The organism is Arthrobacter sp. PsM3 (assembly GCF_030433895.1).
GTDB lineage: Bacteria > Actinomycetota > Actinomycetes > Actinomycetales > Micrococcaceae > Arthrobacter.
The window spans coordinates 1-56,390 of the sequence record NZ_JARUXE010000011.1 but is presented as its reverse complement, the minus strand read 5'-3'; the positions used below and the strand labels follow the sequence as shown (position 1 = coordinate 56,390).

Genomic DNA, 56,390 nt, shown 5'->3' with positions numbered 1-56,390 from the left:
CCGGCCGCGGCGTGCAGAAAGTCGTCACCAATGTTCGGACCGAAATCACCGAGCTATTGACCTCGCGGAGCTGGGCAAGTCTCTCGGATCTGGACCACGCTCTCGTGTCCCTGGACGGTACTCCGGGACGCTCCCGGCTGGGGGCGAACGCGATCGTCGCGGTGTCCATGGCGGCCGCCCGGGCGTTCGCGGCCGCAGCCGGAACTCCGTTGCACGTCTGGATCGGCCAGACCTTGGGGCTGGCCGGGCGGCTGCCGGTGCCGCACTTCAATGTCCTGAACGGCGGGGAGCATGCGGCGAACCCGCTGGAGTTCCAGGAATTCATGATCGCCCCCGCCGGGGCGCCAACGTTCGCCGACGGGGTCCGCTGGGGATCGGATGTTTACCACGCCCTGTCCCGGCGGCTGCGCAAACAGGGCCTTGCGACCGGGCTGGGCGACGAAGGCGGGTACGCCCCTGACATCGCTCGCCCTGAGGAAGCCCTGGATCTCATCGTGGCCGCCATCGAGGATGCCGGCTACACTCCTGGACGGCACGGGATCGCGATCGCTCTGGACCCGGCCGCGAATTCCTTCTACGCGGACGGGAGCTACACGGTCGCCGGCAAGGCCTACACTCCCGAGCAGATGATCTCCTACTACGACAAGCTCATCACCGACTACCCGATCTGGAGCCTGGAGGACCCCCTGGCCGAAGAGGACACCGAGGGGTGGCCGGCGCTGACGGCGGCCCTCGGGAGCCGGGTGCAGGTGGTCGGGGATGACCTGTTTGTCACCTCAGCGGACAGGGTCCGGGAGGGTATCCGGACCGCATCTGCGACAGCGGTGCTGATCAAACCCAACCAGGCCGGGACCGTGAGCGAAACCTTCGACACCCTCACGGCCGCCAGTGAGGGAGGTTTCGGGGCGATGGTCTCGCACCGGTCCGGGGAAACCGATGATACTTTCGTCGCGGATCTCGTCGTGGGATCAGGCTGCGGGCAGCTCAAATCCGGGGCGCCTGCCCGCGGGGAACGCGTTGCCAAATACAACCGCCTCCTGGAGATCACCGATGAAGACCCCTCGCTGCCCTACGGGCCCACGGGAACTTTCCTCAACGCCGCCGACGCCACATGAGAGGGGATGTCCATGCATGAGCCAGAGAACGTGGTCCGGCCCGCCACCGGGCCCATCGCCTATGTCCCGCGAAAGATCACCGGGCCCGTGCTGATGGGGGTGGTACCCGGGCAGCCCCTGGCCGTCGCCCACCGGGCGGCGGAACTGGCCTACAGCCTGAACGTGAAACTGATCTGCGCCTACGTGGACATCACCACCTACCTCGCCGAAGAACCCGACGGGCGGGTCGAGGCGTTGCCGATTGATCCGGACGGCATCGATGACGACATCGAAGGCATCAGCGCCGGGATCGCCGAACGCCTCCGGGAAGCCCTGGACGGAACCGGGATCGGCTGGTCCTTTATGAGCCTTGCCGGGGAGCCGGCCAGAGCGCTGGGACGGCTGGCCGAGTCCACGGACGCCTCCGTCATTGTGGTCGGCACCCGCGAACGCGGCCTCGGAGCCCGGTTCGAGGAGTTGCTGGTCGGTTCGGTCGCCGTCCACCTTACCCACCGCCAGCACCGGCCCGTGCTGGTGGTTCCGCTCGCCCCGCACACCCGGCACCATCGGCAGGAGGGCCACTGATGGAACGGCCCGTCCCCGAGGCAACCGCAGAGACCGAAACGGACGAAACCGCCGCCCTACCTCAGCTGCCCATCGACATTGACCTCGCCGAGACCGACATCGGGACGCTCGGAGAGGTCCGCGCCCACCGTCCGGTGCACCTGCACCCCGGGTTTGTGCTGGTCGTCATCACCGGAGGCGTGTTCGGAACCCTGGGCCGATACGGTCTCAGCACTGTCCTGCCCGCACCCGGAGGGTGGCCGCTGCCCACGCTGATTATTAACCTGACCGGGGCGTTACTGCTCGGCGTTCTGCTGGAGGCCCTGGTCCGTCGGGGGCCGGACGCCGGGCGGCAGCGGGTAATCCGTCTCCTCGCCGGGACCGGGTTTATGGGCGCCTTCACCACCTACAGCACCCTGGCCCTGGAAACGAACACCCTGCTCGGCGCCGGGCGGACCATCGATGCCTCGGTCTATGTCGCCGCTACGCTGTTTGGCGGGGCGGTGGCATCAGTGGCCGGGATCCGCGCTGCCGCCGGCCATCACGCCAGGATGACCGCCCGGCGGTGGGATGCGACCCTTCGCCCCGACAGCAAGGAGAACGGCCGGTGAACGTTCTGACCATTCTTTTTCTCGGTCTCGCCGGCGGCCTCGGCGCCGGGACCCGCTTCGTCGTCGACGGGCTCGTCCGCTCCAAGCTCCGTACCGCCCTGCCCGTCGGGACCATCGCCATCAACGTTACCGGCTCCTTCCTGCTGGGACTGGTCGCCGGGGCCGTGATCGTCCACGCCGCACCCGTCGAGCTTCAGGCCGTCGCCGGCACCGGGTTCCTGGGCGGCTACACCACCTTCAGCACCGCCAGCTTCGAAACCGTCCGGCTCATCCAGTCCCGACGCACCGGGCTGGCACTCCTGAACGGAATCGGCACCGCCGCCGCAGCGGTTGGCGCCGCGGCCGCAGGCCTCGCCGTGGCCGGCATGGTGGGGGCGTTGCCGTGACAGAGGAACCCCTTGAGCACGACCAACCCGTCGTCGACGTCGAATCCGATGCGGAGTCGGAACCCTCGCCGGAGAACACCAAGGCGGGCCAGCGGACAGTTCTTGCCGTTGGGTTTGCCAGCTTCTTCGGCGGTGTCAGCCAGGACATGGTCATCCCGATCCTGCCGCTGTACTTGAGTCAGGTCCTGGGAATGGACAGAACAGTGATCGGTGTCGCGGAGGGACTCGTCACCGCCGCCTCCAGCGGATTCAAGATCATCGCGGGCAGGATTTCGGACAGAATCCCACGCCAGAAGCCCCTGGTGACCGCCGGATATGCCCTCTCGATGGCGGGCCGGGCCGGCCTGGCCTTCGTGCATGCCCCGCTGGCGGTCTACGGACTGCGTTTCACCGACGGGATAGGCAAGGGCATCAAAGACCCGCCCAAAGACGTCCTGGTCGCAAACGCCGCCGGATCGACAACCCGGGGCCGCAGCTTCGGGGTGGCCCGCATGCTCGACACCTTCGGATCCGCGCTGGGCCCGCTCATCCTGAGCGGTCTGCTGCTGCTCTTCGTGCAACAGAACGTGGCACCGGAGGACTACTACCGCTGGCTGCTCATCCTCTCAGCGCTGGTCCTGCTCATCACCATCGCGATCATCCAGTTCGGCGTGAAGGAGACGAAACGGGCCGCACGGGACCCGCACGCCGTCCGCGTCCCCCTTCCCCGATCCTTCTACCTCTTCACTGCCATTGCAGGCATCTTCGCCATCGCCAACTCTTCCGACGCGTTCCTGATTCTTCGCTCCCAGAACCTGGGCTTGAGCGTCATCGCCATTCCCCTGGCCTACGCAGTCCTGAACATCATCTACGGCGCCCTGGCCCTTCCCGCCGGAATTCTCTCCGACAGGATTGGCCGGCTCCCGCTGATTACCATCGGCTGGACGGTGTACGGGCTCTGCTACCTGGGCTTCGCTGTGGCCGACTCAGCGTGGCAGGTGTGGCCCCTGTTCGCCTTCTACGGTGTCTTCTATGCCGTCACCGAAGGTGTTTCCCGGGCCTTGATCGCCGACGTCGTCGGCCAGGACGGGCGGGGCAGGGCCTATGGCGTCTACAACGCCGTCGTGGGCGTCGCCGCACTGCCTGCCGGCCTGATCGCCGGACAACTGTGGGACGGCATGGGACCCAGCGCCCCGTTCTTCTTCAGCGCCGTCCTTTCCTTCGCCGCGGTTGTCATGGTCCTTCTCTTCCGGCGCCAGCTCATCCCGGACAGGGTTCGGGGGTGAGCGGACACTCAGACCCACGCCTCTGCGCGGCCATCGTGGACCGCCTCACCTTCAACGGGTCCATCATCGAAACCGGCACCGACTCCTACCGGCTCGATCACACCAAAGCCCAACAGACCCGTTAGGCGGGCCGCACAAAGGGCCGCCTTGGCCTCCATCTGAGGACGGAAGCTCCGCTGAGCCTGGTTACCGGTCCCGAGCTTCCTGTCCCGCCCTGCGGTGCATGCCGGGAAGAGGAGTCACTCACGCCCGGCACGCACAACTATTCAGGATCGGCCGCTAAGCCTTTGAATAAACTCATCCGCCTGGGCGAGGTTCCGGGCCATCTTGGCCCGCTGGTGGACGGCCCTCTCCAGGAATTCGGCCAGCGTCCCTGATCGTTCAGGGGCGGCGTCTCCCGGGGCCGCAAGGAGGGCGAGGATTTCAGCCATCTCCTCGAGCGAGAAACCCAGGGGTTTCATCTGCTTGATGATCATGAGGCGTTCGAAATCATCTTCGGAGAACACCCTGAAGCCGCCGTCGGTCCGCGCTGTTGCAGGGAGGAGCCCGACGTCGTCGTAGTGGCGGATGGTCCGCAGGGACAGACCCGTCCGCTCCGCGAGTTCCCCGATGTGCATGGTGTTGGTGCTGCTGGTCTTAGCCGTCATCAGCGCCTCCGTCCTGTTCTGATTTAAACCCTACCATCACGTTAGGGTAGGGTTTAGGTAGTGGGGTGAGACTTTCAAGACTATTCCCCCTCTTCCCGGCGCGGCGCTGCGCCCCCTCATTCATTAGCAAAACGAAGCCGCAGTCGTGCGTCTTCTTGACCATGAACGGAGCCAGCAATGGCCGTCACAAAAGCCGAACACCCGCCGGCGTTCACCCCTGAACAGCTGCAATCGGTCCGGGGAACCCTGATGTCCCCGCGCCGGCTCAAGACCGAGGTCCTCGCCGGACTCGTCGTGGCCCTGGCCCTCATACCCGAAGCCATCGCTTTCTCGATCATCGCCGGCGTCGACCCGCGGATCGGGCTCTTCGCGTCCTTCACCATGGCCGTCACCATCGCCTTCGTCGGCGGCCGCCCCGCCATGATCTCCGCAGCCACCGGCGCTATCGCCCTGGTCATCGCACCGCTGGTGAAATCCCACGGCGTGGACTACTTCGTCGCCGCCGTCATCCTCGCCGGCATCTTCCAGATCATCCTGGGGCTCTCCGGGGTCGCGAAGCTCATGCGGTTTATTCCGCGCTCCGTCATGGTCGGGTTCGTCAACGCCCTGGCCATCCTGATCTTCATGTCCCAGGCCCCCGAGCTGCTGGGTGTCCCGTGGCTGGTCTACCCTCTCGTTATTCTTGGCCTGGTCATCGTGTTTGGCCTGCCAAAGCTAACCAAGGCCGTCCCCGCCCCGCTCGTTGCCATCGTGGTCCTGACCCTCATCACCGTCTTCGCCGCCGTCGCGGTCCCGACCGTAGGCGACAAGGGTGAGCTGCCCGATTCCCTGCCGACACTGTTCATCCCGAACGTGCCCTTCAGCCTCGAAACCCTGCAGATCATCTTCCCGTTCGCCCTCGCCATGGCCTTCGTGGGGCTGCTCGAATCCCTGATGACGGCCAAGCTCGTCGACGACGTCACGGACACGCGCTCGCCCAAGACCCGTGAGGCGTGGGGCCAGGGCGTCGCGAACATCGTCACGGGCTTCTTCGGCGGCATGGGCGGTTGCGCGATGATCGGCCAGACCATGATCAACGTCAAGGCCTCCGGCGCCCGCACCCGGATCTCCACCTTCCTCGCCGGCGTCTTCCTTCTCATCCTCGTCGTGGTCCTGGGCGGTGTGGTTTCCCTGATCCCGATGGCGGCCCTGGTGGCCGTGATGATCTTCGTCTCCGTGGCCACCTTTGACTGGCACAGCATCCGGCCCCGGACCCTGAAGATGATGCCGAAGAGCGAAACCATGGTCATGGTCGCCACCGTCATCGTCACCGTCGCCACGCACAACCTCGCGATCGGCGTCGGCGTCGGTGTGCTCGTGGCGATGGTGATGTTCGCCCGCCGGGTCGCCCACTTCGTCACGGTCGAACGGTCGGTCACGACGATCGGCGGCCACGAAACTGCCACCTACGTCGTGGACGGCGAACTGTTCTTCGCTTCCTCCAACGACCTCTACACCCAGTTCGAATACGCCTTGGACCCCGAACACGTCGTCATCGACATGCACGCCTCCCACCTTTGGGACGCTTCCACCATTGCTGCCCTGGACGCCATCACCGAGAAATACCACCACCACGGCAAGGACGTGAAGATCGTCGGCCTCAACGACGCCAGCATCCTCATGCGCGAACGCCTCGGCGGCAAACTCGGCGCCGGACACTGATCCCGTCATGACAAAATGAGGCCTCTTCCACCCACGGTGGAAGAGGCCTCATCTCTGCTCCGGTGGGACGAATAAGTGGATGTCCCGCATTCCATCAACAGGGTCGAGGGCTCCGCACGCCTCCGCGATGTATTACTGGCAGGTCCTGCGCGCTCAGCACAACCGCGTTGCCGCCCGAAATGAAGCCGCGAGGATGCCGAACATTCCAGCATTAGAAAGCAATCCGGGCGGGGCCAGATATGACCGTCCCGCCGGGGCCAAAAAGACTTGACACAGCCAGGGCTCGGTGTGGGAGGTACTACTACACCTCAGTAGCCTCAGTGGGCTTCATCTAGCGGGCGGGGCCGCTCTTGGTCCGTTCCGCGCCCACGGCTGCCCCTGTGCGGGTCTTCTTGGCCTTTGCTGCGCCCTTGCCCATGGTGACGGCTGCGCTGGGGTGTGTGCCCTCGCTGCGTTCTGCGGCGGCGCGTCCTCGGACTTGGGTTTCGTTAGCTCCGGTACTTACGAGGGATGCGGCGAAAGCTTCCTGGCGTTCCGCTGAGCCGTAGTCGGTTGCTGACGTGCTTTCCGTTTTGAGGCCCTGGTCTTTGAGGCGGCGGCTGAGGTTGCCGGTGACGCGGTTCTCGATCTCGCGGCCGACGCTTTCCATGCGGGCGAAGAGTTCCTTTTCGGCTCGTTCGTACCGCTGTTCCACGGGCGTCCGTTCGGACCCCGTGAAGCCTCCCTCTGCCAGGAGTTTGGCTTCGTGCATGTCCTTGGCGGCTTGGACGAACGCGGGATCCTCGAAGTGTGAATCTGCGGCGCCGTTGACGTTCTCGGTGGTTTCTTTGCGGAGCTGGTCGATGTCGGGACCGTTGATGCCGTCCTTGCCGATGAGGAACAGGCGTTCCTGCACGGTGGCGTCCGCGGCCGCCACGGCTGCGGGAGTCTTAGCGGTGTGAGCGGTCTGCAGCGCTTGGGCCAGCTCGGGGCTGGCCAGGTATTCGGTGGGCACCTGGTGGCGTTCCATTTCCGGGGCCAGCGTCACGGCCTGGGCGCGGAGTTCTTCGGCGCGGGCAGCGGCGAGCAGGCCCATGGCCTTCTCGTGTTCGGTGGCCGCCGTGCGGGTTTCTTCGTGGCTGCGTTCCAGTGCGTCCTGACGGGCCTTGTCCGTGGCGGCATGCTGGATATCTGACTCCAGGTATCCAGAGTCCTTGCCGGCCTCGCGGGTGTCGATGCCGTAGCGCGTGAAGACTTCCTGCCGGATCTTTTCCGAGGCTGCGAGGGCTGTCGGGTCGTGGTCTTTCCAGCCTTCAGCGATGGCATGCGCCGTGGCGATGTCGTGGGGCTGGGCCTTGTCCCACCACTGTTCCTTATTTACCTGTGCCAGCGCCGCACGCGCTGCGCTTCGGTCTGCCGTGAGGCGGGCCTGCGTTTCGTGCGCTGCCTGGGCATCCTGGTGTTCCTGCTGCCGTTGGGACTCCTGCCGGCGACGGGCCAGCGTCTCGGCAATGCGGGACGCGATCATGAGGGACTGCCGCATTCCGCCGTCCAGCAATTCGTCCATTCCGTCAGATTCACTCATCGTGCTCCCCTTGCAGTTGGTGGTGGTCGTTATCGGTCCAGTACGGGGCCGGACTCCCGGCCCGTGTGCTGGCGGGTTTTGGCCGGCGTTGGTGTGCTCGGTACCGCTGACCCTGGATGGATGGGCGCCATGCCGCGCAGTCCAAGTTCCACGGTGTTCGGGGCCGCGCCCTGTTCCGGGGCACCGACGGAGACCGGGCGGGGCATGGTCGCGGCGAACGGTTTCAGCTGCTCTGTGACGACGGCCCGGAGCCGCTGCGCTTCACGGGTTCGTCCGGACTGTTGGTGCATTTCGTGGATGGCGAAGGCAGTGTTCACCAGCTGCAGCATGAGCGCCGATTGTGCGGCCGTCTTGCTCTTGCTGGACGCAGCCATGAACAACATGGCAGTGCCGGCAATGGAAGGCAGAGCGACAGGCTTGCTGTGCTGCCGTGGTGCCCGGAGCTGGGCGGTGCGGGATAGTTCGGCGGCGGTGGCCGCCAGCGGACCCGGCGTCGGTTCGAGCCGGTGGGACCATGCCGCGAACGCGCCGGACACCTCCCGCGCTGCTTTCGCCCAGGTGCCGTGATCATCACGGGGCAGTGTGCGCAGCTGCTCAACCAGTGCGGTGGCGTTCCTGGTGTACTCGACCCACATTTCCGCCGGTGGGGTTCCGTTCTCGGGACCGGTCCTGGACACGGTGCGCCTGTTGCGGGCGGCTGCGTTCCACTCCGCTGCGGCTTCTGTTGCCAGGTGCGGTGAGTCCATCCACTCTTCACGCAAAGCACCGAGCTTCAGGTCGGAGGCGAGGGTGCCGCCGCCGAACCAGATAGGACGTTCGCCCTGCTTCGGGCGTTCGGCCACGGAGTACCCAACGATGACGTCGGTGGTGTTCTTCGCATAGCGAGGCCGGACCAGAATGCCGGTGTCGCGGGCGCGCCGGACGAACTCCCCTTCGGTCGCGGAGGAGCTGGCGCTGGCGCGGACTTTCCGGGCCAAGGATGAGCGGTGCATTTCCCGCTCGTCCCGGACAGCGATGGCCTTCTCGGCCCGGTCGTAACCGCGGGTGGCGTGCACGGTGGAGAGCTGTTCCAGCCCGTACTTAACTTCCAGCTCACGGCACGATTCCTGAGCCTTCTTGTAGTCGCCGTGGGTGGATGCCTTGGTGCCGTCTTCGCGGACCAAGGAGACGGCCAGGTGGATGTGGTGGTTGCCGTTCTCACTCGTGCCGTGGTTGACCGCAACCCATCGGCAGCGGGCCTTTCCGCTGCTCTCCGTGAAGCCCATGGAGTCCACGAAATCATTGGCGATATCGCCCCACTGCTGATCCGTCAGGGCGCCCTCTTCGGCGCGCAGGCTCAGCGAGCAGTGCCACACGCTGGCGTCCTTGTAGCCGACGTGGACGCGCTCTTTCTTGGCCGCGTCCCACTGCATGTCTTTGATCTGAACCGATACGCCATAAGCCTTGCGCGGACGGTCCAGATGCTTAGCGATTGCCAGGGCATCGTCACGGTCCAGGACACCGTCGTCGTACCACGCAATGATCGCTGCGTCGCCTGCTACCAGGTGCGGATCGGAGTGGGCGTTCTTCGTCTTATTGGCGTCCGTGGAGGCCAGGTAAACCATGAGCCCGCCCATGCGCGAACCGCGGGTGATGTTCGGAATCATCCCTACATCAGCCCGTCTATGGCGTCATCGATGCGCATGGCAACGGAGCGGATATGTTTCAGGGCTTCGTGCGCCTCGGCGGGGAACTCGCTCGTGGCGTTGGCCTGGCGTGCGAGCTGGTTGATGTTGTTGGAAGAACGGGCCAGCAGGTTGTGCAGCGACATCAGTTCCGCGATAGCGGCACGCCGTTCGGTAGTCGTTTCCTGGGTCTCCGACAATGCCGATGTAAGCAGCAGGTTCGGGACAGTAACTTTCTCCCGCTCAGCCCTCGCGACAAGCGCGGCTTCCTCTTCAACAGTGACCCACAGGTCACGGCGCTTCTTGCTGCCGGCGGGAGTGTTCTCCCGACGTCGGCGCGACAGATTGAAACGGTGAGTGAATCCCTCATCCGACATTCAATCCATCCCTTCAAAGGCCCAGCGCAGCGACCCCGAAAACGGGGACCACACTGACCAGTGTGCCGCACTCGACCGCCAGTGTCGAGCGCAACAGGCCACTTACACCCGTTGCTCCGAACGGTCTTCTTTGAGGGTTTTTTCGCCTTTCGCGCTTGATCACCGAAAACCTGCTTTCGGGTGTCGGACGTGGCCGATAGGGTTTGGGTATGGATATCAACGACATTGCCGCTAAAGCCGCCGCGAAGATCGACGCCGCCAGGGACACCAAAGTGAAGGCCGTCAAGAGGGCCGCCGCCGGCGGAGTTGAGGTCCAGGAGGCCGCCCAGCTGCTTGCCGCAGCAGAGCAGAAGTACGCCAAGGACTATCAGGCAGCTTTGCGCGCAGACTGGACCGAATCGGACCTGCGGGGCTTCGGTCTGGACGCTCCGGCCAAGAAGGCCAGCGGGCGTCCGCGTGGCCGGAAAACCACGCAGGAGTCCGTTCCGGTAGCCGGCGGACCTGAGTAGTAGCCCCTCGCCCCCATGGGCACGGCAAAAGCCCAATCGCTCCGCTGCTTTTCCCGCACACACGGGGACGACGGGACCCAGCTGACCGGCTGCACACAACCGCCAGGGAACCTCTGACTCGCACCTCACCAGCGAGACCGGCGGCCATGCACAGCCTGAAAACTGGCCGGTCACCAACGGCAACGTTTCCCATGGTCCAAGACATGCCGCTTCCGACGTCGGCAGAGCGCTCTGGCTGGCTCTTTTCAGCCATAGACCAGATGCGGCTCCGGTGGGCAGATACGACGAAGGCCGGCACCTTTTCGAGGTGCCGGCCTTCGTCGTAACCGCGTTCTTTTAGTCTTCCGCGGTGACGTCGTCATCCTTGATCTGACCGGCCGCGATGCGCTCTGCGGTCTTCGCGAACGCTGCCTCGATGTACGCCGCGAGGTCACTTTCCCGGACCCTCCACACACCCCGTTTATCTTGTCTCGATTCAGGTGTTGGGATTGTTTGTTTGGGCACCCCGCTCGCCGCTCCTTACACTTTTTGCGGCCGGCGTGAGGATAGGGCTTCCACGGGCACGCTCTGTAAATATCTCGCAGCACGAAGGTTCCCTAGGCCTCCTGAGCGTCCGACCCGGCATCCTCAAGCTCGCCGGCGGCAATGCGTTCTGCGGTGCGCCGGTAGGCCTCGGCGATGTAGTCTTCGACGTCCTGGGTGCCGATGCGCCACACACCCCTTGCACCAACCTGAATCCCGCGAAGCTCCCCGGACTTGATGAGGACCCGGACCTGGTTTGCCTTCACGTTCAGCTCGTCCGCGACCTGCTCGATCGTCAGGAAGCGGCGCTTTGTGGGTTCTTCAGTCACCCGGCCATCCTATGAGCTGATCACGGGCAGTGGAGGTCGACGCCAGTCAGTAACATCCGGATCGTATTGGACGAGAAGGTCCTCCAAGGCCGCCCAGCCGTGCGTCGCGACAAAGGCAGCTTCCACGGGAAAGAGCGGCACGAGCCACGCAATGACGACCGGTCCATCGGCGTCGTCGCATGTCGCGAACTCGTCTGGCTGGTAGATCGGAACACCGACGTAGAAGGCTTCAAGGCGGGTGTCAGGGTCGAGCGCGCCCCTGGGGCCAATGACTTCCCCTCGAAGCGGAGCCCGCCCCTCGTGGATTACTTCCTCCGCGAGCTGCTGCATGATCGAAGGAACGTACCGCTCAAAGTAGCCGCGGCGGACCATCATCAAGAATTCCATTCGGACCGGCGCCTTGCCCGGCAAGGCCAGTGCATGTCGACTCAGCCCCAGGGTCGAGTGGGCGACAACACCGTCTAGGGGGCCGTCATCGAATTTAACGACCTGCGCGTGCTGCCGGTGTCCGTCCGAGTCTTTGGACCAGCCCTCGGAGAGGGTGCCCAGATAGCGTTCAAGGTGCTCGACGAGGTGTGGCATGACTGTTCCTTCCTAACCCCGTTGCCAGCGGCACCGAACTCAGGGAATTTTGGCGATGACTCCGAGGGCAAGCGAGAAGACCTGCGCCACGGCCAGGAAACGGGGGAAGATGCTTCATCGGCCAGCCTACCGGCGCCCACGCATCCGTACGAGCCTCGCAAGAACCATACGCAGCCTGTGGCGCTCCTCCCCCGTCATTCCGGGACAGACCGCACCAGCCCCGATAAACGGGCAAGATAACCACGTCCACCGAACTGCCCGGCGGGGAGCTCACCGCTGCGAACGAGCGAATAGACCAGTGCACTTTTGACGTTCAGGACCTCCTGAACTTGTTCCAGGGTCAGCATCCTGGGGAACACCGGTACCGTCGTCGACGCAGGTTCCTCGGTCATGTCCTCTGTCCGTTTCGGCATTCTCAGTCCACCTCGTTCCGGTGTTGCAGTTCGTCCCTGGCGCGATGTCCGCGGCAGAGGGATCCGGCCGCCGTGGAGCTTCCGGAGTCATTCCAGCCCAGCTCTTGACGGACGGATGATCTATCGTTCCAGCCCTCCGCTTCTCTCGTGGTGTGGATGTCTGGTTGAAGGCGCCTGGGTTGACGCCGGCGATGGCCGGCTGGGGCTGGGGCCTGTAGGGAAGCTGGCGTCGTGAAGCTTTCTAAAGCGTGCCAGTGCAGGATCGACGACATCCGCAACGTCAGGCGCGTCGGCGGAGTTCTGCTTCGGTGGCTCAATGGAGGCCCTGAGCTTCCCGTCCAGTTCCGCGCACTTCGCGCGGGCGGTGACAAGTTTGGCCTCGTACTTGAAGGGTTTCCCGGCCTGGCTCTCGACGTCGGCAAGCACCGCCTGTTTTTCCGTGATGGTTTGGCGCAGCTGGGCTTCGTAATCGGGAAGCCCCGCTACTTTGTTTTCCAGCCGGGTGATGATCCCGGCGCTTCCTTCCAGCAGCTCCAGTCGGGTAAAGACAAGCGGTGGTGCGGGCACGTCTTTGATGGTGATGGCGAGGTCCTGGTAGGAGCCGAGCCGGGAGTCGTCGGCCGCGTTTCGGACCTGCAGCTCGTGGCCGCCGAGGGTGGCCATGGTGCCGTGGTCCTGTTTTTGGCGGTAGTAGTTTCCGTATTCCGGTGTGTGGGTACGGACCCATTCAGAGATAGCCGTGACGGCCTCCGGACGTTTGGTGTAGCTCTTGCCGTCGATGGTCGCGGTGAAGGCCTCCCCTGCGGTCGGGGTGATTCGCGGGAGAGCGGCCTGCAATGCGGGCAGCTTGCTTTCGGCTTTGGTGATGGTGGTTTCGGCGGCGGCCCGTGTCCAGGTGAGGGTGCTCTGTCCTTTCTCGTGGGCGCGTTTGAGTCGTTCGAGTTTGGTTCGGGCGGCGTCGGCCTCGATCTTGTCCATCACCAGTGGGTTGCCGCTGGTCGCTGCCTTGATTTGTGCGGCGTTGAGGGCAAGGTCTCCAACGTCCTCGATCTCGCGGATATCGAGTCGTCCGCGAAGGACCTGCTGGATCATGGTGGCCTTGCGCTGGATCCCGTCCCAGGCGGCACTGTCGTAGCTGCCGACGGTGGCGTATTGGAAGTTGTGGACCTCCGCGTTGGCGTTCCGTTGGCGGATGATGCGTCCGTCGCGCTGGGTCAGGTCAGCTGGCCGCCAGGGACACGTGACGTGGTGGATCGCTTTGGCGCGGAGCTGGACGTTGGTGCCGGTTCCCATCATGGCGGTGGAGCCGATCAGCACGGCTACTTCGCCGGTGCGGCATTGGGCGAAGAGCTGGGCTTTTTGGTCGGGCTTGGGTGAGTCCTGGATGAACCGGATCTGCTCTGCCTGGATGCCGCCGGCGACGAGCTGGTCCTTGATCTGCTGGTAGGCGGTCCAGACCGGTTTGCCGTCGGGACCGGTGTTCTTCGAAGGCGTGCTGAGGTCGCAGAAGATGATCTGCAGCGCACCCTTGTTCGCCGAAGGGATCCCGGATTCGAAGCTGGTTTCGTATTCGTTCTCCCGGTTCTCTTCCCAGACTTTCAGGGTCTTGGCGACAACCTGGTCCAGTTTGGTCGCGGATTCGGGTTCGATGCCGACCATGCGCAGGTCCAGTGCGGCTTTGCGTCCGTCGTTGTAGACGGAGAGGGCGTTGTCCGCGCCCTTCTCAGCCCAGCCGGAGAGGGAATCCAGCCGGTCCGCGAGGCCCTTCATGTAGTCGGCCAGTTCGGGCGGCTGCGGGATCAGCACCAGTTCCGGCTGCCGTTCCCCGTCTCCGGGCCGGGGTGCGAGGTCTGGCTTTTTGAGGTAGGTCAAGTCTTCGGCGAGCTTCACGTCGGCGAAGACGTGGAAGGACCGCAGCATCTCGGGGACGTTCTTGAACTTTGCGAAGCGCGGCTTGTTCTTCAGCCGGCCTCCGGCGTCCATCTCGATGGCGGTGACGGTTTCCCCGAATGTCGCTCCCCAGACGTCGAAGTTCTCCACGCCGGCAGCCTGGAGCAGGTCCGGGCGCAGGTAGCGCTGCATGACGTGGGCTTCGGTGATGGAGTTGGCAATCGGCGTGCCGGTTGCCATCGTGACGACGCGTTCCCCGTGGGTGCTGCGCAGGTATTCGAGCTTCAGGTGCATGTCCGTGGCCCGGATGGAGCCCGCGATTTCTGCGCCCTTGATGTTGGTGACCGTGCGCAGGTTCTTGTAGTCGTGGGCTTCGTCCACGAACAGGTAGTCCACCCCGGTGTCCTCGAATGTCAGTCCAAGGTCCGGCGCGGTGTCCATGAGCTTCTTCATGCGTTCTTCTTCGGCCTGGAGCTTTGTTTCAAGCTTCTTCACCGTGGTCCGGTCTTCGCCCTCGGCCTGGGCGTTGACGATGGTCTGCCGGACGTCGGCGATGATCGACTCCTGGTAGGCCTCAATGGTTTCGGCTTTCACTCCGATGCTCTTGAAGGCCTGCTGGGTCATGATGATGCCGTCCCAGTCGTTCGCCGCGGCGCGGGCGACGAACTGCCGGCGCGCGGCCAGGTCTCCGCTGTTGGTCTTGATGTCATCGGACCCTGCCGAGAGCAGGCGGGCCTGCGGGTACAGTTCCAGCCACTCGCGGGTGAACTGCTCCAGCATGTGGTTCGGGACGACAACCATGGGCTTGGAGGCCATGCCCAGGCGTTTGAGTTCCATCGCTCCAATCACCATTTCGGCGGTCTTGCCGGCACCGACTTCATGGAAGAGGCCCACGGCCGGTTCGGATATGATGCGCGCCACGGCAGTGCGCTGGTGCGGATGCGGGGTGAAGGTCTTAGCCAGCCCCGGCAGTGTCAGCCGGCCCCCTTCCTTGGTGTAGTCGCGCAGGGCCAGGGAGTTGAAGCGGCGGTTGTATTCGTCAATGAGCCGACTGGCACGTTCGGGGTCTTCCCAGACCCACTCGGCGAAGCGTTCCTGCAGGGCCTCGGCCTTTTCCTGGGCCGCCTCGGTTTCTTCGAGGTTGGCGACCGGCTTGCCGTCCTCGTTCTTGTCCTCGACCTGAATGCTCTTTTGTTCCAGGATGCTTTGCAGCAGGTCCGGGGCGGGCCGGCGGCCCGTCCCCCACTCGTTCGTGGAACGGACTGTCCCACGGTTGGCTTTGACCCGCCAGATGCCGCTGCCGACGCTGGTCACGCTGGCGTTGGGATCGGCCAGGATGTCCTGGACGAAGCGTTGGTGTTCCTCGGGGGAAATCCAGACCGCACCGATGCGCGCCTCGACGTCTTCCATGCCGACCCGCGGCGGCTGGACTTCCTCCAGCGCGGTGACGTTCACACTCAAGCGCTCGTCCTCGGCCGCCGCAGCGCGGGCAGCTTCGAGCTTGGTCCGGACATTCCCGGACAGGTATTCCGGTGCGGTGACGAGCTTGCCGGTTTCCGGGTCATCGAACACGAGCGTGCCCAGCTGCTCGCGGGCTTCCTCTTCCGTGACGCCCAGCAGGTCCGCGATCTGTTCCAGTTCCGGGGCACCGTAGGTGTCCAGGGCGATGGCAAGGGCTTCGTCAACGGTGTCCGCACCCATGAGTGGCTTGCGGGCCACCACCTGCCGGTGCTGAAGCAGAGCCGCGGGTGTCGCGGTCTGCGTCTCCTCGTTGAACCTCTCCAGGGCAGGCGGCAGAGTGCCGAAGGGGTCCGTCTGGCGCAGTATCCGCACGGCGGGTGCTGCACGGCGGGTGATGATGTCTTCGCCCGTTTCTTTGTCCGTGCGGACAGATTCCGTGAAGCGGTTGAGCGGTCCATATTTGGCGGCATATGCCGTGTACTGGTCAGCCAGGGCGGTTCGTTGAGCCGACATCGCCGGGGTGTCTTCGCTGTCGGAAGCTTCCATCTCCAGCAGGGCGCGTGCACCGTCCCGCATCCCCAACAGGTCGCTCAGCTCCGCAGCATGCGCTTTGGGTACCGGGAACGGAACCTGTTCCCCTGCACGGGCAACGGTGAAGGTTCCGTCTTGTTGGGCGGTGATGGTGCCGTCCCATTCCTGCCCCGTGGCCGGCAGGAGTGCGGCTGGGGTTTTCCCCGGGGCAGGCTCGGCAGGGGCGTGGTTCAGGCCGCGGTCCAGCGCTTCCTGGACAACGGCGTCGAGCCGCTGGGCGAGCAGCAGCGGGACAGCAGCGAGGTCGTCGGCTTTGACGCTGACGGTTTCCTCGCCGTACATGCCGTTCCCAACGGTGATCTGCCCGAGGACGTTTTGCGGGTTCAGATCGAAGTAGTTGTTGACCTTCACGTCGCGGCCGTCGATGATGACGGGCCCGACAGTTTCCCAGTCCGTGTTGGCAGTCTCCCGGCCCGGCTCGCGCTTGCGCAGCAGCAGCAGATCAGTGAGTGCTTCAGTGCCGGCAGCTCGCCGGTGGGCGCCGGTGGGCAGGCGCACGGCACCCACCAGATCCGCCATGGCGCTCATCTCCCGCCTCGAGGTGGGGTTGGTTGCGTCCATGGTGAAGCTGGAGGTCAGCACGGCGACGTATCCGCCGGGTTTCACCGCGGCCAGGCTCTTGAGGATGAAGTGGTTGTGCATGGAGTGCCGGGAGTCGGCGTTGTGGGTCTTGTCGTAAAGCGTGTTCTTGCTGAACGGGACGTTGCCGACGGCGAGGTCAAAGGAGTTAGTCTTGATCGGGGTGTCCGCGAAAGACTCGCTGCGGATCGTCGCGTCGGGATACAGGCCACGGGAAATTGAGGCTGTCAGCGGATCAAGCTCCACGCCGGTCATCCGGGCGCCTTCCGGGGCGAATCCGATGAACGTTCCAGCGCCGGATCCGGGTTCCAGCACCTCTCCCCCGGTGAAGCCGAGCCGGTCGACGGTGGACCAGATTTCCTTCACCAGGGCGGCGTCGGTGTAGTACGCGTTCGTCGTGGTCCGCGACGCGGCGGCATACTCGCGCTCGCTCAGGACGTCCTGCAGCTGGGCGCGCTCGGCCGCCCATTTCGCCTTGTCGAACAGCTGGGGCACAGCTCCCCAGCTGGACCACCGCGCCAGGGAACGCTGTTCTGCCTCGGTGGCCGGCCGCTGCTGGTCCTCCAGCTCCCGGACGATGCGGATTGCTTCAACGTTTGCTGCGAAGCGGGCTTTCTGTCCCGAGGGCGCAAGGTCAGCCTGGGATGCCGGACGGAACCGTCCGGCCGCCGCAACCGCTGCCGGCTCAGGCTGAGGTTCGGCCTCTAGCTCTCCTCGTCCTCCTGGGCCCCGTAGGTCGACTCCATCTCCTCCGGCTCCGCGGGAAGGCTGGCGTAGATCATCTCCTGGTACACCATCTCGCGTGCCCGGAGCTTGGCCATGTTCGCCAGCCCGATGTACTCCAGCGGCGGTTCCGATCCCCTGGTTGGTGTCAGCTGTTCGCTGAGGTCCCAGATCGCCTGCTGGATCTCCTCCCCCAAAGTCGAAAAGTGTGTCTCGGGGTCCGCTATCTGCGCGAAGCTCTCCGGGTCGTGATTCTTCATGGTTTCCATGGCGTGTCTGCCGTGCTCGTTCATTGACTACCTCTTCCGGTTCGGCCCACAAGGACTCCAGACTCAGCTGACCCTCAATGTGGTTCTTAGATTTCCTCGGTGCCATGTGCGCCGTCCCCCTCCGTTTGCCTCCACGCTAGCGAAGGCATCGGAGGATTAACAGCCGCACCTACTCTTGGGGTACCTGCAGGCTCTTCCGCTGCCGTGCGAGCTCACGCACCACGGTGGCTTCACTGACCTCAATGCTCTTGGCGATGGCGCTGATCGTCCGCTTCTCACCACGCATCCGGTGCGCGGTGGCTGCCTTGTCCGGCGTCATTTTGGTCGGCCGGCCGCCGACGCGGCCGCGGGCTTTCGCCGCTGCAAGGCCGGCCTTAGTCCGTTCACGCAGCCGGTTCCGCTCGTACTCGGCGATGGCGGAGAAGAAGTGAAACATCAGCACGCCCTGAGACGTGGTGGTATCCAGCCAGGTCTCCGTCAGTGACCGGAGGCCAATGTGCCGGTCGGCCAGCGTTTTCACGATGCCGGCGAGGTCGGCCGTGTTCCTTCCCAGCCGGGACAAATCGTTGACCACCAAAATGTTCCCCGGCTGCAGGTGATCCAGGCAGTCCTGCCACTGCGGCCGTTCCGCCGTCGCGCCAGATGCGAAATCCGTCCAGATCCGGAAGCATCCGGCCTCGTTCAGGGCATCCAGCTGCAGGTCCACTGACTGCTCCGTAGTGCTGACCCGGGCGTAGCCCATGAGCGTTGGCCCTGGTGATGTCATTCGTGCGCTCCTAGAAGGACTGTGTTGGGATTACCTGGAACTAGCGCGAGCCTGACTTGGATTTCACGCTGATGAGGTCCTTGGCGCCAACTTTCCGCGTCGCTTCCTCCAGGCTCTTATGGCTGTCCTTGTACCGAGCAACCCTCCCGAAAACGACGTGTGTGATGACACCGAAAACCATCGGGACGACAAGAATTGCTCCAATGGCTACGCCAAAGGCGAATGTGTCCGGATTCAACCCAACGGCATTGAAGGTCAAGACAATGAATGACACTGGGATCATGGCGACGAAAAACCACGTTTGCCGGTGGCTTGTCAGTACAGGAGTGGCATGACCTATGAACTGCTGAGTGGCAAGAAAACCCTGGGTCGTCAGCTCTTCTTGGAGTGCTCTGCTCTTCCTGCTTGTCTCGTCATCTGACTCCGGCAAGTCGGAGAGAGCCTTTGCCAGCCCCAGAGCGCTCGAAGCCCGCTCGTAGGACCCGGTCAAGGGATGACTGGACCTCCGCATTTGATAGAGAAGGGCAAGACCAGCAACGATTGCGGACCCTAGCGGTATCAAAGTCTTCAACAAATCATTCATGTTTCCCCAAAAGTTCAGTCAAAAACGGTCTGGGCCCGGTTTTGCGATTCTTACCCCGCCTTTGATTTCGTAGTCGAGTTATGAGTCATCGTAGCACCCGATTTTTATAGCCCGGTGTCAGTTTCAGAAGTCGTCTGCACGGAGTGTCAGAAGTCATCTGCACTCTGCGGGGCCGGGCGCGGTGCCTGGCCGTGGCACCGCGCCCGTGCGTGTCAGCTATTTTTCGGGGTTCGGCTTCTTCCTGCTGGTCATGACGTACACCAGGGCGCCGGCGAGTCCGATGATGAGGGCGCCGGCCGCGATCAGCCATCCGGTCATGTCCGCGGCGGCTTTCTGGGCCGCGGGTTCGGCGGGCTGCGCCGCTGCGCCGGGGCCGGCTGGTTCCGGGGTTCCTGTTGCCGGGGTGGCGAGGGCTGATGGGGCCGTCGTTCCGGTTTCGGCGGGGGCGTAGGTGAAGCTGAAGGTCCCTTCGATGGGGTGTCCGTCGGCGGATACTGCGCGCCAGTCCACGGTGTGTTTGCCGGGGTGGTCGATGTCGGCGGCGGTGCTGATGGTGGCCCCGTCCACGGTGATGTCTCCGCTGCTGGCGGTGTGGCCGTCGGGGGCGGTGACCTTGATGATGTTGGCCCCGGCGATTCCAGTGGTGGGCGGTTTGGTCAGGGTGATGGTCACTTTGCCGGGGTTGGCGGTGAGCGTCTGCCCGTCGGCGGGGCTGGTGGACGCCAGGGAATCGTGGGCCTGGGCCGGGACTGCGCCCAGGAACGCGGTGAACGCCAGGGCCGTGGTGAGCGCACCGGCGATGCGGGCGCGGCGGAAGGAAGAAATCACGGGGGTGTCCTTTCGGGACAGCCTGGACCGCAGGGAAGCGGCAGGCAGAAGGTATGGGGTGAAGGCGGTTCGGGTCCGGCAGCCGCAGGATTCAGAATGTCTGGAGGGGCCGGGCCGTCCGGAACGGCGGGCCGCGTGGCTGGGCCTGCGATGTACTGGCGGCGGGTATCGGGGCGGTTGCGGTCCGCAGCGCAGGGATCCGCGGGGTGGGCGGCATGGAGACCGTGTGCAGGATGCCGGCCAGGGGCCGGAGCCAGGCGCGCAGTTGCCAGAGGGCCGCCTCGCCGCGGGCCAGGATCAGCGCCGTTACCGCCGTGGCGAGGGCGTGTGCCGCGGTCATGGCCGCCCCTGCGCCGGCAGCCATGTCTTCTCCGGCCGCGGCCGCAGCGGTGCTGGCTGCGAGGGCGCAGTCCGGGATGGCGAACGTCTGGTGGTGGGTGTGTGCGGCGATACCGGCAGGGGCGCAGTGCCCGTCGGGGCTGGAAAGGCCGGTGAAGGCCAGGTGCAGGAGGCCCTGGCCCGCGGCGAGGATTCCGCCGATGGCGGGCAGGGACAGCCGGTAGCGGGACAGGGCCATGACCGGTGCCATGACCAGGACGGTCAGCAGGGTCATCACTGCCGCCGGCGGCAGGTGGCCGCCGGCGGCGGCGTGGGCCCCCGCCGCGAGGCCGATAACCGCCGCGGCGATCACGCAGGTGCGCAGAAACCGCAGGGGCGCATTGGCGCTCATGGGCGTGCTCCTGGGGTACCTGGGGTGGATTTGGCCGGCACGGGGAGAGGCGTCAGTCGTGGGCCGGTTCTCCGGTGATCAGGTGGTCGGCGTGGTTGATGGTTTCGCGGATGAGCCGGACCAGGTGCCCGTCGTGGAGGGAATAGATGACGTGCCGGCCGTCCTTGCGGGTGTCCACGAGGCCGCTGAGCCGGAGTTTGGCCAGGTGCTGGCTGACCACGGTCCGGGGCGCCCCGGACGCGTCGGCGAGTTCGGTGACGGTTTTCGGTCCGGTGGAGAGCTGCCAGAGCAGGTGCAGGCGGGTGGGTTCGGCGAGCATCCGCAGCGTGCCTGCGGCTGTTTCGAGCAGCTCCGGGCCCGGGGTGACCGGGTGGGCCAGGGAGGGTTCACCTGGGACGGTGTTCAACGCGCTGCTAGGCCTGCTGCTCAACGGTCTGCTCCTCAGTGGCTGGTTCCTGGGATGCCGCGGCGGTGTGCCGTGGCCAGGACAGGAATGCACCTGCACTGCCTATCATCGCAATAATTGTCAGGGCCAGCGCGGCCCAGCCCAAACCGGCGGCCGCCCCGATCCAGCCGGCCAGCGGGTAGGTCAGGATGTAGCAGGCGTGGGAGAGGGAGAACTGCGCCGTGAAAACATAGGGCCGGGTTTCCTCGGTGGAGGCATCGCGCAGCAGCCGGGAGGAGGGCGTGAGGATCGTGGAGTTCGCCGCACCGAGCAGGAACCACAGCCCCAGCAGCAGCCACCAGCCCGCACCACCGACGCCAAGGAGGGTCAGGAGTGTGGCGCCTGCCAGCACGGCGGGGATCAGCGCGGCGCCGGTGAGCATCACGGCACGGTCCCCGAAGCGGTCCAGGACCCGGGGCGCGGACAGGGCGACGATCATGGAACCGACACCGAAGCAGGCCAGGGCCAGGGCCAGGTCGGCGTCGGGGCGGTGCAGGACATCACGGACGTAGACCACGGTATTGACCAGCACCAGGGCCGTCGGGGCCGCGACCACGAGGTTCAGGGCCAGCAGGGACCGCAGGCGCCGGTTGCGCCAGAAAATCCGTGTGCCCAGGGTGGTCCGGTGCCACAGGGACGTCTGCGGCCCGGCCGGGGCCGAGAGCCGGGGCAGAGCCGTGATGGTGACCATGAAGGCCGAGAACAGGAACCCGGCCACGGTACCGATGAACAGGTTGTTGAAGCTGATCAGCGTCAGCAGCAACGCCGCAAGGGCCGGGCTGACCAGGGCTTCCATGTCGTAGGCCAGCCGGGAGAGGGACAACGCGCGGGTGTAGTCGCGCTCGTCCGTCAGGATGGTGGGGATCAGCGACTGGAAGGCCGGGGTGAAGGTCGCGGAGGCGGACTGCAACAGGAAGATCACCACGTAGATCTGCCAGGTGTCGGTGATGAAGGGCAGGCACAGTGCCATCGCCGCGCGGATCAGGTCCGCCCCGATCAGCACCGGCTTCTTCGGCAGCCGCGCCACCAGTGCGTTGATCACCGGGGCCAGACCCACATAGGCCAGCATCTTGATCGTCAAAGCTGTGCCCAGCACCGCCCCGGCGTTCCGGCCGGCCAGGTCGTAGGCCAGCAGCCCGAGGGCCACCGTGAGCAGCCCGGTGCCGATCAGGGCCACGATCTGGGCCGCGAACAGCCGCCGGTAGGTCACATTCCGCAGAACCGCTAACATCAGGCCAACTCTCTTAAGTGCATAGGTGCGTGTCTATGCACTCATACTAACCGACTTTCGTCCCGGCACTGTTCCGCGGTCAAAGCCGGCGCTCCCACCCGTCACTGCCCTGGCCGGGATGCGGGTGCAGCGGCGGCGTTTGGGGCAGCACACCCGAGGCGGCGGGGGTGCTGCTGACGGTGCGGATGGGCATGTCGTCAAGGTTGGGCAGCGCGACGGCCAGGCCGGTTTCGGCCTGCGCGACGACCTTTTCCGCCTCGGCCAGTGAGGTGTTGGCAACCATGATGGTTGCCGCGCCCTGGAGACGGTGTCCGACCCACCGCAGCTGCAGCCTGGGCACGGCGAGAACGCCGGGTGTTTTTTCCAGGGCGGTCTGGGCGCGGTCCAGCAGTTCGGGTTCGATGCCGTCCATGAGCCGGCGGCCGATGCTGCGGACGGTGCCCCAGAGCAGGATGATGATGGCGACGGAGATCAGCAGTCCAACGATCGGGTCGGCCAGGGGGAATCCCAGCATGACGCCGCCGGCTCCGACGACAACGGCGAGGGAGGTGAACCCGTCGGTGCGCGCATGCACGCCGTCCGCGACGAGTGCGGCGGAGCCGATCTTCTGGCCGACCCGGATGCGGTAAACCGCAACCGCCTCGTTGCCGATAAATCCGACGACGCCGGCGGCCAGCACCCACCCCAGATTGTGCAGGGGCTGCGGATTGAAAAGCCGGTCGATGGATTGCCATGCGGCAACGACCGCGGACAGGGCGACCACGGCGACGATGAAGAGCCCGGCCAGGTCTTCGGACTTGCCGTAGCCGTAGGTGTGGCGGCGGCTGGCGGCCCGTCGGCCGAGAATGAACGCAACCCACAGGGGCAGTGCTGTCAGGGCATCGGAGAAGTTGTGGATGGTGTCGGCGAGCAACGCGACCGAACCGCTCATAAGGACAACAATCAGCTGCAGAATCGTTGTGCCGAGCAGGATAAAGAGGCTGATTTTCAGGGCCCGGATGCCCTCCGTACTGGCCTCCAGGGCGTCGTCGATCGAATCCGAGGCGTCATGGCTGTGCGGGACGAAGAGTCCGTAGAAGAATCCCTTGATCCCGGTGGGGTGGGCATGGCCGTGGTCGCCGTCGGCGTGATCGTGCCCGTCATGGGGGTGGGCATTCTCAGCGTGGCGAGGATCATGGCCGTCGTGGGGCTCCCCGGGGCGGCGGTTTTCGTGCACCGGCTGGTCGCCGTGGTTGTGTGTAACTGGGTCTGGGTGCTCATGCGGGGCGTTCATGGTGTCGTCCTGCTTCCGGAGTGGTGGTGGCGCGGCGTCCCGTCGAGGGAATGCTCGGCCTGAAGAATCGCTTCGGTCACGAGGTGGCGGGCATGGTCATCCTCGAGCCGGTAGAACACACGGGTGCCGTCCTGGCGTGTGGCGACCAGCCGGGCCAGGCGCATCTTGGCCAGGTGCTGGGAGACCCCTGCGGGGGTCTTGTCGACGATGTCGGCGAGGTGGTTGATCGACAGTTCGCCGTCGCGCAGGGCCATGATGATGCGCACACGCGTTGCGTCGGCGAGCATGGCAAAGACTTCGGCGGCCAGTCCTACGAACCGGCTGTCAGGATCCCGACCGCATACTTTCATATCTGCATCCATGCGCACATTATGGCATATCCTGCACCGTGAGTCACCGCCCTCGCGGACTCTGCCTCGAAGCGGCGCGGCCCGGGTTGCCCTCTCCGCTGGGGGCCGGGCGTTTCTATAGGTCGGTCAGACCGATGCGCCGGTCATCCAGGCACGGTGACCGCTTTCCGGCCGGCGGGCCGACGGACCGCAGGCAGGTGCAGGAGGGCCCCTTGACCCCGGGCAGCGTGGTCCAGACGAAGCGTTGAACGCCGTTGTAGTTGCCGAAGTCCAGGACGGCACCGTCGAGCGCGGACGCGAGGTCGGCACTGACGCTGACCGCTATTTCCTGCCGCTCTCTGGCACCCGGGGCAGCCGAACCCTGATCGCTGTCCGGGTCTGCGGGCAGGAGCCGGCAGTCCAGCGCCTTTTTGGGACGTGTCCGGGAAAAGTACAGGCCCTGCTTGCGGCAGCCTCCGGCCCCTCGGTAGCAGTGGAGTGTCCCGCCGAAGACCTGGATCATTTCCAGGGCGTCGGCGGTGAGCAGGAATCGGGCACCGGAAGGTGTGACGGCACTGACCGGCGGTGTCTTCACGGCGTCGGCCCTCCTCTCCCGCCGCTCAGACGTCACTGCGGCCGGCATCGGGTATGCGGGCAAGGACGGCTTCCCCGTGCGCCGGCAGGTCTTCGGCCCCGGAGAAGGCAACGACGTCGCCGGCGACCTGCGCCAGCCCGGCCCTGTCATAGTGGATGGTCTGAACGCCCCGCAGAAACGTGTAGACGGAGAGCCCGGAGGCATGCCGGGCGTTCCCGGAGGTGGGAAGAACATGGTTTGATCCTGCGCAGTAATCGCCAAGGGACACCGGGGACCAGGGGCCGACGAAGATCGCGCCCGCGGCGGTGACCCGTCCGGCGAGCTCGAGGGCATTCCGTGTCAGGACCTCCAGATGCTCCGCGGCGTAGTCATTGACGACCTCAAGTCCCTGTTCAAGGTCACGGACCAGGACCAGTGCGGACTGCCTGCCTTCCAACGCAAGACCGGCGCGGGAGGAATGTCTGGTTGCATCCAGCCGCGCCCGCAGTTCCCGCTGGACATTTCGGATGAGCTCCTCGGAGGGGGTGACGAGCAAGGCCGCCGCGCCGGGTTCGTGTTCGGCCTGGCTCAGCAGATCCGCCGCCACATATGCCGGGTCCGCGCTCCCGTCCGCCAAAATCATGATTTCGGTCGGGCCCGCTTCCGAGTCGATCCCGACGTCGCCCTGGACGATGCGCTTGGCCGCGGCAACATAGATGTTGCCGGGCCCCGTCACCACATCGGCCGGCTGGCAGGCCATCGCTTCATCCGGGGCCCCGGCGCCGTAGGCGAGCATCGCGATCGCCTGGGCACCGCCCACAGCGTAAACCTCGCTCACGCCCAGGGCCGCGCAGGCGGCCATCACGGGCGCGGCCGGCAGTCCGGTATCGGGTTGGGGCGGGGAACAGACCGCGAGGGAGGCCACTCCGGCCGCCTGGGCGGGCACCACGTTCATCACCACGCTGGACGCGTACGCGGCCAGGCCTCCGGGAGCGTAAAGACCAACCCGGGCGACCGGCAGCCACGAGTAGGAAACCGTGGAGGACCCGGCCAGCTGCGTGGAGACCGGGGCCGGCATCTGATCACGATGGACCTTCCGCACCCTGTCAATTGATGTGTTCAGGGCGTGCCGGACGGCCGGGGGCAGGGCGTCCAAGGCCTGCTGAAGCTCCTCCGGGGGGACTCTGACAGTCTTCAGGTCGACCCCGTCAAACTTTCGGGTTGCATCCAGGACGGCGTCGAGTCCACGGATCCTGACATCCTCAACGACCGGGGCGGCCGCCGCGGTAGCTGCGCGCAGGTCAAATTCCGCCCGCGGGAGTCGCTCACGCACCCGTCCGACATCGTTTCTCAGGTCAATTACCCTCACCGGTGTTCTCCCTCCAGGCTCAGCCTTGCGCAACGCTCGGCGCATGTGGCCTCGATCCGCAATACTAAGCCATTTGCGCACATGTGTATGCATTTCGGGACTTCCGGTACGGGGCGACACCGCCCCGCAGGGCGCCCGGTCAGGAGGGTTCGCGGCCGAGTGTGAGGGATCGCTTGAGGTAGTCGTAGAGTCCGTCCAGAATGGGTCCGCACACCGCCAGTGTCTGTTCGTCACTCAGGGTCATGGACAGTCCGCGGGGCAGGAACAGCCAAGACCTCTTGCAAAACGACTCCTCGGAACCATCGCGTCTCCCCTGTTCGGAAACCGCGCCCTATCTGCACTCAGTGCGCTCGGGCCCCGGGGGGCCGTTGGCCATGGCAACGCTTGGGGCTCTGCTGACAATGGCGACTCGGGGGTGGTGGGGACAAAATTGCCTGGATACATCGGGGACTGTACTTTGGACTCATGGAAACCCTCACCCATGCCCCGGTGCTGGCACGCTTCGGCTACGCCGTCTCGGACCCGACCAGGGCCAGGATCCTGCTGGCACTGGCCGCCGCGCCGGCCTACCCGTCCGATCTGGCCGACACCCTTGGCGTCTCACGGCAGAGCATGTCCAACCATCTGACGTGCCTTCGCGGCTGCGGACTGGTGGTGGCCGTTCCCGACGGGCGCCGGACCCGGTACGAGCTCGCCGACGCGCGGCTGGGACACGCGATTGGTGACTTGCTCGGCGTTGTCCTGGCCGTGGATCCGGCCTGCTGCGCACCCGACGGGACGTGCCTGAAATGACCGCCCTCCAGCTCGGACCCAGTCCCGTCCGCCGCGCGGTACTGAGCCGGCGGATCAGGTTTTTTGCCGCGGCCACCATCAGCTACAACGTCATCGAGGCCGTCGTCGCCCTCTGGGCCGGGGGCGTCGCCGACTCCTCCGCGCTGATCGGCTTCGGTCTGGACTCGGTGATCGAGGTGGCGTCCGCCGTGGCCCTGTCCTGGCAGTTCTCCGCCAGGGATCCGGAACGGCGCGAGCACCTGACCCTGCGGCTCATCGCGGTCTCCTTTTTCGCCCTCGCCGCGTTCGTCACCGTCGATTCCGTCACGTCCCTTGCCGGCGGCGGTGAGGCGCAGCACTCCACGCCCGGCATCGTCATCGCGGCGCTGAGCCTGGCGATCATGCCGGTTTTGTCCTGGCTGCAGCGCCGTGCCGGTCGGGAGCTCGGCTCCCGGACGGCGGTGGCGGACTCTAAGCAGACTCTGCTGTGCACCTACCTCTCTGCCGTCCTGCTGGTCGGGCTGGTTCTGAACAGCACGCTGGGCTGGTGGTGGGCCGACGCCGGCGCCGCCCTGGTGATCGCCGTGATTGCCGTCCGCGAGGGCGTCAATGCCTGGAAAGGCGACGTCTGCTGCACCGTTCCCCACGCCACCGGGCTCACAGATTTTGCAACGGACGACTGCTGCGATGTCACCGGCCCGGGCCCGGCCGTGGAACACGACGGCGGCCCGGTTGACCCGGGCTCCTCGGCGGCCGCGGCGAAGACCTCCGAGGTGGACGACTCGTCCGGCTGCTGCGAGGGCTGTGGTTCCTCGCCCGGACCCACGGCCGTCACCCTTAGCCCGGGTTCGGGCCAAGGGGCCTCCTGAGCCATGGACTTCGAACTGCGCACCATCCCGGGCTGCCCGAACAGCGCCCCGGCGCTGAAGCTGTTCCGTGAGGTTCTGGACTCAGAAGGGAGGGGCGCGGAACCCCTGACTGTCCGTGAGGTAGCCTCCGAGAACGAGGCCCAGGAACTCCGGTTCCACGGCTCCCCCTCCTTCATCGCGGAAGGTCGAGACCTGTTTCCGGCGGAATCCGCCCCGGCCCTGAGCTGCCGCCTCTACAGTGCCGGGCACGGTGTGGCGGGACTTCCCGCCATCGAGTCCCTGCGCACTGCGATCCGCAGCCGCGATTCCCGGATATGACCTGTCAACGCCGTCATCCCACCGAACCACACACCTTGGAGACACACGCATGAGCGGTCACGACCACGACCACGGCGCGGCCGCAGCGGGGAACCGGAGCAAACTGATCCTCGTCTTCGCCATCACGTTCACCGTGATGATCGCGGAGATCATCGGCTCGTTCCTCACCGGCAGCCTGGCACTCCTGGCCGACGCAGGCCATATGTTCACCGATTCGACCGGGCTGCTGATCGCCCTGATCGCCGCCTCGCTGGCACTGAAACCGGCCACGGCCAAACGGACCTGGGGCTACAAGCGCGCCGAAATCATCGCCGCCGCGGGGCAGGCTGCCCTGCTGCTGGGCGTCGGCGGCTTCGTCATCGTCGAGGGCATCCGCCGCCTCATCGAGCCGCCCGAAATCGGTGGCTCAACGATGCTGTGGTTCGGCATCATCGGCCTGGCAGGGAACGCCGTCGGGCTGATCGTTCTGGCCTCGGGACGGAACCACAACTTCAACATGAAGGCCGCCTTCCTGGAAGTGCTCAACGACGCGCTGGGATCGGTGGCCGTGATCGTCGCCGCCATCATCATCGCCGTCACCGGCTGGGTCCAGGCGGACGCCGTCGTGTCCCTGCTCATCGGGGTGCTGATCATTCCCCGCACCCTGAAGCTGCTCCGGGACACCGTCAACGTGCTGATGGAAAACGCCCCGCAGGGCCTGGACATGGCCGAGGTCCGCGCGCACATCCTTGGAGTGCCGCACGTCATCGACGTCCATGACCTGCACGCGTCCCTGGTCGCCTCGGGCACAGCCGTCCTCTCCGCCCACGTCACCATCGAAGACACCTGCATGACCGACGGCCACGCCGCCGCGATCCTGGCGGACCTGCAGCACTGCGTGGCCAAACACTTCGACGTCAGCGTCGAACACTCCACCTTCCAGCTCGAACCCGCCGCCCACCGCGACCAGGAAAGCATCCACCACTGATGACACAAACCACGACAGCCCCCGCACCACCGGACCAGGCGAAAAAGGTCCGCCTGGTCCTCTGGATCCTCCTGGGCGTCATCGTCGCCGCCGGCGTGATCTGGTACGCAGTCTTCACCGCGGCCAAGCCGGCGCCGCCGGCACCCCAGCCGGCCGCCGACGCGCAACTGGTCCGCGACGACAGCCACCGCGTCACCACACCCGCGACAGAGAAAGCCCAGCTGGTCGAGTTCCTGGACTTCGAATGTGAATCCTGCCGGGCGGCGCAGCCGCTCGTGGAGGAACTGAAGAAGGAATTCGGCGACAGGATCACCTTCGTCAACCGCTACTTCCCCCTGCCCGGACACAGGAACTCCGGAACCGCGGCCCTGGCCGTGGAAGCCGCCGCGCAGCAGGGCAAGTACGAGCAGATGTACACCAAAATGTTCGACACCCAGCCGCAATGGGGCGAAAAGCAGGACTCCCAGGCACCCCTGTTCAGAACCTACGCCCAGGAACTCGGACTGGACCTGGCCACGTACGACGCCGCCGTAGCGGACGAAAAGACCATTGACAGGATCCGCAAAGACGTCGCCGACGGCAGGGCGCTGGGAGTCACCGGAACCCCGACCTTCTTCCTCAACGGCCAAAAGCTGACACTCAGTACCGAGGCGGACTTCCGGCAGAAACTCACCGACGCCGCCAAATAGGCGCCCCCGGGACTCCCCGCCAAGAGAGCCCGCGGCTGACCTGCGCGAGCAGGAGCCCTCGCCGAAGGAAAGGAACGGCGCACCATGACCCGACAACCCGCGCCGTTCCGGCTGCCGCGCAGCACCGCCATCGCGGCGGTCATCCTCGCCCTGGCCGCCGGGGCCCACACGCTGGCCGGCGGCCAGCTCCCGCCCGCGCCCGTGATGGCCGCCTGCACGGCCCTGGTTCTGCTCGGCGTCGTCCTGCTGACCCGGTGGAAACTGACGGCCACGGCACTGGCCGGGATTCTTTCAGCCGGACAGTGGATGCTGCACGCCGCATTCTCCGTGCTGTCCGAAACGGCCCCGGCCGGGCCGGCACCGGGACCTCATCTGCACACAGCCGCGGCAGCCGGGGCCCGCATGGCCGCGGCGCATGACCTGCCGCACAGCCACCTGCCGGCGGACCTCGATCCGCCCATGCTCGGCGCCCACATCCTGGCCACGCTGGTCACGGCGGTACTCCTGGCCAGGGGCGAGGCGGCGCTGTGGGCGCTGGCCGCCTGGCTGCAGCCGTTCGCCGGGATCGCGACTGTCCCGATCCTCGTCACGTCGCAGACTGTCCTGCCGGTTCCCCGCCACGCCCCGGCCCGCCGGTGGCGGTTTCTCCGCCGGCATCCCCTGCGGGGTCCGCCGGCAGCTGTCCTCCTCTGACGACACCGCCGTTTCCCGCGGCCCGCTCCGCCGCAGCCGTTCCCCGCCTCCGGGCCTCCCCGGGCCGCGGCATGCCAGCCGGAGCCGCTCCGCCGGTGCGCGTTATGCGGATCTGCGCCCAGACCCACCTCTCCTGCGAAAGAACCACACCTTATGCGCGCACGACTCTCCTTCAAGACCCGCCTCCGGCTGGCAGCCATTGCAGCGATCCTGATCCCCTCTGCCACGGCCACCTCACCGGCACTGGCCCATGACTCACTCTCATCAACCAGCCCGGCCCCGGACGCCGTCATCACCCACGCCCCGGAGACCGTGTCCCTGACACTGTCCGAGCCGCCGGCCGAGTCCAAGAACCTGAACCTCAGCACCATCACCGTCACGGACGGCACCGGCAACACGGTCAGCGACGGCACCGTGACCGTCTACGGTCCGACGCTGTCCACCAAGCTCTCCGCGGGAAACCCGGGAACCTACAAGGTGCTGTGGCGGGCCGTCTCCTCCGACGGACACCCGATCGAAGGAAGCTACACATTCACAGTCCAGGCGCAGGCCGGACAAACGGCCACCTCATCGCAGCCGGCATCCCCGGCTGCGTCACCAGCCGCGTCCGCGGCCGCGCCGCGCGCCGAGGGTCCCAATAACGACGGCGCCCCGCTGGTCCTGGGGATTGCGGCCGTGATTCTTGCCGCGGCGATCGGCACAGCATTGGTCCTGCGCAACAGGCGGAAGAACACCGGCGCCTGACTCCCGGCATCCGGCAACCTGGCCCGCCGGGCCAGGCTGCCGGACACCGGCTCCGCCACTCCCAGTCGAACACTTCACTCGAGGCCGGAGAAGCAGAGAACGGTTAGACCGCCGCGGCCCGCCGGCTGCGGGCCCGGACCGCGCGTAGCGTCATGGCAACAACGGTTGAGAGAGCCATGATCCCGAAGCACACCAGGCCCACCGTGAACAATGCCGGAGCGAACGCGGGAGCTTGGGTGGACGCGTCTGCGGCAAAGATTAGCGAACCCCAGTAGGCCGCCGTGGCAGCCAGCCAGAGCACGCCCGCAGCCGTGACAATCCAGGACCAGCGAGAGAACCAGGGTCCCTCAACACTGTAGGAGAGCGCCGCGGCAACCATGACGACACCTGCGATGGCCAGGAGCTGGCCGCCAAGAATATAAGGGCCGGCGACAAGACCGACGGGAATGCACAGGCCCCCAATCATGGCCAGACGCCGGGCACCAAGGGGCATCCTGCCCGACGGAACCCCTGCGGCGGGTGCTGCTCCGGTTGCTCTCGGGGTGTCCTGATCGGCTGTCATGGCGTTCCCTGTTCCTCGTGGGAGCCTGTTCGACCCCGGCCACGACGCATACTTTGAGGTTCCCGGTATCCCGGGAGATGTCTCGGGCCACCGCCGGCGGCCCCCAAAAACATTACAGGAACCGGGGAACCCGGCAGCCGTTCCGGTCCAAAGTCCGGTTCGGGAGAGCCATAGGCGAGGCGGTAGGAGTTGACCAGTTTCAATGGTGGCGCCGGTGAAGGTGGCCCGGTCCATGACGGCGGCGCAAACCTGGAGGCGGTGAAGGTCTTGGTCCAGCCGGTCAACGATTCGCTAGAGACGATGGCGCCGGCCGGCCGTCGCCAGCGCCATCCCGGAATATCGGGCATGGCGTAGGCCGTGCGTATGCACCCCACAGACCATGATCCCGCCGCCTGGCAAAAGGGTGCAGCGTCTGCGCAAGTAGCGGGCCGACGAGGCTGAGCCGTAGTCTTGGGCCCTTGCCCGCTCCCCGTTCAACGTCCGGCAGGATCCCATGGCTGCACTGGCTCCAACCGAGTTCTTCATTCCGTCCCCGACCGTCAGCGCGTTCCATCTGGGACCGCTGACAATCCACTTTTACGCCCTGTGCATTCTTGCCGGCATCGCCCTCGCCCTCTGGCTCGGGTCCAGGCGCTGGCAGCAGCGCGGCGGCCAGCGCGGCCAGGTGCTCGACATCTGCATCTGGGCCATCCCCGCCGGAATCATCGGCGGCCGGATCTATCACGTCAATACCGACCCGGAACTGTATTTTCTCCCCGGCCGGAACCCCTGGAACGCCTTCGCCATCTGGGACGGCGGGCTGAGCATCTGGGGCGCCGTGGCCCTTGGATGCGCCGGTGCCTGGATCGGCTGCCGCAGGTTGGGTGTGTCCTTTGTAGCATTCCTCGACGCAGTGGCCCCGGGAGTCCTGTTCGCCCAGGCTCTGGGCCGCTGGGGCAACTGGTTCAACAACGAGCTCTACGGGGACCCCACGTCCCTGCCGTGGAGGCTACAGATCCATCAGCCGGACCCCGTCTCCGGGACCGCCGTGACGGACCCGTCCGGGGCGCCAGTGGTGTTGGGCTTCTTCCAACCCACGTTCCTTTACGAATCCCTCTGGTGTGTCATCGCCGGTTTCGCCATCCTCTTCGTGGACTCCCGCATCAGACTCGGCGCGGGAAGCGTGTTTGCCCTCTACGTCGCCGGCTATTCGGCCGGACGTTTCGCCTTCGAATTGATGCGCTCCGACTACGCCAACCTGATCCTGGGCCTGCGCGTGAACACCTGGGTCGCGGCCCTGGTGTTCCTGGCCGGCGCGGCCGCCTTCGTCGCACTCTACCGCCGCCCCAGGTCCACGGCCCAGCCCAAGGAAGAACCCACAACCCGGGCGCCCGGCAAGGAATCCTCGCTGCCCCGCTGACATCCGGTGCCGACCCGGCGCTGGGTGGGCTACCGGACGAAGGGCCTTTCGCCGTCCGTGCGACGCTCGCCCTCCGGTGAGACGTGCCGATAGTGGGTATGGCCGGTGACACCGGTATCGGTGAAGAGGTCGCTGACTTAGGAATCCGGCTTGCCCCGACGGCGCGACCCGGGACGGACATATCCGTCAGTGCCGTCAAACCTCCGAGCCGGTCGTTTACGAAAATTTGACGCGCGGAGGGGTGCAACCCGGCAAGGACTCCGGCGTCGCCGCGTGTCGGTTCAGGTATCGGTGAGTGGGACAGGGATGATTCCTGTGGCGTGCAATGCCGGCAGCGCGCGGGCGATCCCGGCGGCTGTTCCTCCGGTCGGGTGGTTGGCGTGGGCGATCACGATCTCCCCGGACCGGGCTGCGGTGACTTCGCGGAATACCACCGCCGCGGGGTAGGTGGCACCGGCGTCGCCGTTGGTGCTGAAGGAGACCGGGACCATTCCCATTGCATGGAGAATCCGGACGGCGACGTCGTCAAGGTAGGCGGTCCCCGGCCGGAAATAGCGGGCTGTCCTGCCGGTGAGATGGTGAAGGGCGTCCTGGTTTATCATGACTTCGTCGTAGATTTCTGCCGCGCTGGCGGTCCCGGGAATGCCGTAGGCGCTGCGGCCGGAGACCGAGAGCGGCACGTGTTGGGTGCCGTGATTACCGATTTCGAACAGCGGGTTTTCGGCCAGCGACTTCGCTGGTCCGGGGTTGGCCCGGACCCACCGCAAGTTCAGGAAAAACGTGGCCGGGGTGCCCGTTTTTTGCAGGGCATCGATGAGGGCCTGGTCCACGGCGTTGCCTCCGGGGCCGCCGCAGCAGTCAAAGCTCAGAGCGATGCCGGCGTTGCCGGCAGGGAGCCGGGTGAGGACTCCGGGAAGCTGGAGTCCCCAGGCCCGTGGTGCTTGTCCTGTGAAGGCCGCCGCGATCTGTTCCTTGCCGGGTGGGACCGGTACACGCTCGGGAAGGGTTGATGGATGGCCCTCCGGGGTGCCGGTTACGGGGGCGGCGTTTACCGCTCTGCCGGTACGCTGCCCGGGGGGATTTTGGCACCCGGCGAGGGCCAGTGCGGCGGAGAGGATGAACGCCCGCCGGCTCGCCGCTGTACCCGGATGATTTGAATGAGCTGTCCCCATGGCCGTGTCTGTCCTTGCCTTTCGTCGTCTTCAGTCGCAGCCTCCGTGTCCAGGCAGGTTTCGATTTGTCATTTGCTTGTTCTTCACCGGCCCTCCCGGCCGGGATGACGGCTGAGGGTACCGGCCTTCGACTGGGGTGCCTTCTCAGCTCCCGGCTAAGACGCTCTCCGCGATGCCTGTGGCGCCGTGACAGGGCCGTTCAGTGGATCAGGCCGGAGACGAGGTTGATGGTGGTGGCGAGCACAATGGTGCCCAGGAGGTAGGACAGCAGTGCCTGACGCAGGACAGTGGATCGGATGGCGTCGGTTTTTAGGTTCGTGTCGGAGACCTGGAAGGTCATCCCGACGGTGAAGGCCAGGTACGCGAAGTCACGGTAGTGCGGGGCGTTTTCTTCGTTGAAGTCGACTCCGGACCGGTCCCGGTAATAGAGCATCGCGTAGCGGAGGGTGAACAGCGTATGGACCAGAAACCAGGACAGCGCGACGCTCGCCAGGGCCATCGTCAGCACCAGTGCCTTCGCGGGTCCCTGTGTGCCGGCGGCGTCCAGGAGAATAAGTGCGACGCCGCCGAAACTGGCGACAGTGGCGGTGAGAACCAGGATGTCGGCCGCCTTTCGGCCCGGGTCCTCGCTGCGTGCGTGGGCCGCCGTGGCGGCCCCGTCGAGGCGTCCGATGACTGCCCACACCCATATCAGGTATGTCAGGGAGGCAGCCGCCCATCCGACCGCCGGGGCGTAGTCCGGGCGTGCATAGACGGCGGTGGGCAGGCCCCCTGCCACGCCGGCGGCCAACATGAAGGCCAGCCGGGACCGGGTGTGGCGCGCCGGGGCCTGGCCGGGGCCCGGGAACCCTTCATGGGTGTTCCTCCCGCCGCTGCGAACCTCATGCCGGGACAAGGTACCCCCTCCGTACCTGCAGAAACAGTCCGGTGGCCTCAGGCGGACCGGCGGGTGCCGCTGGAGAGGGGTTGTGGTTGCCGGCGTGTGCGGAAAAATTAGATCTCATAAGTCCCTCTCGTACTCGAGGAGGTCGAGGCCGAGCCATTCGACGAAGCGTTGTTTCATTGGGGGCCGGCGATGACCGCGAGGTGTTCCTTGATCTTCCGAACAGCGTCGTCCCCGGCGCGGATCGGTTGCATTCCTGCGGCGTGGATCATGCGGGCCGTTCCCGGCTGGACCCGCAGCTACTGAGGGTCGGTCGTGAGGTTGGCGTCCCGAGGGCTGAGGCTGTTCGTGAGTGCCCGTTGAGCCGGGCATCAAGGTCTTCCAGGTGGGCCCGTTCCGGCGCACCGGAATGCGGGCGCCGTTGAAACTCCGGACAGTCCAGGTACCGGCCTGTCCGGAGTTGGTGCCGCTGAGCACTTCTTCGATGAGGTCCCGGGCCCGACGGTGCAGGCTGATCACTATCCGGTCCCGCGCGCCGGGTGGGTGGTCTCCGGCAGCGGGTGCATTCCAGGACCTCCCTGGCGCATTTTTGTGTTCGGTGCGGTCAGCTATGCGGGGGAATCCAGCGGTCGAGCTCATGGCTGTGATGCTACGCAGCGGCCGGTAAGAGAAGGCTGAGAGCGCCCGGCGGGATTAGGCACTGCCGGAGCCGAACCGGGCAAGGGTATGAGGTGCCGCCTGGGTGTGCTCGTGTTCGTCCTCCACGAGTCGTTCCTCCCGGTGGAGTTCCTGCGGGAATCCTTCCGGCACGGCTGGACCGGAGGGACTGGCGTGAACCCGGGGTCCGGGCCTCGCACCAGCCGGAACTTCAAGTGCGGCGGGGGCCATGGTCGTCTGCAGGGCTCCCGCCGCCACCGCATGGGAGGGGTGCTCGGCACCGGAGGCGGCCCCGATTCCGAGCACTGAAACGAGGCCCACGATCAGGGCCGCCATGAGGCTGTGCCGGATGCTGTTCATACCGCCAGCCTCTCCCGGCCCGGATGAGAAACCCCTGTGGAAGTCCGTCCGGTGGGGCTTGCTGGTGGTGGCCGGAGTCCCGGCGAAAGACGGGCCGGCCGGGACCCTGGGATCATGACCACCGCGGGGCGTGGCGGCGTGGGCGGCCCGTGCCCGGAGGGTTTACAGGAACGGTCCTGCCGTCGGGCCCAGTCCTCACTTCCGGCGCGGCTCCATTTGCGCCGGCTGTGTTCTGAAGCGGCCGGTGTTCAGGAGCTTTGAGGTCTCATCCTTGGTTCCTCATCGGTGTTACCGAGCGGGTGGATGATGGCCCGGGCGCTGAGGGTGGTGTGGCCGGGGGTTTTGGGGTGTTTGGGGCGGCGGAGGACGCGGCGGGCCAGTGTCAGGGTTTCGCCGAGGTTGATGGTGGGGACACGGTGACGGCGCTGCTGCAGGTTGGGGACGTGCCGGGACCGTATGCAGCTGCCGGGTCAGCGCAGGATGGCAATCAGCAGAATGAAACTGGTCAGTGTCCAGCGGCGGTTATCCCTGGGTCTGCCGGACCGGTGTGGGCGGGGGCTGCTACTCCTTCCGCGGCCCTCATGGCCTGGCCAGCAGCTCGCGGGCTCTGTCCAAAGCGTACTGACATGTGTGAACCATCTGCCCGGGCTTGCGCGAGGTCCGATATAAGTCACGCGCCCATTCGAATTCGGCCGCCGCCTCGCGGTAACGGGCTTCATCAAACAGGCGCGTGCCGATCTGGTAGCGGACCATCGCCTCGCGGGTGCGGGTACCGGCCAGTTGCAGTGCTTCTTCCTGCAGCCGGGCTGCCTCATGCCATGAATACCGGCGCTGGTGTGCCCGGGCTAGCACCAGCAAGGGCTGGAGACGGTCCCCGGGCCCTTCCACCAGGGCCTGTCCGGCGTGGATGGCTTCCTCTGACTGGCCGAGAAGCGACAGAATCCACACCCGCTCCAGGTCCGGGCAGTCAGCGAGGCGGGCCGCCAAGGCCTCCCGGTCCAGGACGACCTCCCGCAGCGTTACCGGGTCCGTTCGCCCGAGGGTCCCCGGATCCTGCATCTGGTCGGGCATCACTGCGGTGCCGGGGCTGCCTGATCTGAGCCCGGAACGTCCCGGCGGTGCCAGCGGTCCCTCTCGAGTGTGGTTCCGTAGGGTACGTCGGGGCTGGCCTCCACCGTAAACAGTGACCGGCCGCGGCGCGTCAGCAGGATCCCTCTCCTGTCTCCCGGCGTGACGGCACCCCGGACCTGCTCAACAGCCCGGGCCAAGTTATCCTGAATGCACTGCGGATCTTCCACGACTACATGCAGAACAAAGGGGGTTTGTGGTGCCGTGGACAGAAGTCCGCTGGGCACACTGACGATGGCGGGCATCTTTCCCTCACTCTTCTGGCTCAAGCCGTAGCCGTCCGACCATGATGACGGCCCGGGGACGGACGTTATTGGGTGATCGGCCGGACATGTATTGTGCGGCCTGCGACAGCATAACCCCGTTTCCTGTAAGGCGCGCCCAAAAACGATGGACCTTTGTAAAGTCCGCTTGGAAGCCGGTGTCCCGGCGGGCGGCCTGTTTCCGAGGGCGTCTGGGCCATCCCGAAGACCTGTGTTGCACCGTGCGGCCGTGGACGCCGCTGCAGGCCACGCAGCCGCCGGCGGTGACATCGTCGTCATGGCCACCACGCCGGAGAACGCGTCCAACCACGCGGTATTCGAGGCCAAACTTGCCGAACGGCTCACCGCCGAGGCCAAGGCGGTAATCCGCAGGTGCGGAGAGTTCGCCGCCACGGTCGGCCCGTGCGCGTCAGGAGAAACCCTGCAGGACGGGCAAACAAAAGAGCCTTTTAAAGCTTGAGCAGGACGCTCACCGACTGTCGCGCCTGGACGTGACCGGACTTGAGGGTGTCGCGTCCGCAGCGGCGTGCATGGCTCGGACCGGGAAGCTCCGAGGCTCTGCCGCCGCCGCGCGAGTGTGTGCTCATCCAAGAGCCGGGGCCTGGTCTTTCCCCGACCGGGGACGTTGGTTGTTCTCAGCAACCGCTCAGCATCGGTGTCCTACGATCGGGGCCATGGTTTCTTTGGCACTGCCCGCCAGCCTCATGTCCCGACCTGCTACGGGGCTGCTGCCTCCGTGGCTTGATCCGAATGAGTTTCTCCGGGACCCCGCCCTTGCTCCCTGGATCGTCGGGGTGGTGTGTGTGTTCTTGTTCGTCGAAACCGGGCTTCTGGTCGGGTTCTTCCTGCCGGGCGATTCTCTTTTGTTCACGGCAGGGCTGCTGGCAGCTACCGGCACCATCCAGGTGAATATTCTCTTCCTGGCTGCCGCCGCGTTCGTGGCAGCTTTTGCCGGCGACCAAACCGGCTACCTTATCGGACGCAAAGCGGGCCCGGCAGTTTTTCGGAAAGAGGATTCCCGGTTCTTTCAGCGCAGGTACGTGGACCAGGCACACCACTTTTTCGAGAAGTACGGGCGCCGGTCCGTTGTTCTGGCCCGCTTTGTTCCTGTGGTGCGTACGTTCCTTCCGGTCACAGCCGGCGTCGCCCGGATGGGTTACCGTTCTTTCCTCGCCTTCAATGCCATCGGAGCCTTCCTGTGGGGTGTCGGGGTGACGTTGCTCGGGTTCTGGCTGGGACGTTACGAATGGATCGGTTCCAACATTGATCTGATATTCGTTGTGATTGTCGTGGTCTCCTTCGTCCCCATCGGAGTGGAATTGCTCAAGAGCCGAAGGCAAAAGACCGCTGATCCCGAGCGGCAGCACGAAAGATCCTGACAGCGGGGCCCGGACCTTGAGAGCTGAGCCGTTTCAGGGATCCAGCGCCGAGCGGTAGTGCGCCTGAATTTACAGATTACCCGCAGGAAATTGGGGGCGTTTCGCAAGCTAAGTTCTGGCAGGCTCAGTCGCATCGGTCGTGACTTTTCTGCGATGTCGCTTCAGGGATGACCCGGCGAGGGAATTTTGAGGACAGGAGTGCAGCGTGGCAGCCCAAACTTGTTCGGCTTGGAAGCCTCGACTTTTGGGGCGGGTCCCAACCGCCTGCGTCATGGCAATGGTCTTCATTCTCGTATCTGTTACGGCCTGTCAGTCGCAGGGCGGCCCGGCGCTGGGGCCGCGGGCTGGAACTCCCGGGCATGTGTTCGTGATCAACCTGGAGAACAAGGGTTACGACCGGGTCTGGGGAAGCGGATCCCCGGCGCACTATCTCTCCGGAACACTGCGCTCCCAGGGGGTGCTGCTGACCAATTATTACGGCATCTCGCACAACTCGCTGCCCAATTATCTGGCCCAGATCTCCGGGCAGCCGCCGAACATGAGCACTAAACAGGATTGCCCCGTCTACACCCCGTTCACCGGCACGGGACTGGATTCGCAGGGACGGCTAATGGGAAACGGGTGCGTCTTTCCCGCCGAGGTCCCCACCATCGCCGGGCAACTGAGCGCCAAGTCCAAAACCTGGCGCGGCTACATGGAAGACATGTCCTCACCCTGCCAACACCCGGAGCTGGGCGCCGTCGACGGGCATGTGGCCGCCTCCCCCCGCGACCAGTACGGCACCCGCCACAATCCGTTCGTCTACTTCCGCTCCCTCACCTCCAGCCCGGATTGCGCGATGAACGTGGTCAACTATTCCAACCTCGGAAAGGACCTGCAGTCGGTCACCACCACGGCCAACCTCTCCTACATCATCCCCAACCTGTGCCACGACGGGCACGACAGTCCCTGCGTGGACGGCACCGCCGGCGGCCTCGGCACGGCGGATGAATGGCTCAAAAGCCAGGTGCCGGCAATCCTGGCCTCCCCCGCCTACCAACAGGACGGCATGCTCGTGATCACCTTTGACGAGGCCGACGGCGGTGCCGTCGGCCCCTCGACGGGCGTCACCGGAGGCACGGCCGGAGGAAAGGTCGGCGCCCTGGCGCTCTCCCCGTTCACCGCCCCGGGCAGCAGCTCGGACCGCCCCTACAACCACTACAGCCTGCTGGCGAGCATGGAAGATATCTTCGCGCTGCCCCGCCTCGCGGGCGCCGGCGAACCCGGGGTCAACACCTTCGGGACGGACGTCTACCGGTCCGGCGCCTAGAAAGGTGGGCCCACGGGGGCAGAACGGTCCCGCCGTCGGGCCCAGTCCTCTCTTCGGGGGGCGGCTCCATTTGCGCCGGCTGTGTTCTGAAGCGGCCGGTCGTCAGGGGCTTTGAGGTCTCCTCCTTTGTTCCTCACCGGTGTTTTGGGGCGGGTGGATGATGGCCCGGGCGCTGCGGGGTGCCCCCGGGGAAAGCCCGAGGGGGTTTGGAGCGGCGGAGGATACGGCGGGCCAGTGTCAGGCTTTCGCCGAGGTTGATGGTGGGGAGGTAGGCCCGGGTGATGGCGTTGCCGATGGCTGGCAGCGCCGCGGCGTCGGGGTAGAGCATGTACAGGGGTTCGTAGCGGGGCTGGAATTTTGCTTTGAATGCCAGCAGGGACCTGAACCCGTAGACAGGTTCCAGAGTCGCGCCGAGCCGGTCGAGGAGCCGGTCCAGGCTGCCGGTAACTTCCGGTCCGGCGACTGCCGGTGCCATGGTGCTCGTGAGTCGGGCGAGTGGTGCTCCGGAGAGGCTGATGAATCCGTATCCTTCGGCTTTGAGGCTGAGCGCGGCGGAGGCGATGAGGAATTCGATGCCGGCCCGGAATCCGGTGCTGCGGCGCCGCATGAAGTCCAGGGTCCAGCCTTCGATGGTGCCGTTGTTGTAGACGGGCAGCCAGGAGGCGACGGCGTGGACTCTGTGAGAGTCGTCGATAGCGAGCAGCAGACGGACGTCGGGGTCGTTGAGTTCGTCCAGGCCGCCGAGGGTGAATCCCATTTCGGGCATCTTTTTATCGGCTACCCATTCTTCAGAGATTTCCTGGATCTGAGCCAGCAGGGTAAATGGTGCGGTCCCGTAGGTGGTCCATTCGGCGCGAATCCCGGCTTTGGCCGCGTTGTTCATGGCGGTGCGGATGTCCTGGAATTTTTTTCCTTTGAAGGACACCGCATCCAGTTCCAGGATCGTTTCCTGGGCTACCTGCACGGACCCCCATCCGAGGGACGCGGCGTGGTCGCGCAGGTCAGCGGGGACGGAGTAGAAGCACGGGGTCCAGCCTTGCCCGGAGCAGAAAAGGGTGAACTCCGCGACGGCGGCCTTGGTCTGGGACCCGGGGCCGACCGGGACGCCGAGCGTCAGGGCCACCCCGGCGATGACACGGTAGGCGATGAAGCTCTCACCGGTGGAGGAGAACCAGTAGGTGTTCCCGGGCCAGGTCGTCATCCAGGACAGGGTGCTGCCCTGCCGGGTTTTCAGTATTTCCCGGGCGCGGCTGGTACCGGCAGTGTGTTGGATCGGGGCCGGGCGCAGGAACGTTTTGAGGACCAGCACGGCGGTGACGGTCCAGAAAGTCACACCGGTGCCCTCGTAGAGGAGTACCGCAGGGGTGCTTTGGGGGAAGAACGCCGGGGACAGATCCAGCATGTAACCCAGCGGCAGGAACCTGTCGGGAATATCTGCCAACAGCTCAAGCGGTGCCGGTACCGGTGTGAAGCCGGGGGCCAGAAGGATGCCGGCGAGCAGGTAGACCGAGGCGAGGACAGCTGCTGTTTTCCCGACACTGACCGCGAGCCGGCGGTAGGTCCCCGCCGGGGCCGTGACCGGGAACAGTCGGCGGCTCAGCAGTAACACGATGCTCAACGCGACCGGCAGCAGCAGCGGCAGAATCAGGGCCAGCGGATGCGTGTACCCGGGGACCTCGATGGCGCCGATCCCCTCTCCGACAGCCGTGTCCGGTGCCGCCGGGTACAGTACACCGGCGATGGTGATCCCCGCCAGAACGGATAAGGCCAGCTGAATCAGCACGGCGCCGGCCCAGGCGAAGCGGCGTCCCCGGCGCAGACCGTCGGAGAGCAGCAACAACAAAAACGACGGAAGAATAGCCATGAAAATCCCGCCGGCCCCGGCGCGAAGCTGCAGTTGCGCGCCGGCGCATTCCTTGGCCTGTCCCGGGTCCGCGCAGAGGCTCTGGAGTGTCTGCGGGTCCACGGGCTGGATATTGGTAAACAAAAACCGCAGGACCGATAAGGGCCCGGCGGCGTGCGGTGTCAGGCCCGCGATGACAGGTCCGATCGCCGATACGGCCACCAGGAGCGCGATGAGAACCCGTCCTTCATGCCGGGAGCTGACGGGGCGCCCGAAGCGGGGGGCCCTGCCGTGCAGGACCGGTCCCAGAAGGGCGCCGGCTACGGCGGCGCCGAGCCGGACCAGGTCCGCGAATCCGCCGCTGTAAAGGGCCAGGAGTATCAGCAGGGCGAAGACGACCAGGCGGATCCGGCGCCGCCACAGGGTCGGCATCATCGCCGTCCCCGCCACGAGGGCCCCGGTCATGAGTGCACTGGGGCCAAGGAAGAGGTGCCCGCTCATTTCCTGGGTCCAGGTCCCCATCGTCTGACGTGCGACGGTGAGGAACCCGAGAGCGGCACTAATTCCGAGGATCTGGGAGCCAAGAGCCGCCGCGGCGAACCTCATGCTCCCCATCCGGGGTTCCAGGGCAAGCCCGACGCCCAGAACGACGGCGCTTCCCAGCAGGTACCCGGTCAGGTTCTGCGCCCACAGCCCGGAACTCAGAAGCGCCCACCAGTGGCCGGGCAGGGAGTGCGCTGTCGCTGCCACGTTCGGCCGCAGCGACCCGGGCGGGCCGGTGACAAGGCTGGAGGACAGTGTGCCGGCGGACCAAAAAGCGAGGATGAAGCCGACCGTGACCGGGCCGCGGCGCAGTCTTCCGATCAGCGATACCAGGGCTCGTGGGGAGCCCGGCTGCCCGGGACCCAGCAGTGACACTGGCATGGGGATTCCTTTCAGCATGCGCGGAAGGCGGCGGGGTGTCCGGGGACGTTGCTGCGGGGTTGCCGGTCAGTTGCTCACCGCTGGTGCAATGGCCTGGCTTCGAACCTGCGGATCAGGGGCAGGGTGAAGATTCGGGGTGTAATGAGGTTATTCCATACCGGCAGCCAGGCGAGGATCGCTGCGCTGCTGATGAGCACGGACCCGATCACGTCGCTGAGGTAGTGCACGCCGAGATACATTCGGGAGAAAGCCACGACGGCCACGAACAGGGATCCTGCGGCCAGGACCGCCAGACGCTGCCCCGTGCCGTGGGCAAGGACCAGCGTAGCGGCCAGGGCCAGTGCGACAGCGAACGCGGTATGCCCGGAGGGGAAGCTGTTGTTGCCCGTCTCGGCGATGAGGGCTCCGGTCACATCGGCCGGCGGCCGGGAACGGCTGACCAGAATCTTGACGGCCGTTGATGCCAGCCATCCGACAGCCACGACGGAGCCGAACGCCAGCGCCTGCACAGGGCGTCGGCGGAACCAGAGCAGGTACCCGCAAATCATCAAAACCAACACCAGGGCACCGGCCGGTCCCAGACCGTAATGAATGGCCTCACTCACCGCAATCAACACCTTGTTCCTCCCATGACTTAGGAAGATGTCCAGGGCCAGCTCCGGGGCCAGGGGCCCGAAGGACTTCGCCGTCATCCCTGCCGCGGCCGTGGCCGCGAAGATGGAGAGTGCGACCGTGAGCCACCACCAGGACCGTAACCCGGGGAAAATCGTGTTTCGGTGTTCGGCGGGGGATTCCACAATGCAGTCCTGACGGTTGGCGGGCCCTCACAGGCGTTGTGCCATCAGCATGGGGCACCGGCTCTGAGAGAAAGCTGAGAGGCGCACCGCGGTTTCTCAGGCGCCCCTCAACCTGGGTCGGGGATACTGCGGGTATCAACGAAAGGGGACCATCATGCGGATTTTGCTGGTCGAGGACGAAACGACACTGGCCGAGACCGTCCGTCGTGGCCTGACCAACGAGGGCTTCGTGGTGGACGTCACCCACGACGGGGTCAGCGGCCTGTGGGCCGCGACCGAGAACCCGTACGACGTGATCCTGCTGGATCTGATGCTCCCGCTCAAAAACGGGTACGACGTCCTGAAGGAACTGCGTGAACGCCTGATCTGGACCCCGGTGCTGATGCTCACGGCCAAAGACGGGGAATACGATCAGACGGATGCGTTCGACCTCGGAGCCGATGACTACCTGACCAAACCTTTCAGCTTCATCGTCCTCGTCGCCAGGATCCGTGCCCTGGTCCGGCGCGGCGCCCCGGAACGGCCCGTCACGCTGGCTCTCGGGACCCTCACCCTGGATCCCGGCAGCCGCAGCGTCCGCCGCAGCGGCACCGTTATCGAGCTCACCGCCCGGGAGTACGGTCTGCTGCACTACCTGATGCGCAGCCACGACCAGGTCGTGTCAAAGTCCCAGATCCTGGACAACGTCTGGGACCCCGCGTTCGAGGGCGGCGACAACGTCGTAGAGGTCTACATCGGCTACCTGCGCCGAAAAATCGACGCCCCCTTCGGGCTGCAGACCCTCACCACTGTCCGGGGAATGGGCTACATGCTGACCGGCGACCGGCCAACGGCATAACGGAAGGGTCGAACCGCGGAGGGGCCGGACCTGTTCGAGGCACCCGGTGACCTGATGACGGGCTCAGCGTCGGTGCTGCCCTGAGGTACACGCCCGGTCGCAGCTCAGATGGGTGAGTGCACCGGAGCGGAGCCCTGACCGGGGCCGTTGTTACCGGGCGAGGGCGGCGGAGGAGTAGCCCCGGTATCGCTGCCCGTAGCGGCGTCGCCGCCGGGATGTTCAGCGCCGGTGTTTGTAAAGCCCAACTCGAACCGGCATCCGCCGTCGGGGGTGCCACCTGTGCGGATCCAGCCGTGGTGTGCTGCCATGATTCCCGCGGCGATGGCCAGGCCCAGGCCGCTGCCGCCACTTTCACGGGACCGGCTTTGATCAAGCCGGACAAACCGTTCAAAAATCCGTTCCCGGTCCCCCACCGGCACCGGCGGGCCGTCGTTATCGATCGTGACGAGCGCGCCGTCGTTAGTGTTGTGCAGCCGGATGCTGATCCGGGACACGGCGTGCCTGTCGGCGTTGTCCAGGACATTGCGCACGACCTGACCCAGCCGCCGCGGGTCCCCGGTGACCCTGGCGGGTTCAAGACTGACCTCGATACGGCGGGTACTGGTGGAACGGAGCCGGCGGACTTCCTCGTTCAGGACATCGTCAAGGTCCACGTCTGTGGTCTCGAGCCGGAGGCCGCCGTCGTTGGTTTTGGCCAGGGTCAGCAGATCCTCCACCAGGTAACGCATCCGGGCTGTTTCCCCGGCCAGGATGTCCTTCATCTGTTCCCAGGTGGCCCCGGAAGGGTCAGCGGCCGCGATCTCCACCCCGGCGCTGAGCGTCGCCAGCGGGCTGCGCAGTTCGTGGCTGGCGTCCGAGACGAAGCGGCGTTGTTCCTGGTCCGAGGCCTGTAACCTCCCCAGCATCATGTTCATCGTCTCAGCCAGTGACTGGATTTCATCGGAGGTGGGAGGGACGTCCACGCGCCCGTCCAGGCTGCGGGCGCTGATACCGGCGACCTGTCCGCGGATCCGTTCAACCTGCCGCAGCGACCGCCCGACCAGCACCCAGACGGAAACGCCGACGACCGCCAGCAGCGCCGGGGTGGCCCCAAGAATGAACCAGGCCACCGTGGAAACGGTATCTGCCTGGACCTGGACCGTCGCGGCGACGACGACCGTGTAAAGCCGGCCGCCGACATCGATTCCGGTGGCCACGATCAGGAAGTCATCATCGTCATGCAGGCTGGGCAGCCCGGCAACGTCCTGGGTCAGGGTCTGCCCCGGACCCGGCCGCAGCGAGGTCAGCGGGGCCGCGGCCGCCGCGGGTATCGATGAGGCGAAAACGGAACCTCCCGGTGCCAGGATTTGGACGTACTGTCCGGTGTGGGCGGTGGAGGCGATGTACTGGCCGGCCTCTGAGACGTCCTGGCCGGAGATCTGTGCAATGACATCGAAGCTTTGTTGCCGCGCCGTCGTTTCCGTTGAGGCGACGAGGGAGGTCTGGAGCAGCACGAGCAGGACCAGTCCGCCCACGGCCAGTGCCGCCGCGACGACCAGCACCGCTGTCGCGGTGGCGCGTTTGCGCACACCCCAGCGAGCAGGGCGGGAGGGCGGCGGAACCCGGTCATCATCCATGTTCCAAGGATGGGCCCGGCACCGGGCCGAATACAAACACAGCCCCGGATCCTGTCTCAGCTGAACCTCAACCGGGCTAAGGCTCCTCTCAGCCGCCGCGGGCCACACTGGATCCATAGCCGCCCGCACCGGGAGGCGCCGGCGGACCCACAGTCCGCCAGGAAAGGATCCGGACATGAACGTCAAAGACCTGAAAACCAGGACAAAAATCGTCATCGTCAGTGCAGGAGTCCTCGGCATGGCAGGGCTGGGTCTCGGGGCCGCAAATGCGGCACCGCCGTCACCGACGACCACCCAGTCCGTCACCGCGGACACCCCCACCCCGGGCGATGTGGCAGACGCGCCGGGCGCCGCCGAAACCCCCACAGCCGGTGACACCGCGGATGCCCCGGGTGCCGTCGAGGGCACCGAAAAGGCAGACGCCCCGGAAGCCCCCGGTGACACCGGTCCGAACGTCGACCAGACCGGTGAGCACACCGATCCCGGCGACGCCCCCGGATCCCCGTAACACTGCCCGCGGCGCCCGCCCAGGGAAGAAGCCAGCCGGCGGCACGGACCCCAGCCCGCGCCGCCGGCATACCAGGACCCGCGAAGCACCCCCCGCTTCGCGGGTCCTCCGGCGTCCGGCAACAACACCGGCGCCATCATCGGCGTCCGGGGTGTCCCGGCAGAACGAAGGGCGACCACGATATGAGCACCCTGACCGGATTGGATCTGCTCACCGGGGGCGTTCCGGTCATCGTCGGCGCCGCGGCAGTGGCGGCGGCATCGTTCCTCCTGCTCCGCCGCGGGCGGAGTTGGTGGATGAAGATAGCCGCGGCGGTCGCCGCCGCGGCCCTGCTGGCATTGGGGACAGGCTGGTTTCTGGTCCACGTGGCCGCCGTATCAGCCCAGGAGCTGCCGTGGCCCGTTACCGCGTGGATCGGCATCGCGTGCCTGGCTGTGCTGTTGGCGGGTTTGAACCTGGCCGGAACCGGCTGGCGCCGCAGAGCCCTGGCACCGGTGGCCATGGCGGTGCTGATTCTGGGTGCCGCGTTGCAGGTGAATGCCTACTTCGGCGCCTACCGGACTCTCGGGGACCTGACCGGGGCCAGTACCGCAGCCATCCAGACGCTTCCGGAAGGCGCCCGAGTGGGGCCCCAGACCGCGCTCCAGCCAGCGCCCGGCCCGAAGGCGGGGCCGTTGGCGGGGACGTGGGTGAAACCCGCGGGACTCCCTTCGGCCGGGACGATCAACTCGGTGCAGATCCCGGGTGCGGTGTCCGGCTTCGCCGCCGGCAATGCCTATGTTTACCTCCCGCCGGCTTACCAGGACGCGTCCCGGCCGGCGCTGCCTGTCCTGGTCCTGGTCGCAGGCCAGCCCGGCTCCCCGGCCGACTGGATCACCGCCGGCGGGGTAGCAACGGCCATGGATGCTTTTGCCGCAACACACGACGGGCTCGCGCCCGTCGTGGTCATCCCCGATGTCAACGGCTCGGCGACGGGCAACACCATGTGCATGGATTCCCGGATCGCTAAGGCCGACACGTACCTCTCTACCGATGTCCCGGCTTGGATCAAGGCCACTCTGAGGGTGGATCCGGACCCCGCCCGGTGGGCGATCGGCGGCTTCTCGTTTGGCGGGACCTGCGCCCTGCAGATGGCGTCCCTGCACGCGGATGTCTACCCATCAGCGATCGACGTCAGCGGCGAAGCGGAACCGGCCCTGGGTCCCGACCGGACCGCGACCGTCGGCCAGGCGTTCGGCGGCAACACGGCCGCCTTTGACGCGGCGGTGCCCCTGAAGGTGCTGGCGGCCCGGCACTACACCCACAGCAGGATTTACCTTGCCGCCGGGGCGCAAGACGGGACGTTCTCTGGCTACCAGGCCCGGGTCGCTGACGCGGCGGCCAAGGCCGGTATGGACGTCAAGACCGCCCTGGTGACCGGTCAGGGACACTCCTGGGAGGTACCGCGGCAGACTCTGGCCCCGGCCATGGCCTGGCTGGCGCCCACGCTGGGACTGAGCCGCTGATGCCCGGCATCAGCAGCTCCGCGCATCCTCAGGTTTCTCTTACCGGCGGCAGAATAGGTTGCTAAGCATGACGGACATGGCAATCGAAACCAGCGCACTGGCTAAGACTTACGGATCAAAACAAGCCCTTGAGGCCCTGAGCCTCGAGGTTCCCCGCGGTGAGATCTTCGGCCTGCTCGGACACAACGGGGCGGGAAAAACCACCACCGTGAACATCCTGACCACGCTGCTTCCGGCCTCATCCGGCACGGCACGGATAGCGGGCCACGACGTCACCACCGGCGCTGACCGGGTGCGTCGGTCGATCGGATACCTGCCGGAAAATGTCCACTTCTACGACAACCTCACGCTGACGGAGAACTTGACGTTCTTCGCCCGGCTCTCAGGGGTTCCGGATCCCGCCGCCCGGATCGCGGCGGCACTGGAGGCCGTGGACTTCACCGGCCACGGCCAGGAGAAGATGTCCTCGTTCAGTAAAGGGATGCGTCAACGGGCCGGGATCGCCCAGGCCATCCTGCACGAACCGGCGGTGCTGTTCCTGGACGAACCGACCTCCGGGCTGGACCCGCAGGGGGTGGCCAAACTACGGGAGATCATCATCAGTCTCAACCAGTCGCTGGGGATGACGGTGTTCATGAATACCCACCTCCTGGCCGAGGTGACGAAGACGTGCACCAGCATCGGGATCCTTAGCTCAGGGCGGCTGATCTACCAGAACTCCGTCGCGGCCACGCTGGGGGCATTCCCGGACCAGGCGTCGCTGGAAGACATTTACCTCCACATCGAAGCAGGCACCCCGTCATGAGTCCCTGGGCTGCCGCCGTCGGGCATGAACTGCGCAGCGCCGGCCGTGAACGTCTGCCCCAGCTGCTCCTGATGATCTTTATCGGCATGAGCGCCGCCTCGGCGTTCATCGGCTCGGCCGCGAAGGCAACCGTCACCGAGGTCTACAACTCAGCGGCCGGCCAGGGGCTGACGAACGCTGCTAATCCGTTCGGGAACGTCCCGCCCCTCTACTACGCCCGCAATACCGTCATCTACATCCTCCTGATCGGGGCCCTGCTGGCCATTGTGATCGGTGTCCAGTCTGCAATGCGGGACCGGCGTGCCCGAACGATCGATCTGGTCCTTACCCGGCTCCTGTCCCCGGCCGGCTATCTGGGCGCAAAAATGACCGGCATCGGCCTGGGGCTCCTGGCCGTGCTGGGGGCCTCGGCCCTGATCAGTGTTGTCTGCATCAGTGCGGTCACCGGAAGCATCCCCGCACCCGATCAGTTGCTCCGGCTCCTCGCACTCTTTGGCGTGGCGTGGCTCTTCCTGCTCTTTTTCGTAGCACTGGGTACCCTGAGCGGGCTCCACGCATCCAGCTACACCACTGCCCTTCTGGTCCCCATCGTGATCTGGAGCGTCATCATCTTTGTGTTGCCGCTGCTCGGTACCGCCGCGCACCCCGTCTCGCTGCTGAACCCCGTGACACCGCCAGCGGCCCCGCTGACCGGGATCTTCGCACTCACCGGGTCCCTCACCGGCCCCTTGTCCCTCGGGGAGCAATTCAAACACGTCGCTGCAATCCTGCTGAAGGACCCCCAGGCCACCGGCACCATGACCGGCGGGATCACGGTGATCCTGGCCTTCCTCGCGGCCGGTATCAGCGCGGTCGTCCTGACCGGGCGGACCAGTATGCGAAAGGAACTTCATGACTAGCCTTATCACGCTCTGCGGGAAGGAACTCCGGGACCTCTCCCGCAACCGCTCCGTGCGGCTGCTCATCCTCTTCCTGGCCGTTGTCGTCGTGCTCTCCGTCCTGGTCGCGGCCGCAGACTTCCGGACCAAAACTGCCGACTACACCAGCTACCTTGCCGCCCTCAAAGCCAGCGGCGGTGCCGTCAATGCCCCCCCGCCGGATCTCTTCCCGCTGCAGATGCTCCGGGCGGGCATGGAGTACCTGGAAATCGTCGGGAGCCTCTTCGCCGTGATCCTCGGTTACGGGCTGATCGCCAAGGAAAAGAACAACGGGACCCTGGAACTGCTCTTCACCCGACCGCTGGCCCGGCACAGCTTCGCTGCCGGAAAAATCCTGGCCGCCCTCATCATCTGGACCGCCGTCACCGCAGCCCTGTTCGCCGTCATCACCGCGGCCCTGCTGATTGCCGGCAACGCACCCCTGACTGGAACAGACTTCATCCGGCTGATCATTGCCGCAGGGCACACCATTATCTATCTCACCCTGTGGTCGCTCGCGGCGCTGGCCCTGGCCGCCCTCACCCGGGCACCGGCCACCGGGCTGGTCCTGGCCCTGGTCCTCTGGCTCGTCGTGGTCCTGGTCATCCCGCAGATCGGCGACACCATGGACCCGGACAACCAGATCCCCGGGGGACTGTTCGCCAGCCTGCAAATCGACAAAGCCCACGAACACGCCGTCATGGCCAACTTCACCGGCTACGAAACATCCCGGGACCTCATCGAACAGGCCTCCCTGACCAAACAATACGAACGTCCCCTGTTCGCCTGGCTCGGCATCAAGGACCAATACAACCAACAGTCCCCGGCATTTGTGTGGGCAGGGACCTTCAACCACACCCTCTGGCTCCTCGCCGGATTCGCCGCAGCAGCGGCCGCCGCGCTCCTGGCCGGCACCAGGGACAAACTCCTCCGAAAGGCCTAAGAACATGAAGACGCTCACCCTTAAGAAGATTCTCCCCCTGGCGCTGGTCGTCATCGCCGCCCTGGCCGCGATCCTGATCTGGCAGGGGACCTCCGGCGCCGGCGCCCCCGGGACCTCCTCAACGGCCCCGGCGGCCACCGTACTTCCCGTCACGAAAAACCCCATCACCGCTACCGGGACCGCCCCCGGACTGACCATCAGCAAGGCCAAGGCCGAAGACAACACCGACCCGCAGACCAACGCAGCAGTTCCGGACCGGCTTCAATTCACCCTGAGCAACTCCACCGCCGCGCCGCTTGGCGGCCTGGAGGTGTACTACACCATGAAGGATGCCGGCACCGGACAGACGGAGTCCTACTACCAGAAACTCGACGGGCTGACCCTGGCACCGGATACCTCCGCCACAGTGTATTTCGACAACGGCACCGGACCCGGGCACTACCCGGAAAACAAATACAGCCTCTACCGCACCTCAACCAACGAAGTAAAAATCAGCGTCGAAGCCGCCGCACCCGGGCTCGCCCCGGCCACCGCGACCGCCACGAAAGCCAAAGGCACCGGCGAAAAAATCGACTAAACGGGCACCCTCCGGGGCCACGCACCGGTCCAGGAACGCGTCTCAGGATTCCCTCAGGCCCCACCACGCATGCTGGTAGTACCGATACGAACCCGCAGGAGGCACCATCATGCAGATCCCTACTAGCCCGGGCCCGACCGCCGGTACTGGATCGATGCGCCCGGCGGACCGGCAGCAGAAGGTCACGTCATGACCTGGATCATCGACGCTGTCCGCAACGCCGGGCCCCTTCCCGCCTACCTGATCATCGGCGCGCTGGTCTTCGCCGAAGACGCCCTGTTCATCGGTTTCATCCTGCCCGGCGAAACCGCAGCCGTCCTCGGCGGGGTCCTGGCCAGTCAGAACCATCTCCAGCTCTGGCTGGTCCTGGTCCTCGTCGTCGCCGCCGCTATCGCCGGGGACACCGTCGGATACCAGATCGGACGCCATTTCGGTTCCCGGATCCTGGAAATCTCCTTACTCCAAAAACGCCGGTCCCAGCTGGACCGCGCACGGGACCTGCTGGCCCGCAAGGGAGGATCCGCTGTGTTCCTGGGACGGTTCACCGCCTTCTTCCGCGCTGTCATGCCCGCCCTTGCCGGGCTCTCCCACATGCCCTACCGCCGGTTCCTGACCTTTAACATCGCCGGCGGCGCCATCTGGGGGGCTGCGGTGGTCCTGGCCGGATACTTCGCCGGAAACGCCTACCTCACGGCCGCCAAAACTTTCGGCCCCGCAGCAACCATCGCGCTGCTGGCCGCCCTCACCGCCGCCGCGGCCGCGTGGTACGTTCAAAAAAAGATCAAAGCCCGAATCGTGCACGTTCCCGCCGCCCCTGCGCCCCGGGGCCAAACATCCGGCGAAGCCGTGCCCCTGGGAATCTGCCACCCCGGGAACGCCAACGCGCCCGCCACCCGACGGTGATCCGTCGCCATGCAGGATCCCGCGACGGCCGGGGTGCCACGGACCAGAACGCTAAGTGCACGTTCCGAAAGTGAATTTGGCGAAGAAAAAGGACGAGCCAATGAGCTTTGAAAATCTCCGGATTACCCGGACCGGAACGGCACTTCGCGCCGGAGGACCCGGACGCGGGCCAGCGCTGTCATTGGAAAGCCAGGCCCGGGACATCATCCAAACGGTACTGGCCGAGACGGATCCGAAAACCGCATCCGTCAGGCGCCGCCTGCGCAGCCTCCTCGTTGCCCATTCGGATGACCACGTCGCCGTACTTCGGGAACACCTGATCCTGACCCGGGGCCCGGGCACGTGCACCGTGGCCCGCCCCGAGGGACGATACCGGGATCGCTGCCGAACCCAGGGCCAGGTCGCACTCCTAAAGTACTCATCGATGACAAAAAATCAAGGAGTAGTCATGACATTGCAGCCCGAAACGGCACTTCACCCCGGCGACACGGTCAGGGCAGCTAGCGGCCGTTACCGGTTGATGTACCAGGCGGACGGGAACCTCGTGCTCTACGGCCCGGACGGGCCCCTGTGGGATTCCGGGACCGATGGCAGCGTTGCCGGGGTTTGCATCATGCAGGCCGACGGGAACCTCGTGCTCTACGGCCCGGACGAGGACTGCGTGTGGGACAGCAAGACAGAGAACAACCCCGGAAGCCGTCTCATCGTTCAAGACGACGGCAACCTCGTGATCTACCGCCCGGACGGTACTCCGGTATGGGCGACGGGAACATCTGTGCCGGACGGCAGCGCAGTCCAGGCAGATGCGATGCATCCGGGAGCTTTGCTCAAGCCCAGACACGGACTCAAGTCCGCTAACGGCCTTTACGGGTTGATGTACCAGGCAGACGGGAACCTCGTCCTCTACGGCCCCGACGGGCCCCTGTGGGATTCGGGGACCGATGGCAGCGCTGCCGGAGTTTGCATCATGCAGGCCGACGGGAACCTCGTCCTCTACGGCCCCGACGACGAATATGTATGGGACAGCGAAACCGAAAACAACCCCGGAAGCCGGCTCATCATCCAAGACGACGGAAACCTCGTGATCTACCGCCCGGACGGTACTCCGGTGTGGGTCACGGGAACCCCCTAGATGGATCCACAGTAGGGTACACCGTCCACCCATCCGACCCAACGAAGTGGAAAATCTTGAACATGCAAGACGTCCAACCCATCGAAATCAGGGTCCGCAACAGGACCTCCATGGACTGCTGCATCACTGCGGCGGTCGACCGGATGATCGAGGGCGCCAAGCGGAAACGGACGCACGGCATCCTGGTAACAAGGCTCGAGGACGGGCACTTCGTAGTCGGCCTCAGCGATAAAGTCCCCTTTGGCTATACGGATCAACTCGATTTCCGACGCCAACCCGCCTGACGGTCTGCGGACACGGTTCCCGCACTTCCAGCCGTTCGGCCCAGAAAATATTCATTGGGAGACACGCCCCAGGCAAGGGCAGAGAATCAGCGGGTTACCCGCGTCTGACCCGCATCCGACCCTGGTTCCTACCGCGCCAGTAACTTCACGCCATCGGCCCGCAGGTCCCGGCCCGTGCAACGTGCCGGTACAGGGTCTGGCGTCTCGAAGTAGCCTGACTTACCCCCAAGGGGATGTCGTGCGGCCTCGTTGCCTCGTTGCCTCGTTGCCAGGAAGATGAGGGCAGTGATGGCGGCGGAGCGGCGAAGCCGGGCTCCTCCATACGCGGCGTCCGCATGGCCGTGGCACTTTTTGCCGTCCTGGGCGCCGCAGCCGCAGTGCGTTGCTTCTTGGCCGGCAGGTTCCTGCCAATAGGCTGCCAACCGGTGAGGGTCCCGGCCCCCGGGGATCTGTCCGGTCTGTCCCCGGGGCCGAAATCGGACACCCCCTCCCCGAAACCTTCGAGACAGGATTCCTCTCCGCTATGACTGCCAGTGATTCCTTCATTCCATCACCCACCGTCAGTGCCATCCACGTGGGCCCGCTGACCATTCACTTCTATGCCCTCTGCATCATGGCGGGCATCGCGGTGGCTCTCTGGCTGGGAAACCGCCGCTGGGCGGCGCGCGGCGGCCACGCCGGGCAGGTGCTGGACATCTGCCTGTGGGCGATCCCGGCGGGGATTGTCGGCGGCCGGATTTACCATGTCGTGACCGATCCCGAGTTGTACTTCGTTCCCGGCGCGAATCCCTGGAATGCGTTCGCCATCTGGGATGGCGGCCTGGGCATCTGGGGCGCCGTAGCATTCGGGGTTCTGGGTGCATGGATCGGCTGCCGCAGGGCGAACGTGTCTCTCGTTGCTTTCCTGGATGTGGTGGCACCGGGCGTGCTCTTTGCCCAGGCTCTGGGCCGGTGGGGAAACTGGTTTAACAACGAGCTCTATGGGGATCCGACCACGCTGCCGTGGAAACTTCAGATCCACCAGATGGACTACGCCACGGGGTCTGCTCTCACCGATTCCTCCGGGGCTCCGGTCGTGCTCGGCTATTTCCAGCCCACGTTCCTCTATGAGTCCCTCTGGTGCGTGGCGGTCGGCTTCCTGATCCTCTACCTCGACCGGCGTTTCGGCCTCGGAGCCGGCAGCGTTTTCGCTCTGTATGTCACCGGCTACACGGCCGGGCGGTTCGCCTTTGAATTGATGCGCTCGGACTACGCCAACCTGATCCTGGGGCTTCGGGTGAACACCTGGGTGGCGGCGCTGATCTTCCTGGCCGGCGCAGTCGGATTTGTCCTGTTGTTCCGCCGCGGACGCTCGGTCGCCATCCCGGATGCCGTCCGGCAAACCCCGACGTCCGGCCCGCGGCCGGAGTCCGGGCGCGCATCGAAGGAACACACGGATGCTATGTAAGGACTCACGATGGGGGAAGATACTTTCCTTCGTAATTGCCGGCGCGCTCTGCGGCGTGCTGGTGGCGGCACTGTTCCTCCCAGGGGCGGCGGTGGTGGGAACGGCTCTCAGTAATTCCATCGGCATGTTTGACCAGCTGCCTGACGATCTTGACGTGAATGCACCACCCCAATCCTCCACCGTGCTGGCCAGCGACGGGACGGTGATCGCTTCCTTTTACGCGGAAAACCGCGCACCCGTGGCACTGGACAAAATGTCCCCGTTCATCCGGGACGGAATCGTCTCCATCGAGGACGCACGCTTCTACCAGCACGGCGGAATCGACGCCACCGGGATCCTCAGGGCACTCGTGGCGACGGCCCAGGGCGGACGCCAGGGCGCCTCCACCATCACCCAGCAGTACGTGAACAACATGATCATCGAATCCCTTGTCGCCCAGGGCAAAGGCGACCAGGTCAAACTCGGCTACTCCAAAACCATCGGCGACAAGCTGCGGGAAATGAAGCTCGCGATTGCCCTGGAGACGAAGTACTCCAAGGACCAGATCCTCCAGGGCTACCTGAACATCGTCTATTTCGGCAACGGCGCCTACGGCATCGACGCGGCCGCCGAAGAATACTTCAACGTCCCTGCCGGCGCCCTGACTCTGCCTGAAGCCGCAGCCCTCGCCGGGGTCGTGAACAGCCCGGTCTACTACGATCCCCTCACCGAACCAGATCATGTAGTGGCCCGCAGGAACGAAGTCCTGGACAAGATGCTCCAGCAAGGACATATCACCGCTGCCGAGCATGACGCCGCCGTGAAAGCGCCCATCGGACTGAACGTCCACCCGAGCAGCCAGGGCTGTTTCGGCGCGGTCACGGCACCGTATTTCTGCGACTACGTCCAGCGGCTGATCCTCAACGACCCGGCCTTCGGGGCCGACGAAACAGCCCGCAAGAAACTCCTGTATCTGGGCGGGCTCACCATCCACACAACACTTGACCCGGCGCTCCAAAAGGTAGCCCAGGAGCAGGTCAACGCCTCCATGCCTGCCGCGGATCCCCTGCAGCGCGGCGCCTCGCTTGTCAGCGTCCAGCCCGGCACCGGCAAGGTTCTGACCATGGCGCAGAACACCGTCTACAACCCCGCCACGGCGCCGGGAAACTACACGGGCAACTTCGCCCTGCCGGAGAAGGACGCCAGCGGCCAGCCGCTCGACGGCGCCGGGGGATTCCAGATCGGCTCCACCATGAAGCCGTTCATCTTTGCGGAATGGCTCAATTCCGGAAAATCAATGGCCACCCAACTGGACGGATCGGTCCGCGTCTACAGGGCCG

General features: G+C 65.8%; 56 protein-coding genes and 2 pseudogenes (1 of these 58 running past the window's edge). 31 read left to right on the top strand and 27 right to left on the bottom strand.

Features of this window, described 5'->3' with window-relative positions; all coding sequences use genetic code 11:
• From eno to QCD75_RS07840, 6 genes and pseudogenes are all read left to right on the top strand, one after another.
• Positions 1-1,115 carry the 3' portion of a phosphopyruvate hydratase gene (eno, locus tag QCD75_RS07865; RefSeq protein ID WP_301227339.1) on the top strand. 181 nt of this gene lie to the left of the window's left edge, so 1,115 of the gene's 1,296 nt are visible here — the last part of the coding sequence; the start codon falls outside the window, past its left edge; its stop codon occupies positions 1,113-1,115.
• A gap of 12 nt (positions 1,116-1,127) precedes the next feature.
• A complete protein-coding gene (locus tag QCD75_RS07860; protein ID WP_301227337.1) occupies positions 1,128-1,679 on the top strand; it encodes a universal stress protein in 552 nt (183 codons plus the stop codon).
• Positions 1,679-2,269 (top strand): fluoride efflux transporter FluC, encoded by a 591-nt coding sequence (locus tag QCD75_RS07855; RefSeq protein ID WP_301227335.1) that lies wholly within the window; start codon positions 1,679-1,681, stop codon positions 2,267-2,269. Before QCD75_RS07860 ends, QCD75_RS07855 begins: the two co-directional genes overlap by 1 nt.
• Positions 2,270-2,274: 5 nt before the next feature.
• Entirely contained in the window at positions 2,275-2,655 is a 381-nt protein-coding gene (locus QCD75_RS07850; RefSeq protein WP_441005451.1) for a fluoride efflux transporter FluC, read from the top strand.
• Positions 2,652-3,920, top strand: coding sequence for an MFS transporter (locus tag QCD75_RS07845; RefSeq protein ID WP_301227331.1), 1,269 nt, complete (start codon positions 2,652-2,654; stop codon positions 3,918-3,920). Before QCD75_RS07850 ends, QCD75_RS07845 begins: the two co-directional genes overlap by 4 nt.
• Positions 3,921-3,928: 8 nt before the next feature.
• Positions 3,929-4,045 (top strand): annotated as a pseudogene (locus QCD75_RS07840) (IS21-like element helper ATPase IstB); the annotation flags it as partial.
• 141 nt (positions 4,046-4,186) lie between these two features.
• Here the strand turns inward: QCD75_RS07840 and QCD75_RS07835 are convergent.
• Positions 4,187-4,567, bottom strand: coding sequence for a MerR family transcriptional regulator (locus tag QCD75_RS07835; protein ID WP_301227329.1), 381 nt, complete (start codon positions 4,565-4,567; stop codon positions 4,187-4,189).
• A 177-nt stretch (positions 4,568-4,744) separates the two neighbouring features.
• On the opposite strand from QCD75_RS07835, the gene QCD75_RS07830 reads away from it, so the two are divergent.
• A complete protein-coding gene (locus tag QCD75_RS07830; protein ID WP_301227327.1) occupies positions 4,745-6,268 on the top strand; it encodes a SulP family inorganic anion transporter in 1,524 nt (507 codons plus the stop codon).
• Positions 6,269-6,599: 331 nt separating this feature from the next.
• Here the strand turns inward: QCD75_RS07830 and QCD75_RS07825 are convergent, their stop codons facing one another.
• From QCD75_RS07825 to mobC, 3 genes are read right to left on the bottom strand one after another with little or no spacing between them, the layout of a single operon-like run.
• The gene (locus QCD75_RS07825; protein ID WP_301227325.1) at positions 6,600-7,832 is read right to left on the bottom strand and encodes a hypothetical protein; all 1,233 of its coding nucleotides are present in this window, start codon (positions 7,830-7,832) and stop codon (positions 6,600-6,602) included.
• Between the two features lie 29 nt (positions 7,833-7,861).
• The gene (locus tag QCD75_RS07820; protein ID WP_301227323.1) at positions 7,862-9,478 is read right to left on the bottom strand and encodes a relaxase/mobilization nuclease domain-containing protein; all 1,617 of its coding nucleotides are present in this window, start codon (positions 9,476-9,478) and stop codon (positions 7,862-7,864) included.
• A 2-nt stretch (positions 9,479-9,480) separates the two neighbouring features.
• Complete coding sequence (mobC, locus tag QCD75_RS07815; RefSeq protein ID WP_301227321.1) at positions 9,481-9,873, bottom strand: plasmid mobilization relaxosome protein MobC; 393 nt, start codon at positions 9,871-9,873, stop codon at positions 9,481-9,483.
• Between the two features lie 209 nt (positions 9,874-10,082).
• On the opposite strand from mobC, the gene QCD75_RS07810 reads away from it, so the two are divergent.
• Complete coding sequence (locus QCD75_RS07810) at positions 10,083-10,382, top strand: hypothetical protein (RefSeq protein WP_301227319.1); 300 nt, start codon at positions 10,083-10,085, stop codon at positions 10,380-10,382.
• 596 nt (positions 10,383-10,978) lie between these two features.
• Here QCD75_RS07810 and QCD75_RS07805 read toward each other — a convergent pair.
• The 15 genes and pseudogenes from QCD75_RS07805 to hisD all read right to left on the bottom strand — a co-directional run bounded on the left by QCD75_RS07805 (position 10,979) and on the right by hisD (position 25,869).
• The gene (locus QCD75_RS07805) at positions 10,979-11,233 is read right to left on the bottom strand and encodes a helix-turn-helix domain-containing protein (RefSeq protein ID WP_301227316.1); all 255 of its coding nucleotides are present in this window, start codon (positions 11,231-11,233) and stop codon (positions 10,979-10,981) included.
• 9 nt (positions 11,234-11,242) lie between these two features.
• A complete protein-coding gene (locus QCD75_RS07800) occupies positions 11,243-11,815 on the bottom strand; it encodes a suppressor of fused domain protein (protein ID WP_301227315.1) in 573 nt (190 codons plus the stop codon).
• 239 nt (positions 11,816-12,054) lie between these two features.
• A pseudogene (locus QCD75_RS07795) lies at positions 12,055-12,228 on the bottom strand (helix-turn-helix domain-containing protein); the annotation flags it as partial.
• Positions 12,229-12,348: 120 nt separating this feature from the next.
• Positions 12,349-17,244, bottom strand: coding sequence for a DEAD/DEAH box helicase family protein (locus QCD75_RS07790; protein WP_301227313.1), 4,896 nt, complete (start codon positions 17,242-17,244; stop codon positions 12,349-12,351).
• 209 nt (positions 17,245-17,453) lie between these two features.
• The gene (locus QCD75_RS07785; RefSeq protein WP_301227311.1) at positions 17,454-17,765 is read right to left on the bottom strand and encodes a hypothetical protein; all 312 of its coding nucleotides are present in this window, start codon (positions 17,763-17,765) and stop codon (positions 17,454-17,456) included.
• A 145-nt stretch (positions 17,766-17,910) separates the two neighbouring features.
• On the bottom strand, positions 17,911-18,507 hold the full coding sequence (locus tag QCD75_RS07780) for a recombinase family protein (RefSeq protein WP_301227309.1): 597 nt from the start codon (positions 18,505-18,507) through the stop codon (positions 17,911-17,913).
• 40 nt (positions 18,508-18,547) lie between these two features.
• The gene (locus tag QCD75_RS07775) at positions 18,548-18,997 is read right to left on the bottom strand and encodes a hypothetical protein (protein ID WP_301227307.1); all 450 of its coding nucleotides are present in this window, start codon (positions 18,995-18,997) and stop codon (positions 18,548-18,550) included.
• Between the two features lie 309 nt (positions 18,998-19,306).
• The gene (locus QCD75_RS07770) at positions 19,307-19,918 is read right to left on the bottom strand and encodes a copper resistance CopC family protein (RefSeq protein ID WP_301227305.1); all 612 of its coding nucleotides are present in this window, start codon (positions 19,916-19,918) and stop codon (positions 19,307-19,309) included.
• Between the two features lie 91 nt (positions 19,919-20,009).
• The gene (locus QCD75_RS07765; protein WP_301227303.1) at positions 20,010-20,648 is read right to left on the bottom strand and encodes a hypothetical protein; all 639 of its coding nucleotides are present in this window, start codon (positions 20,646-20,648) and stop codon (positions 20,010-20,012) included.
• A gap of 52 nt (positions 20,649-20,700) precedes the next feature.
• Positions 20,701-21,078: an ArsR/SmtB family transcription factor gene (locus tag QCD75_RS07760; protein ID WP_301227301.1), complete on the bottom strand. Its 378-nt coding sequence runs from the start codon at positions 21,076-21,078 to the stop codon at positions 20,701-20,703.
• Positions 21,062-22,324 carry an MFS transporter gene (locus QCD75_RS07755; RefSeq protein ID WP_301227299.1) on the bottom strand — a complete coding sequence of 421 codons (1,263 nt, stop codon included), beginning with the start codon at positions 22,322-22,324 and terminating at the stop codon, positions 21,062-21,064. Before QCD75_RS07755 ends, QCD75_RS07760 begins: the two co-directional genes overlap by 17 nt.
• 79 nt (positions 22,325-22,403) lie before the next feature.
• Positions 22,404-23,597: a cation diffusion facilitator family transporter gene (locus QCD75_RS07750; protein WP_301227297.1), complete on the bottom strand. Its 1,194-nt coding sequence runs from the start codon at positions 23,595-23,597 to the stop codon at positions 22,404-22,406.
• On the bottom strand, positions 23,594-23,959 hold the full coding sequence (locus QCD75_RS07745) for an ArsR/SmtB family transcription factor (RefSeq protein WP_301227295.1): 366 nt from the start codon (positions 23,957-23,959) through the stop codon (positions 23,594-23,596). Before QCD75_RS07745 ends, QCD75_RS07750 begins: the two co-directional genes overlap by 4 nt.
• A gap of 103 nt (positions 23,960-24,062) precedes the next feature.
• The gene (locus QCD75_RS07740; RefSeq protein WP_301227293.1) at positions 24,063-24,521 is read right to left on the bottom strand and encodes a peptidase; all 459 of its coding nucleotides are present in this window, start codon (positions 24,519-24,521) and stop codon (positions 24,063-24,065) included.
• 25 nt (positions 24,522-24,546) lie between these two features.
• Entirely contained in the window at positions 24,547-25,869 is a 1,323-nt protein-coding gene (gene hisD / locus QCD75_RS07735; protein WP_301227291.1) for a histidinol dehydrogenase, read from the bottom strand.
• Positions 25,870-26,334: 465 nt separating this feature from the next.
• On the opposite strand from hisD, the gene QCD75_RS07730 reads away from it, so the two are divergent.
• The 7 genes from QCD75_RS07730 (at position 26,335) to QCD75_RS07700 (ending at position 30,920) form a co-directional block, all read left to right on the top strand.
• On the top strand, positions 26,335-26,661 hold the full coding sequence (locus tag QCD75_RS07730) for an ArsR/SmtB family transcription factor (protein WP_301227289.1): 327 nt from the start codon (positions 26,335-26,337) through the stop codon (positions 26,659-26,661).
• A complete protein-coding gene (locus QCD75_RS07725) occupies positions 26,658-27,509 on the top strand; it encodes a cation diffusion facilitator family transporter (protein ID WP_301227460.1) in 852 nt (283 codons plus the stop codon). The genes QCD75_RS07730 and QCD75_RS07725 overlap by 4 nt, the downstream gene beginning before the upstream one ends.
• Positions 27,510-27,512: 3 nt before the next feature.
• Entirely contained in the window at positions 27,513-27,827 is a 315-nt protein-coding gene (locus QCD75_RS07720) for a hypothetical protein (protein WP_301227288.1), read from the top strand.
• A gap of 49 nt (positions 27,828-27,876) precedes the next feature.
• Positions 27,877-28,794: a cation diffusion facilitator family transporter gene (locus tag QCD75_RS07715; RefSeq protein WP_301227287.1), complete on the top strand. Its 918-nt coding sequence runs from the start codon at positions 27,877-27,879 to the stop codon at positions 28,792-28,794.
• Complete coding sequence (locus QCD75_RS07710; RefSeq protein WP_301227285.1) at positions 28,794-29,483, top strand: DsbA family protein; 690 nt, start codon at positions 28,794-28,796, stop codon at positions 29,481-29,483. The genes QCD75_RS07715 and QCD75_RS07710 overlap by 1 nt, the downstream gene beginning before the upstream one ends.
• A gap of 84 nt (positions 29,484-29,567) precedes the next feature.
• Positions 29,568-30,176, top strand: coding sequence for a hypothetical protein (locus QCD75_RS07705; protein WP_301227283.1), 609 nt, complete (start codon positions 29,568-29,570; stop codon positions 30,174-30,176).
• A gap of 153 nt (positions 30,177-30,329) precedes the next feature.
• A complete protein-coding gene (locus QCD75_RS07700) occupies positions 30,330-30,920 on the top strand; it encodes a copper resistance CopC family protein (protein WP_301227281.1) in 591 nt (196 codons plus the stop codon).
• 103 nt (positions 30,921-31,023) lie between these two features.
• Here QCD75_RS07700 and QCD75_RS07695 read toward each other — a convergent pair whose 3' ends face one another.
• Positions 31,024-31,482 carry a hypothetical protein gene (locus QCD75_RS07695; RefSeq protein WP_301227279.1) on the bottom strand — a complete coding sequence of 153 codons (459 nt, stop codon included), beginning with the start codon at positions 31,480-31,482 and terminating at the stop codon, positions 31,024-31,026.
• 493 nt (positions 31,483-31,975) lie between these two features.
• On the opposite strand from QCD75_RS07695, the gene lgt (QCD75_RS07690) reads away from it, so the two are divergent.
• A complete protein-coding gene (gene lgt, locus QCD75_RS07690; RefSeq protein WP_301227277.1) occupies positions 31,976-32,881 on the top strand; it encodes a prolipoprotein diacylglyceryl transferase in 906 nt (301 codons plus the stop codon).
• A 281-nt stretch (positions 32,882-33,162) separates the two neighbouring features.
• Here the strand turns inward: lgt (QCD75_RS07690) and QCD75_RS07685 are convergent, their stop codons facing one another.
• The 4 genes from QCD75_RS07685 to QCD75_RS07670 all read right to left on the bottom strand — a co-directional run bounded on the left by QCD75_RS07685 (position 33,163) and on the right by QCD75_RS07670 (position 37,024).
• Positions 33,163-34,053: a polysaccharide deacetylase family protein gene (locus QCD75_RS07685; RefSeq protein WP_301227274.1), complete on the bottom strand. Its 891-nt coding sequence runs from the start codon at positions 34,051-34,053 to the stop codon at positions 33,163-33,165.
• A gap of 199 nt (positions 34,054-34,252) precedes the next feature.
• Positions 34,253-34,948 (bottom strand): DUF1345 domain-containing protein, encoded by a 696-nt coding sequence (locus QCD75_RS07680; RefSeq protein ID WP_367400638.1) that lies wholly within the window; start codon positions 34,946-34,948, stop codon positions 34,253-34,255.
• Positions 34,949-35,629: 681 nt separating this feature from the next.
• A complete protein-coding gene (locus QCD75_RS07675; RefSeq protein WP_301227273.1) occupies positions 35,630-35,953 on the bottom strand; it encodes a hypothetical protein in 324 nt (107 codons plus the stop codon).
• 579 nt (positions 35,954-36,532) lie between these two features.
• The gene (locus tag QCD75_RS07670) at positions 36,533-37,024 is read right to left on the bottom strand and encodes a hypothetical protein (RefSeq protein WP_301227456.1); all 492 of its coding nucleotides are present in this window, start codon (positions 37,022-37,024) and stop codon (positions 36,533-36,535) included.
• Positions 37,025-37,573: 549 nt separating this feature from the next.
• Here QCD75_RS07670 and QCD75_RS07665 point away from each other — a divergent pair.
• From QCD75_RS07665 to QCD75_RS07655, 3 genes are all read left to right on the top strand, one after another.
• Entirely contained in the window at positions 37,574-37,804 is a 231-nt protein-coding gene (locus QCD75_RS07665) for a hypothetical protein (protein WP_301227271.1), read from the top strand.
• A 169-nt stretch (positions 37,805-37,973) separates the two neighbouring features.
• A complete protein-coding gene (locus QCD75_RS07660; RefSeq protein WP_367400637.1) occupies positions 37,974-38,723 on the top strand; it encodes a DedA family protein in 750 nt (249 codons plus the stop codon).
• A 361-nt stretch (positions 38,724-39,084) separates the two neighbouring features.
• Positions 39,085-40,032: an alkaline phosphatase family protein gene (locus QCD75_RS07655; RefSeq protein ID WP_301227269.1), complete on the top strand. Its 948-nt coding sequence runs from the start codon at positions 39,085-39,087 to the stop codon at positions 40,030-40,032.
• Between the two features lie 133 nt (positions 40,033-40,165).
• On the opposite strand, the gene QCD75_RS07650 is transcribed toward QCD75_RS07655, so the two are convergent.
• The gene (locus tag QCD75_RS07650) at positions 40,166-42,799 is read right to left on the bottom strand and encodes a bifunctional lysylphosphatidylglycerol flippase/synthetase MprF (RefSeq protein ID WP_301227267.1); all 2,634 of its coding nucleotides are present in this window, start codon (positions 42,797-42,799) and stop codon (positions 40,166-40,168) included.
• A 74-nt stretch (positions 42,800-42,873) separates the two neighbouring features.
• Positions 42,874-43,596 (bottom strand): phosphatase PAP2 family protein, encoded by a 723-nt coding sequence (locus QCD75_RS07645; protein ID WP_301227265.1) that lies wholly within the window; start codon positions 43,594-43,596, stop codon positions 42,874-42,876.
• Positions 43,597-43,750: 154 nt separating this feature from the next.
• On the opposite strand from QCD75_RS07645, the gene QCD75_RS07640 reads away from it, so the two are divergent.
• Positions 43,751-44,434 carry a response regulator transcription factor gene (locus QCD75_RS07640; RefSeq protein WP_301227263.1) on the top strand — a complete coding sequence of 228 codons (684 nt, stop codon included), beginning with the start codon at positions 43,751-43,753 and terminating at the stop codon, positions 44,432-44,434.
• Between the two features lie 104 nt (positions 44,435-44,538).
• On the opposite strand, the gene QCD75_RS07635 is transcribed toward QCD75_RS07640, so the two are convergent.
• Complete coding sequence (locus QCD75_RS07635) at positions 44,539-46,050, bottom strand: HAMP domain-containing sensor histidine kinase (protein WP_301227261.1); 1,512 nt, start codon at positions 46,048-46,050, stop codon at positions 44,539-44,541.
• A 175-nt stretch (positions 46,051-46,225) separates the two neighbouring features.
• Between QCD75_RS07635 and QCD75_RS07630 the strand changes: the two genes are divergently transcribed.
• From QCD75_RS07630 to QCD75_RS07580, 11 genes are all read left to right on the top strand, one after another.
• Positions 46,226-46,558 (top strand): hypothetical protein, encoded by a 333-nt coding sequence (locus tag QCD75_RS07630; RefSeq protein ID WP_301227259.1) that lies wholly within the window; start codon positions 46,226-46,228, stop codon positions 46,556-46,558.
• A gap of 182 nt (positions 46,559-46,740) precedes the next feature.
• Positions 46,741-48,063 carry an alpha/beta hydrolase gene (locus QCD75_RS07625; RefSeq protein WP_301227257.1) on the top strand — a complete coding sequence of 441 codons (1,323 nt, stop codon included), beginning with the start codon at positions 46,741-46,743 and terminating at the stop codon, positions 48,061-48,063.
• Positions 48,064-48,139: 76 nt separating this feature from the next.
• Positions 48,140-48,868, top strand: a complete 729-nt coding sequence (locus QCD75_RS07620) for an ABC transporter ATP-binding protein (RefSeq protein WP_301227255.1) — start codon at positions 48,140-48,142, stop codon at positions 48,866-48,868.
• Entirely contained in the window at positions 48,865-49,767 is a 903-nt protein-coding gene (locus QCD75_RS07615) for an ABC transporter permease (protein ID WP_301227253.1), read from the top strand. The genes QCD75_RS07620 and QCD75_RS07615 overlap by 4 nt, the downstream gene beginning before the upstream one ends.
• Positions 49,760-50,728, top strand: a complete 969-nt coding sequence (locus QCD75_RS07610) for an ABC transporter permease (RefSeq protein ID WP_301227251.1) — start codon at positions 49,760-49,762, stop codon at positions 50,726-50,728. Before QCD75_RS07615 ends, QCD75_RS07610 begins: the two co-directional genes overlap by 8 nt.
• A gap of 4 nt (positions 50,729-50,732) precedes the next feature.
• Positions 50,733-51,305, top strand: a complete 573-nt coding sequence (locus QCD75_RS07605; protein WP_301227249.1) for a hypothetical protein — start codon at positions 50,733-50,735, stop codon at positions 51,303-51,305.
• 189 nt (positions 51,306-51,494) lie between these two features.
• The gene (locus tag QCD75_RS07600; RefSeq protein WP_301227247.1) at positions 51,495-52,208 is read left to right on the top strand and encodes a DedA family protein; all 714 of its coding nucleotides are present in this window, start codon (positions 51,495-51,497) and stop codon (positions 52,206-52,208) included.
• A gap of 448 nt (positions 52,209-52,656) precedes the next feature.
• Positions 52,657-53,340 carry a curculin domain-containing protein gene (locus QCD75_RS07595; protein ID WP_301227245.1) on the top strand — a complete coding sequence of 228 codons (684 nt, stop codon included), beginning with the start codon at positions 52,657-52,659 and terminating at the stop codon, positions 53,338-53,340.
• A 62-nt stretch (positions 53,341-53,402) separates the two neighbouring features.
• Positions 53,403-53,624: a hypothetical protein gene (locus QCD75_RS07590; protein WP_301227243.1), complete on the top strand. Its 222-nt coding sequence runs from the start codon at positions 53,403-53,405 to the stop codon at positions 53,622-53,624.
• Positions 53,625-54,147: 523 nt separating this feature from the next.
• Positions 54,148-55,071 (top strand): prolipoprotein diacylglyceryl transferase, encoded by a 924-nt coding sequence (gene lgt / locus QCD75_RS07585; RefSeq protein WP_301227241.1) that lies wholly within the window; start codon positions 54,148-54,150, stop codon positions 55,069-55,071.
• A partial coding sequence (locus QCD75_RS07580; RefSeq protein WP_301227239.1) for a transglycosylase domain-containing protein occupies positions 55,061-56,390 on the top strand: 1,330 nt, incomplete at its 3' end. The genes lgt (QCD75_RS07585) and QCD75_RS07580, both read left to right, overlap by 11 nt.

Excerpts from the sequence above, each read along its gene's own strand:
- QCD75_RS07745 (WP_301227295.1), bottom strand. The coding sequence starts at position 23,959 with ATGGATGCAGATATGAAAGTATGCGGTCGGGATCCTGACAGCCGGTTC.
- QCD75_RS07650 (WP_301227267.1), bottom strand. The coding sequence starts at position 42,799 with ATGCCAGTGTCACTGCTGGGTCCCGGGCAGCCGGGCTCCCCACGAGCC.
- QCD75_RS07625 (WP_301227257.1), top strand. The coding sequence starts at position 46,741 with ATGAGCACCCTGACCGGATTGGATCTGCTCACCGGGGGCGTTCCGGTC.
- QCD75_RS07635 (WP_301227261.1), bottom strand. The coding sequence starts at position 46,050 with ATGGATGATGACCGGGTTCCGCCGCCCTCCCGCCCTGCTCGCTGGGGT.
- QCD75_RS07640 (WP_301227263.1), top strand. The coding sequence starts at position 43,751 with ATGCGGATTTTGCTGGTCGAGGACGAAACGACACTGGCCGAGACCGTC.
- QCD75_RS07615 (WP_301227253.1), top strand. The coding sequence starts at position 48,865 with ATGAGTCCCTGGGCTGCCGCCGTCGGGCATGAACTGCGCAGCGCCGGC.
- QCD75_RS07670 (WP_301227456.1), bottom strand. The coding sequence starts at position 37,024 with ATGCCCGACCAGATGCAGGATCCGGGGACCCTCGGGCGAACGGACCCG.
- QCD75_RS07855 (WP_301227335.1), top strand. The coding sequence starts at position 1,679 with ATGGAACGGCCCGTCCCCGAGGCAACCGCAGAGACCGAAACGGACGAA.
- QCD75_RS07755 (WP_301227299.1), bottom strand. The coding sequence starts at position 22,324 with ATGTTAGCGGTTCTGCGGAATGTGACCTACCGGCGGCTGTTCGCGGCC.
- QCD75_RS07725 (WP_301227460.1), top strand. The coding sequence starts at position 26,658 with ATGACCGCCCTCCAGCTCGGACCCAGTCCCGTCCGCCGCGCGGTACTG.
- QCD75_RS07595 (WP_301227245.1), top strand. The coding sequence starts at position 52,657 with ATGACATTGCAGCCCGAAACGGCACTTCACCCCGGCGACACGGTCAGG.
- QCD75_RS07765 (WP_301227303.1), bottom strand. The coding sequence starts at position 20,648 with ATGAGCGCCAATGCGCCCCTGCGGTTTCTGCGCACCTGCGTGATCGCC.
- QCD75_RS07600 (WP_301227247.1), top strand. The coding sequence starts at position 51,495 with ATGACCTGGATCATCGACGCTGTCCGCAACGCCGGGCCCCTTCCCGCC.
- QCD75_RS07785 (WP_301227311.1), bottom strand. The coding sequence starts at position 17,765 with ATGAACGAGCACGGCAGACACGCCATGGAAACCATGAAGAATCACGAC.
- QCD75_RS07820 (WP_301227323.1), bottom strand. The coding sequence starts at position 9,478 with ATGATTCCGAACATCACCCGCGGTTCGCGCATGGGCGGGCTCATGGTT.
- QCD75_RS07630 (WP_301227259.1), top strand. The coding sequence starts at position 46,226 with ATGAACGTCAAAGACCTGAAAACCAGGACAAAAATCGTCATCGTCAGT.
- QCD75_RS07620 (WP_301227255.1), top strand. The coding sequence starts at position 48,140 with ATGGCAATCGAAACCAGCGCACTGGCTAAGACTTACGGATCAAAACAA.
- QCD75_RS07685 (WP_301227274.1), bottom strand. The coding sequence starts at position 34,053 with ATGGGGACAGCTCATTCAAATCATCCGGGTACAGCGGCGAGCCGGCGG.
- QCD75_RS07835 (WP_301227329.1), bottom strand. The coding sequence starts at position 4,567 with ATGACGGCTAAGACCAGCAGCACCAACACCATGCACATCGGGGAACTC.
- QCD75_RS07700 (WP_301227281.1), top strand. The coding sequence starts at position 30,330 with ATGCGCGCACGACTCTCCTTCAAGACCCGCCTCCGGCTGGCAGCCATT.
- QCD75_RS07695 (WP_301227279.1), bottom strand. The coding sequence starts at position 31,482 with ATGACAGCCGATCAGGACACCCCGAGAGCAACCGGAGCAGCACCCGCC.
- lgt (WP_301227241.1), top strand. The coding sequence starts at position 54,148 with ATGACTGCCAGTGATTCCTTCATTCCATCACCCACCGTCAGTGCCATC.
- QCD75_RS07705 (WP_301227283.1), top strand. The coding sequence starts at position 29,568 with ATGACCCGACAACCCGCGCCGTTCCGGCTGCCGCGCAGCACCGCCATC.
- lgt (WP_301227277.1), top strand. The coding sequence starts at position 31,976 with ATGGCTGCACTGGCTCCAACCGAGTTCTTCATTCCGTCCCCGACCGTC.
- QCD75_RS07800 (WP_301227315.1), bottom strand. The coding sequence starts at position 11,815 with ATGCCACACCTCGTCGAGCACCTTGAACGCTATCTGGGCACCCTCTCC.
- QCD75_RS07675 (WP_301227273.1), bottom strand. The coding sequence starts at position 35,953 with ATGAACAGCATCCGGCACAGCCTCATGGCGGCCCTGATCGTGGGCCTC.
- QCD75_RS07730 (WP_301227289.1), top strand. The coding sequence starts at position 26,335 with ATGGAAACCCTCACCCATGCCCCGGTGCTGGCACGCTTCGGCTACGCC.
- QCD75_RS07750 (WP_301227297.1), bottom strand. The coding sequence starts at position 23,597 with ATGAACGCCCCGCATGAGCACCCAGACCCAGTTACACACAACCACGGC.
- QCD75_RS07830 (WP_301227327.1), top strand. The coding sequence starts at position 4,745 with ATGGCCGTCACAAAAGCCGAACACCCGCCGGCGTTCACCCCTGAACAG.
- QCD75_RS07715 (WP_301227287.1), top strand. The coding sequence starts at position 27,877 with ATGAGCGGTCACGACCACGACCACGGCGCGGCCGCAGCGGGGAACCGG.
- QCD75_RS07860 (WP_301227337.1), top strand. The coding sequence starts at position 1,128 with ATGCATGAGCCAGAGAACGTGGTCCGGCCCGCCACCGGGCCCATCGCC.
- QCD75_RS07825 (WP_301227325.1), bottom strand. The coding sequence starts at position 7,832 with ATGAGTGAATCTGACGGAATGGACGAATTGCTGGACGGCGGAATGCGG.
- QCD75_RS07605 (WP_301227249.1), top strand. The coding sequence starts at position 50,733 with ATGAAGACGCTCACCCTTAAGAAGATTCTCCCCCTGGCGCTGGTCGTC.
- QCD75_RS07610 (WP_301227251.1), top strand. The coding sequence starts at position 49,760 with ATGACTAGCCTTATCACGCTCTGCGGGAAGGAACTCCGGGACCTCTCC.
- QCD75_RS07590 (WP_301227243.1), top strand. The coding sequence starts at position 53,403 with ATGCAAGACGTCCAACCCATCGAAATCAGGGTCCGCAACAGGACCTCC.
- mobC (WP_301227321.1), bottom strand. The coding sequence starts at position 9,873 with ATGTCGGATGAGGGATTCACTCACCGTTTCAATCTGTCGCGCCGACGT.
- QCD75_RS07810 (WP_301227319.1), top strand. The coding sequence starts at position 10,083 with ATGGATATCAACGACATTGCCGCTAAAGCCGCCGCGAAGATCGACGCC.
- QCD75_RS07710 (WP_301227285.1), top strand. The coding sequence starts at position 28,794 with ATGACACAAACCACGACAGCCCCCGCACCACCGGACCAGGCGAAAAAG.
- QCD75_RS07720 (WP_301227288.1), top strand. The coding sequence starts at position 27,513 with ATGGACTTCGAACTGCGCACCATCCCGGGCTGCCCGAACAGCGCCCCG.
- QCD75_RS07780 (WP_301227309.1), bottom strand. The coding sequence starts at position 18,507 with ATGACATCACCAGGGCCAACGCTCATGGGCTACGCCCGGGTCAGCACT.